At 52.0% G+C, this 48,040-nt stretch carries 43 protein-coding genes and 1 pseudogene; 11 read left to right on the top strand and 33 right to left on the bottom strand.

Features of this window, described 5'->3' with window-relative positions:
- Positions 1-357: 357 nt before the first annotated feature.
- Entirely contained in the window at positions 358-621 is a 264-nt protein-coding gene (locus J2T55_RS12025) for a HigA family addiction module antitoxin (protein ID WP_259057291.1), read from the bottom strand.
- A 23-nt stretch (positions 622-644) separates the two neighbouring features.
- Positions 645-927, bottom strand: a pseudogene (locus tag J2T55_RS12020) (type II toxin-antitoxin system RelE/ParE family toxin).
- Positions 928-999: 72 nt separating this feature from the next.
- Here J2T55_RS12020 and chrA point away from each other — a divergent pair.
- Genes chrA through J2T55_RS12005 form a run of 3 tightly spaced genes read left to right on the top strand, consistent with a single transcriptional unit; the run spans position 1,000 to position 3,099 of the window.
- Positions 1,000-2,316, top strand: a complete 1,317-nt coding sequence (gene chrA / locus J2T55_RS12015) for a chromate efflux transporter (RefSeq protein ID WP_259057269.1) — start codon at positions 1,000-1,002, stop codon at positions 2,314-2,316.
- A complete protein-coding gene (locus J2T55_RS12010; protein ID WP_310521988.1) occupies positions 2,244-2,909 on the top strand; it encodes a nucleotidyl transferase AbiEii/AbiGii toxin family protein in 666 nt (221 codons plus the stop codon). The genes chrA and J2T55_RS12010 overlap by 73 nt, the downstream gene beginning before the upstream one ends.
- Positions 2,893-3,099, top strand: a complete 207-nt coding sequence (locus tag J2T55_RS12005; protein ID WP_259057266.1) for a hypothetical protein — start codon at positions 2,893-2,895, stop codon at positions 3,097-3,099. The genes J2T55_RS12010 and J2T55_RS12005 overlap by 17 nt, the downstream gene beginning before the upstream one ends.
- Positions 3,100-3,330: 231 nt before the next feature.
- On the opposite strand, the gene J2T55_RS12000 is transcribed toward J2T55_RS12005, so the two are convergent.
- From J2T55_RS12000 to J2T55_RS11985, 4 genes are all read right to left on the bottom strand, one after another.
- Positions 3,331-3,546 (bottom strand): acyl carrier protein, encoded by a 216-nt coding sequence (locus J2T55_RS12000; RefSeq protein ID WP_259057265.1) that lies wholly within the window; start codon positions 3,544-3,546, stop codon positions 3,331-3,333.
- Positions 3,543-4,562: a hypothetical protein gene (locus J2T55_RS11995; RefSeq protein ID WP_259057263.1), complete on the bottom strand. Its 1,020-nt coding sequence runs from the start codon at positions 4,560-4,562 to the stop codon at positions 3,543-3,545. The genes J2T55_RS12000 and J2T55_RS11995 overlap by 4 nt, the downstream gene beginning before the upstream one ends.
- Before the next feature lie 720 nt (positions 4,563-5,282).
- A complete protein-coding gene (locus J2T55_RS11990; RefSeq protein ID WP_259057260.1) occupies positions 5,283-6,686 on the bottom strand; it encodes a mannose-1-phosphate guanylyltransferase/mannose-6-phosphate isomerase in 1,404 nt (467 codons plus the stop codon).
- Between the two features lie 239 nt (positions 6,687-6,925).
- Positions 6,926-7,846, bottom strand: coding sequence for an aKG-HExxH-type peptide beta-hydroxylase (locus J2T55_RS11985; protein WP_259057258.1), 921 nt, complete (start codon positions 7,844-7,846; stop codon positions 6,926-6,928).
- Positions 7,847-8,373: 527 nt separating this feature from the next.
- Between J2T55_RS11985 and J2T55_RS11980 the strand changes: the two genes are divergently transcribed.
- Complete coding sequence (locus J2T55_RS11980) at positions 8,374-9,261, top strand: hypothetical protein (RefSeq protein WP_259057256.1); 888 nt, start codon at positions 8,374-8,376, stop codon at positions 9,259-9,261.
- A 61-nt stretch (positions 9,262-9,322) separates the two neighbouring features.
- On the opposite strand, the gene galU is transcribed toward J2T55_RS11980, so the two are convergent.
- The 4 genes from galU to J2T55_RS11960 all read right to left on the bottom strand — a co-directional run bounded on the left by galU (position 9,323) and on the right by J2T55_RS11960 (position 14,382).
- A complete protein-coding gene (gene galU, locus J2T55_RS11975) occupies positions 9,323-10,204 on the bottom strand; it encodes a UTP--glucose-1-phosphate uridylyltransferase GalU (RefSeq protein WP_259057247.1) in 882 nt (293 codons plus the stop codon).
- Between the two features lie 154 nt (positions 10,205-10,358).
- On the bottom strand, positions 10,359-11,603 hold the full coding sequence (locus J2T55_RS11970; RefSeq protein WP_259057245.1) for an O-antigen ligase family protein: 1,245 nt from the start codon (positions 11,601-11,603) through the stop codon (positions 10,359-10,361).
- A 147-nt stretch (positions 11,604-11,750) separates the two neighbouring features.
- Entirely contained in the window at positions 11,751-13,622 is a 1,872-nt protein-coding gene (locus J2T55_RS11965) for a nucleoside-diphosphate sugar epimerase/dehydratase (RefSeq protein ID WP_259057242.1), read from the bottom strand.
- A 157-nt stretch (positions 13,623-13,779) separates the two neighbouring features.
- Complete coding sequence (locus J2T55_RS11960; protein WP_259057240.1) at positions 13,780-14,382, bottom strand: sugar transferase; 603 nt, start codon at positions 14,380-14,382, stop codon at positions 13,780-13,782.
- Positions 14,383-14,549: 167 nt separating this feature from the next.
- On the opposite strand from J2T55_RS11960, the gene J2T55_RS11955 reads away from it, so the two are divergent.
- The 3 genes from J2T55_RS11955 (at position 14,550) to J2T55_RS11945 (ending at position 17,282) form a co-directional block, all read left to right on the top strand.
- The gene (locus tag J2T55_RS11955) at positions 14,550-15,473 is read left to right on the top strand and encodes a glycosyltransferase family 2 protein (protein ID WP_259057239.1); all 924 of its coding nucleotides are present in this window, start codon (positions 14,550-14,552) and stop codon (positions 15,471-15,473) included.
- Between the two features lie 95 nt (positions 15,474-15,568).
- Entirely contained in the window at positions 15,569-16,414 is an 846-nt protein-coding gene (locus J2T55_RS11950; protein WP_259057238.1) for a glycosyltransferase family 2 protein, read from the top strand.
- A complete protein-coding gene (locus tag J2T55_RS11945) occupies positions 16,407-17,282 on the top strand; it encodes an ABC transporter ATP-binding protein (RefSeq protein WP_259057236.1) in 876 nt (291 codons plus the stop codon). Before J2T55_RS11950 ends, J2T55_RS11945 begins: the two co-directional genes overlap by 8 nt.
- Here J2T55_RS11945 and J2T55_RS11940 read toward each other — a convergent pair.
- From J2T55_RS11940 to J2T55_RS11890, 11 genes are all read right to left on the bottom strand, one after another.
- The gene (locus J2T55_RS11940; RefSeq protein ID WP_259057235.1) at positions 17,279-18,211 is read right to left on the bottom strand and encodes an NAD-dependent epimerase/dehydratase family protein; all 933 of its coding nucleotides are present in this window, start codon (positions 18,209-18,211) and stop codon (positions 17,279-17,281) included. The genes J2T55_RS11945 and J2T55_RS11940 overlap by 4 nt on opposite strands.
- Before the next feature lie 30 nt (positions 18,212-18,241).
- A complete protein-coding gene (locus J2T55_RS11935; RefSeq protein WP_259057231.1) occupies positions 18,242-18,994 on the bottom strand; it encodes a glycosyltransferase family 2 protein in 753 nt (250 codons plus the stop codon).
- Positions 18,991-20,181: a glycosyltransferase family 4 protein gene (locus J2T55_RS11930; protein WP_259057229.1), complete on the bottom strand. Its 1,191-nt coding sequence runs from the start codon at positions 20,179-20,181 to the stop codon at positions 18,991-18,993. Before J2T55_RS11930 ends, J2T55_RS11935 begins: the two co-directional genes overlap by 4 nt.
- A 66-nt stretch (positions 20,182-20,247) precedes the next feature.
- Positions 20,248-21,213 carry a glycosyltransferase family A protein gene (locus J2T55_RS11925; protein WP_259057228.1) on the bottom strand — a complete coding sequence of 322 codons (966 nt, stop codon included), beginning with the start codon at positions 21,211-21,213 and terminating at the stop codon, positions 20,248-20,250.
- 314 nt (positions 21,214-21,527) lie between these two features.
- A complete protein-coding gene (locus tag J2T55_RS11920) occupies positions 21,528-22,364 on the bottom strand; it encodes an O-methyltransferase (RefSeq protein ID WP_259057225.1) in 837 nt (278 codons plus the stop codon).
- Between the two features lie 18 nt (positions 22,365-22,382).
- Positions 22,383-23,327 carry a glycosyltransferase family 2 protein gene (locus tag J2T55_RS11915; RefSeq protein WP_259057222.1) on the bottom strand — a complete coding sequence of 315 codons (945 nt, stop codon included), beginning with the start codon at positions 23,325-23,327 and terminating at the stop codon, positions 22,383-22,385.
- Positions 23,328-23,340: 13 nt separating this feature from the next.
- Positions 23,341-24,258: a glycosyltransferase family 2 protein gene (locus J2T55_RS11910; RefSeq protein ID WP_259057220.1), complete on the bottom strand. Its 918-nt coding sequence runs from the start codon at positions 24,256-24,258 to the stop codon at positions 23,341-23,343.
- 23 nt (positions 24,259-24,281) lie between these two features.
- The gene (locus J2T55_RS11905; protein ID WP_259057218.1) at positions 24,282-25,097 is read right to left on the bottom strand and encodes a glycosyltransferase family A protein; all 816 of its coding nucleotides are present in this window, start codon (positions 25,095-25,097) and stop codon (positions 24,282-24,284) included.
- A gap of 53 nt (positions 25,098-25,150) precedes the next feature.
- The gene (locus J2T55_RS11900; RefSeq protein WP_259057211.1) at positions 25,151-26,095 is read right to left on the bottom strand and encodes a glycosyltransferase family 8 protein; all 945 of its coding nucleotides are present in this window, start codon (positions 26,093-26,095) and stop codon (positions 25,151-25,153) included.
- Positions 26,096-26,120: 25 nt separating this feature from the next.
- A complete protein-coding gene (locus tag J2T55_RS11895) occupies positions 26,121-27,899 on the bottom strand; it encodes an ABC transporter ATP-binding protein (RefSeq protein ID WP_259057209.1) in 1,779 nt (592 codons plus the stop codon).
- 99 nt (positions 27,900-27,998) lie between these two features.
- Positions 27,999-28,616, bottom strand: a complete 618-nt coding sequence (locus tag J2T55_RS11890; RefSeq protein ID WP_259057207.1) for a winged helix-turn-helix transcriptional regulator — start codon at positions 28,614-28,616, stop codon at positions 27,999-28,001.
- A 337-nt stretch (positions 28,617-28,953) separates the two neighbouring features.
- Here J2T55_RS11890 and J2T55_RS11885 point away from each other — a divergent pair, with 337 nt between their 5' ends.
- Entirely contained in the window at positions 28,954-29,916 is a 963-nt protein-coding gene (locus tag J2T55_RS11885) for a UDP-glucuronic acid decarboxylase family protein (protein WP_259057205.1), read from the top strand.
- A gap of 157 nt (positions 29,917-30,073) precedes the next feature.
- On the opposite strand, the gene J2T55_RS11880 is transcribed toward J2T55_RS11885, so the two are convergent.
- The 3 genes from J2T55_RS11880 to J2T55_RS11870 form a co-directional block, all read right to left on the bottom strand.
- The gene (locus J2T55_RS11880) at positions 30,074-30,961 is read right to left on the bottom strand and encodes a sulfotransferase family protein (RefSeq protein ID WP_259057203.1); all 888 of its coding nucleotides are present in this window, start codon (positions 30,959-30,961) and stop codon (positions 30,074-30,076) included.
- Between the two features lie 809 nt (positions 30,962-31,770).
- Positions 31,771-32,760 carry a glycosyltransferase family 2 protein gene (locus tag J2T55_RS11875; protein WP_259057201.1) on the bottom strand — a complete coding sequence of 330 codons (990 nt, stop codon included), beginning with the start codon at positions 32,758-32,760 and terminating at the stop codon, positions 31,771-31,773.
- 34 nt (positions 32,761-32,794) lie between these two features.
- Entirely contained in the window at positions 32,795-32,953 is a 159-nt protein-coding gene (locus tag J2T55_RS11870; protein WP_259057189.1) for a hypothetical protein, read from the bottom strand.
- Positions 32,954-33,678: 725 nt separating this feature from the next.
- On the opposite strand from J2T55_RS11870, the gene J2T55_RS11865 reads away from it, so the two are divergent.
- Positions 33,679-34,467 (top strand): phytanoyl-CoA dioxygenase family protein, encoded by a 789-nt coding sequence (locus J2T55_RS11865; protein ID WP_259057187.1) that lies wholly within the window; start codon positions 33,679-33,681, stop codon positions 34,465-34,467.
- A 469-nt stretch (positions 34,468-34,936) separates the two neighbouring features.
- Here the strand turns inward: J2T55_RS11865 and J2T55_RS11860 are convergent, their stop codons facing one another.
- The 6 genes from J2T55_RS11860 to J2T55_RS11835 all read right to left on the bottom strand — a co-directional run bounded on the left by J2T55_RS11860 (position 34,937) and on the right by J2T55_RS11835 (position 41,152).
- Entirely contained in the window at positions 34,937-35,827 is an 891-nt protein-coding gene (locus J2T55_RS11860; RefSeq protein ID WP_259057180.1) for a sulfotransferase, read from the bottom strand.
- Positions 35,824-37,188, bottom strand: coding sequence for a flippase (locus tag J2T55_RS11855; protein ID WP_259057177.1), 1,365 nt, complete (start codon positions 37,186-37,188; stop codon positions 35,824-35,826). Before J2T55_RS11855 ends, J2T55_RS11860 begins: the two co-directional genes overlap by 4 nt.
- A gap of 83 nt (positions 37,189-37,271) precedes the next feature.
- A complete protein-coding gene (locus J2T55_RS11850) occupies positions 37,272-38,579 on the bottom strand; it encodes a nucleotide sugar dehydrogenase (protein WP_259057176.1) in 1,308 nt (435 codons plus the stop codon).
- 42 nt (positions 38,580-38,621) lie between these two features.
- On the bottom strand, positions 38,622-38,981 hold the full coding sequence (locus J2T55_RS11845) for a MarR family EPS-associated transcriptional regulator (RefSeq protein ID WP_259057174.1): 360 nt from the start codon (positions 38,979-38,981) through the stop codon (positions 38,622-38,624).
- 129 nt (positions 38,982-39,110) lie between these two features.
- Positions 39,111-40,301: a hypothetical protein gene (locus J2T55_RS11840; protein ID WP_259057172.1), complete on the bottom strand. Its 1,191-nt coding sequence runs from the start codon at positions 40,299-40,301 to the stop codon at positions 39,111-39,113.
- 59 nt (positions 40,302-40,360) lie between these two features.
- A complete protein-coding gene (locus J2T55_RS11835) occupies positions 40,361-41,152 on the bottom strand; it encodes a class I SAM-dependent methyltransferase (protein ID WP_259057169.1) in 792 nt (263 codons plus the stop codon).
- 139 nt (positions 41,153-41,291) lie between these two features.
- On the opposite strand from J2T55_RS11835, the gene J2T55_RS11830 reads away from it, so the two are divergent.
- On the top strand, positions 41,292-42,236 hold the full coding sequence (locus tag J2T55_RS11830; RefSeq protein ID WP_259057168.1) for a glycosyltransferase family 2 protein: 945 nt from the start codon (positions 41,292-41,294) through the stop codon (positions 42,234-42,236).
- Between the two features lie 66 nt (positions 42,237-42,302).
- Complete coding sequence (locus J2T55_RS11825; protein ID WP_259057166.1) at positions 42,303-43,328, top strand: hypothetical protein; 1,026 nt, start codon at positions 42,303-42,305, stop codon at positions 43,326-43,328.
- Here the strand turns inward: J2T55_RS11825 and J2T55_RS11820 are convergent.
- Genes J2T55_RS11820 through J2T55_RS11810 form a run of 3 tightly spaced genes read right to left on the bottom strand, consistent with a single transcriptional unit; the run spans position 43,311 to position 47,526 of the window.
- Positions 43,311-44,411, bottom strand: coding sequence for a long-chain fatty acid--CoA ligase (locus J2T55_RS11820; RefSeq protein WP_259057165.1), 1,101 nt, complete (start codon positions 44,409-44,411; stop codon positions 43,311-43,313). The genes J2T55_RS11825 and J2T55_RS11820 overlap by 18 nt on opposite strands.
- Positions 44,408-46,456, bottom strand: coding sequence for an aldehyde dehydrogenase family protein (locus tag J2T55_RS11815; protein WP_259057156.1), 2,049 nt, complete (start codon positions 46,454-46,456; stop codon positions 44,408-44,410). The genes J2T55_RS11820 and J2T55_RS11815 overlap by 4 nt, the downstream gene beginning before the upstream one ends.
- Positions 46,453-47,526 carry an isocitrate/isopropylmalate family dehydrogenase gene (locus J2T55_RS11810; RefSeq protein ID WP_259057154.1) on the bottom strand — a complete coding sequence of 358 codons (1,074 nt, stop codon included), beginning with the start codon at positions 47,524-47,526 and terminating at the stop codon, positions 46,453-46,455. The genes J2T55_RS11815 and J2T55_RS11810 overlap by 4 nt, the downstream gene beginning before the upstream one ends.
- Positions 47,527-48,040: the final 514 nt, after the last annotated feature.

Genomic DNA, 48,040 nt, shown 5'->3' with positions numbered 1-48,040 from the left:
GAAAACGGCCCCCGAAACCGAGGGCCGTCAGAAGAAATAAAACCCAATATCCCATCCATCCTAAAAAACGCAACTGCCTTAACTGAATGGTATTAGGCCCAGGCCGGGGTTTTTTATTGCCATTTCCTCACCCGGGATGAGCCGCCTTACAGCACGTCCGGCTCATCCAGACTGGCGCGATGAACAGGTGCGCCAACGCCAACTGCCCCGACCCGACACCGTTTAGGCTGTAAGAAGAAGATATTCACATGCTGAATCTGATGGTAACTTTCAAACAAGCCTTTTAAGGTCAGGCGTTACCTGAAAAAGTGTCCTATGCCTTATACGGTCGAATTTACTGAATGCCCTGCAGCTGGTTCAGGCGGCATTCCGGGCGTGTCGGGCCTCTTCCAGATCGTAATCCACCTGCAATCCAAGCCAGAAACGCGGGTCATTGCCGAAATACTCCGCCAGGCGCAGCGCGGTATCAGCGCTGATGGCCCGTTCTCCATGCACGATCTCATTGATGCGCCGTGGGGAAACACCGATTTCGCGCGCCAGACGATTCTGGCTCAGCTCCATGGGTTGCATGAACTCTTCCAGTAATACTTCACCAGGATGAACGTTGGCCAGTTTCTTCATCGCCATAAACCTCGGACCATAATCTAGTGATAATCAACAATGGCGACTTCTCCAAGCCTGGTTGGCATGCCAATGAAAGCATAGACGCCATTGTTCATTGATTCTGATGCTGTATTGTCCTTCTCTGTTACCCTGTAATCGTTCCAGCAGGTTGCCCGGCGGCACGCGCAGATCCCGTAAACTGCCGGCATTGTTCAGCATGCGCAGCTTGCGGCGGGCGACTTGCTGGATACCCTATGGCAGCTTGCGCGAGCGTATGCCAGACCAGATTCGCTCGGCTTCCCTGCCGGCGAATGAAGCAATCATGAATCAACCATAACGCATTGCGTCATATAACGCAATGCGTTATGGTTGAACAACACTTATCAAGGAAGTTCCGTGCCAGCGTCGATCCCTTTCCGTGAAGCCCTGCGCGTCTGGGTCCGCGTCGCCCTGCTCAGTTTCGGTGGCCCCGCCGCGCAGATCGCGGTCATGCATCGCATTCTGGTTGACGAAAAGCGCTGGCTGAGCGAATCCCGCTTCCTGCATGCATTGAACTACTGCATGCTTTTGCCGGGGCCGGAAGCCACGCAGCTGGCCACCTACAGCGGCTGGCTGCTGCACGGTTACCGCGGCGGCCTGACGGCCGGTCTGCTGTTCATCCTGCCCGGCTTTATCAGCATCTTGGTGCTGAGCATCCTCTACGCCGGCTACGGCCAGCTGCCGCTGGTCAGCGCCTTGTTCTACGGCCTCAAGGCGGCGGTACTGGCGATCGTCATCGACGCGGTGATCTGCATCGGCCGGCGCGCGCTGCAGGGGCGTTTGCATATTGTCATCGCCGCACTGGCGTTCGTCGGTATTTTCTTCCTGGCCATCCCGTTTCCGCTGATCATCGTCTCCGCGGCGCTGTGCGGTCTGCTGGCGGCGCATTATTTCAGCGCCGGTCATGCACCGCTGAGAGAACCTGTTGCCGAAGCGGACAGCGCCCGCCAGGTCAGCCCTTCCCGGCTGCGCGCGGTGAAGCTGCTGGCCGTGTTTCTGCCGCTGTGGTTCGGGCCGCTGGCGGCACTCGCCGCCGTGCTCGGCAGCGACAGCGTCTACTTTCAGGAAGGCTGGTTCTTCAGCAAGGCCGCCGTTGTCACCTTTGGCGGTGCCTACGCCGTGCTGGCGTACATCGCCCAGCAGGCGGTGGACATCTACGGCTGGCTGGCACCGGGCGAAATGCTCGACGGTCTCGGCATGGCCGAGACCACGCCGGGGCCGCTGATCCAGGTCGTGCAGTTTGTCGGCTTCATGGGTGCCTTCCGTGACGCCGGCAGTCTGCCGCCGATGCTGGCCGGCACACTGGGTGCCGTGCTCACGACCTGGGTGACCTTCCTGCCCTGCTTTCTGTGGATATTCCTCGGCGCCCCGTACATCGAGGCCCTGCGCGGCAATCAACGGTTAAATGCGGCCCTGTCGGCCATCACTGCGGCGGTCGTCGGCGTGATCCTCAACCTCGCTATCTGGTTTGCGCTGCACGTTGTCTTCAGGGAACTACGGGACTTCGAATACGGCATACTGGACTTCGAACTGCCAATCGCGACCAGCCTCGACCCGTTCGCCGTGCTACTGTGCGCCGGCGCGGTGCTCGCCATGCTTAGATACAAAATCGGCATGCTGACTACACTGCTGGGCAGCGCCGCTATCGGCCTAGTCTACCAACTACTGTTCTAAAACTGGCATCAAACACGGATAATAGCAACCGACCTATGGATTTTCAGCACGCCATCGATGAAGTCTGCGGCCAGCTTGACCAGGCCGGACTGCACTACGCCCTGATCGGCGGCTTCGCGATGGCCATGCGCGGTGTGCAACGCGCCACGGTCGATCTGGATTTTCTGCTGTTGCTGGAAGACCTGGAGAAAGCGGATGAAATTCTCCAGGCAGCCGGTTACAACCGCTATTATCACTCGGACAATATTTCGCACTATCGATCAGAAGCTCCCGACAGCGGCCGTATTGATATATTGCATGCCTTTCGCAGTCCATCGATCGGCATGCTCGATCGCGCAGAACGGCTGGCGATAACCCCTGAACGTAGGGTTCCCGTTTTACAAAGTGAGGACATCATCGGCCTGAAGATCCAGGCGACGGTGAATGATCCACAACGTGAAACGCAGGACTGGCTGGACATCAGGTTGCTGCTACAGTCCGCCGCGCATGACGGCCGATCAATTGACTGGCACCTTATCGGGGACTACCTTGATATTTTCAACATGAGCGGACGACTGTCGGAACTGAAACACTGGTATGGCCAGACTGACTAACGACGAGCGCAGGGCTTTAAGGGAACTGGCGGCACAGCAACATGATGAGCCGCCCTTGACCGATGACGAGCGTTTTGTCGCCCCCACCGCCGAAGCCCGGGCGCGCTACATCCGTTTCGCCACCGAAGCCTCGCGCTTTTACCGGGGCGATAAACCGGTACGCTTCGTCGGCAATCACTGGAAACTTTGAAACCCCAGTAACTATGGATTCCGGCTCTCCCTGCCGGTCGGCCGGAATGACGACGAACCGAACCTTCACCTGTATGAAAAGCCTGTCATTCCGGAAACGCCGCAGGCGTTATCCGGAAGCCGTGCCCAATGTCCGCAGGAGCGGCGATCTCGCCGCGCAAGAATCAGACTACACGACATAGCCTACTTCCATTCGGCTGAGGCGGGTCTGCTGTATCTCCGGAGAATTCTGTTATTTGTGAATTCTCTGATAAAGATGATTAAGCGTGCAATCTATCGGCAAATCACTCGTATCCAGAGAACCATCCAGTTTTTCCTCCAGCTGCATGATCAACTCCATGGCCTCCAGTGAATCCAGATCGAACTGATCCAGTGGCAATTCAAGATCATCGTCTGTAACCGACTTGCCGAGAAAGCTGGAAACTACAGACTTAAAGTTTTCCTTCACAAATCCTCCTTAACAAATTCAGAAAAGGCATTCCTGATAACCCTTTTAGACGGCAGCATCATATCAGTATGGCTATAATCGAAGTCAGCCTTGAACTTTCTGAAAATTTTGTCGGCAAATTGATACCCCAAACAGAAATGTGCACCATAACCAAAAGCCAGACCTATTCTGCTTTTCAACTTCTCACTTCTGTTGGCTCCCGCCAGCAGAAGGTAAGCTAACTGTCCCTCTTTAAAATTGATACCGCCAATCACCGTATCCCTGGTACAGATTCTGGGTATAAAATTAGTAGCCGACACCGCTCGAAAATCTTTTGAATCAGGATTCTCACCTGACAAAATGCTGTTAAGCCAACATGCCATGGTAACAGTCAAAGGATCCCGGCCCATAAGAAGCATGGTCAGAAAAGCTTCGGGATTCTCCCTGATCTCTTTATCCAGGGATAAATCATCATGAGGATATTGTTCATAAAACCCGTCAAGCTCCTTGCTGACAGAGAGAATTCTTGAAGGATTGGAAAAAATATCAAAAACATCTATACCCTTGGATGCAGTTATTTCTTCATAACAGGCATCCGATCCCAACAAGTCTCTAAAGGCTCTTCTAAAATATGAATCCATATAAAGATCCACATAGTCCTTTGTGAATATCCTTTTCGAAGAAATCTCAGGGTGCTCAGGCTCATAACTCAGGACCCTGTCATAAATTTTTTTATATTCATGTCTTAAGACATCATGTGTCTCAGTACGAGCACCCTGTTCCAGAGGTGAATTACTGAAAAATCTGATCAAACCCTGGCTATCGGATTTCAATGAAGCCAGTATTTGACCAAAAATATTTGAATATTTATATTCTTGGAAGGAATCTGATATAAGTATTTCTTTAGCCGGCTCAGGGTCGATGACCACAAATGAGGTTACACCCCTTGATTCAACACTTATGTAGGGATCAGATAATCCGCCAATCTCATCCATGCCATAATTACTTAAAAGTAATTTATGAATCTTATTTTTCACTGAATGAAAATGCATAATCCTATTCTTATAATTCCCGCTTTGAGTGGGACTCTTGGGCTGTCCAGAAAACTCAGGCAAGTCCTACCTGATAGAAGTCCGACAGAATCTATAGAACTGGCAGAGAGCACAAAAGAACTTGGTCTTTTAAGGGCCCCCACTCTTAAAAGCCTGTCTAACTGGATACAAAATGAATTCCCCAAAAAAACACTACAACCGAACCAAGTCCTGATAAGTTCCTGCGCCGGTAGCATACTGGCCACTGAACTGGCTTTTTCTTTAAAGAATCAAGGGCTTGAGCCAAATAAACTTGTACTTATAGATCCACCTGTGAATTTACCCTTTATGCGACACAAACAACTACCAAGACTATTTATTAGTATGATTCATAGATATGCATACGATTCACTGAGAATCTACAAATCCAGAAATTGGCTAACCAGGTGCGAACCATCTTTCAGATATCGCATGCTGTTAAAGCTTAGGGCCACAACTTTTCTATGTACATCTTCTCCCTGCCCAACAGAAATCATTTTGTCTTCAGCTAGAGCTCACTTGATGGAAAGGGGAGTATTCTCTTATGCATTCCGAAACGCAAATTACCACATAATAGATTGCAAGCATTCCGAGTTATTCAGCGGCGAAAAACTAACAAGAATCGGCGCCATTATTAATAATGTTGTTTAATGTCTCCCCACTCCCTTCAGGACCCATACCAAATTTCTAATTGGCTCGACCGTAGGTATCATCCAGCCGCACGATATCATCCTCGCCGAGGTAATCGCCGGACTGCACCTCGATGATCTCCAGCGGCTGGTCGGTGATGTTTTCCAGCCGATGCTGCGTACCGATAGGGATATAGGTCGACTGGTTCTCATGTAAATCGAATACCGCGTCACCGTTGGTCACCCGCGCAGTACCCTTGACCACCACCCAATGCTCGGCGCGATGGTGATGCAGCTGCAGGCTGAGCTTGGCGCCCGGCTTTACCATGATGCGCTTGACCTGAAAATTGGCCTCGGCGTCGATGCTGTCATACCACCCCCAGGGCCGGGCGACGCGCCGGTGCATTACCGCCTGCGGCGATGCCTGTTCGTTCAGCAACTGCACGACCTGCTTGACCTGCTCGGCCTGGCGGGTATCGGCAACCAGCAGCGCGTCCGGCGTATCGATGATCAGCAAATTGTCGGTGCCCAGCGCCACTACGGGCCGGTGCGGCGCGTTGATGTAGGTGTTGCTGGCATTGACTGTATGTCCCTGGCCGCTGACACGGTTGTTGTGGTCGTCCGCCGGGCTCAGTTCGGCGACGGCGTTCCAACTGCCGACGTCGCTCCAGGCACCGGCAAACGGTACCACGGCAACACGGTCATGATGCTCGAGCACGGCATAGTCGATGCTCTCGCTGCGGCAGTCCAGAAATGCCGGCCCACCCAAACGGACAAAACTGCCGTCCTCGGTCTGTTGCGCCACAGCCTGCTCGCAGGCGGTAAAAATATCCTCGGCATGCTTTTTCACCGCGTCCAGCAGCGTCGCCGCCCGCACCAGGAATATGCCGGCATTCCAGAAATAGCCACCGGCCAGCAGCATCTGCTGCGCCTTCTCGGCGGTCGGCTTCTCGACGAACTGTGCCACCCAGCTGGCCGCCGAGTCCAGCGTTTCTCCGCTTTGTATATAGCCGTAGGCGCTACTGGGATAGGTTGGCTGCACGCCGAAAGTGACGAAATAGCCGTCAGTAGCTGCCGGTACCCCGGAGGCCACCGTGCGGGCGAACGCGTCGACGTCGGGGATGTGGTGATCGGCCGGCAGGAACAGCAGCAGATCGTCGGCCGCGCTGTTCAGCGCCGCCACCGTCATCGCCGCCGCCGTGTTGCGCCCGGCCGGCTCGAGGAACTGCCGCCCGTCGATACCGGCGGCCTCCATGGATTCCTGCACCAGGAAACGGTGCTCGTTGTTGGTGATGCAGACGGCGCTGCCGGACAGCGGCTTGACCCGCTCCAGCGTCAGCTGCAGCAGGCTCTTGCCCTCGATCAGCGGCACGAACTGCTTGGGAAACGATTCACGGCTCAGCGGCCACAGACGCGTCCCCGAGCCGCCGCACAGTATGACGGGCAGTATGGAATCAGACATTCTGGCGATTATATATTTTCTTGCGGTTCGGGGCATGCCCGGCCAACACCGACAAACCCAAAATGGATTCCGGCTCTCCCTGCGGTCGGCCGGAATGACAGCTTATTCAATGCCGCGATCAACAAAAACCGCGTCATTCCGGAAGCCGCATGGCGGCTATCCGGAATCTCCTGGTTTGAATCCCCACTAGGAGCAGCGACCCAGCCGCGAACAATGTGGAAGCCTGGCTAATGAGTCGACTAGACACTATCCATGTATTCCCGGGCTTTCTGCATGATGGACCGCCCGGTCGGGGTCAGGTCGGCATGCTCGGCGACGACCGAATAGCCCGCTTCAAAGCCCTGCTTGCTTGCATCGCGCCGGGATTCGGCCTCGGCGAGCTGCGCCGAATCGGGAAAATCACTTTCCAGCAGCCGCGACATGGCCCAGTGCATACGGGCAGAGACAAAGGCCGCGTGATAAATGCCATCCATCGGTCGCGGATCGCGCCGCAGGGGCGAGGTAAACAGCTCGTCATCGGCGTTGAGAACCAGGGGCTCCTCCGTGCAGCAGCCGAACAACAGGCTGTGACTGGCCTCGTGGGCCAGCACATCGATCATGGCCACGTCGGAAGTATGTGACTCGGCATTCAGAAACAGCGCGCCCCAGAGCATGTAGGAAGAACCACCATCAAACGTGTAATCCGAATCGGTATCACCAACCGCCAGGATAATCTCCCGCAGAATGGCTTCCTGTTCCGCGGCCAGATCCGGTAGCACCTGCCGGATAACCTCGCGGGCGTGCTGTAACCGGTCCGCAAAAGCCCGCGTAAGCTCCGGGGCGGGCGGCTGAAAACTGAAGGACTGTCTTGTGTCAGTATCCAGCAGGCGCTTGTAGCGGGATACATGACCCAGTGCCGGATCATCGAGGCCGAGCACACGACAGGATTCCGTCAGGGGATGCTCTGACGCAAGTTCTCCAAAAAGCGCTTCGGCTGTTTCGCGATCGCCGACTGTCAGTGCCGGAACGAGATCATAATAAATACCGAAGGTGGACGCCGGATACCAATCGCCTGCGCGAAGCCCATCTATAAGCCGCTGAAGCGCCGGCGCATCAAAGTCCACCTGGCCGCGGCTCTGCTCGACAATATAATCCAGGCTGTCGGCGAGCCCGCGGCGCATGGCTGCATCGCAGTGTATTCCCTGTTTACCCGTTGGAATAAAGCTGAATGTGGTAGACATCGTGACATTAGGAATGCGAATTTAGAAAAATAAATAAAAAAGGCCGGTCCTTTATAAGCGGGCCGGCCCATTAACAGCAATTGGCATCTGTTTTGACGGAATCACAGCAAGACAGATATACCAAAAGGCCTATTATCAGACATTCTTGGGCATACCTATTTTACTTCCAATCACAGAATTTGCTTTGCTAGCATGAATCAGCCGAAAGCCGAGCAAGTTTTTTGCATTAAGCGATATTGGTTGCATTATTAATCCCCGTGGCAGTTGATTTGTATGCACGATCAATTACATCTTATTGATTCTGCGCCCTAAATGGTAACTGTTCTATTTCATCGGTCAAGTAGTTCAATCATTCTCGACTAAAGATATAACTTATTGATTATAATAAATAAATGATCGTTTTCATAACCACCCGCTCCCACAAGAGAACGCATCAGCGCCTGTTACAGGAAGCCGACGGACTCCCCGTGAGTATCTGGAGCTACGATCGGCTGCTTCGTCAGCGCCGGCTTCCCCCAGCCACATGGATATTCACGGATCTTGATCGACTCGATTTCTGGGAACTCGAGCTGGCAAGTCGGATTTATAATAAACTCAAAGAAAATGGCCAGACCGTTTACAACAACCCAGCGCGCATAGGCGATCGCTATCTACTTTTAAGACAGCTCCATAAAGCCGGTTTCAATCGCTTTAATGCCTGGCATGCCGGAGACAGCGAGCAGCCGGATCGCTACCCGGTATTCCTGCGTACAAATCGTGCGCATCGAGGTATTTTGACGGGCGAATTAATCAATAACAAACAGGAACTCGAACAAGCCATCGAGTCGGCTGTCGCGGATGGCTACCCCTTGCGAGAACTCATTATCGTTGAATATTGCGCTGAGCCAGATATACGTGGACTCTATTATAAATTTGCGGCCTTCCGCTGCGGCGACAGGATTATGGAAACTGCCGGCGTACTTGAAGATAAATGGTCTGCTAAATATGGCACAGTCGGCCTTGCCAATGATAATACGATTAAAGCGGAATACGACAGAATACAGACAACACCAAATGCAGAAGAATTAATGCAGGCGTTCTCCTTCAGCAATATCGAGTATGGCAGAGCCGATTACACGATCATTGATGGAAAAGTACAAATTTACGAAATCAACACCAATCCTCATATTGGTATTATCAGCTCGCCCCGCTATAAGAGCCGGTTGCAGTCTGATAAATTATTCTACAACAAGCTACTCGCAGCACTGAAAGATATGAACTCAAACAAAGGCTCGGTCGCAAAGCTCGATGACTGGGTATTCAGAAAGCAGCGCAGAAAGGACTGGTTCTTCCGTCGCTCGGGCTGGGTGCCCTGATATGTTGCAATAGCAGGCTGACTGGTCGGACATGACTGGCGCCTGCCCGCGGATTCGCCGGCTAGCTGTCCCGGCTGTTGTTCCATCCATCCAGATATTCCCGGAAAGCTTCACCCACCTCGGCGTGCCTGATGCCGTAGTTGAGCGTGGCCTGCAGGTAGCCGAGCTTGTTGCCGCAGTCGTAGCGCGTACCGTCAAACTCGTAACTGTAGATGGATTCCTCCGCCAGCAGCGCGGAAATGGCATCGGTCAATTGGATCTCGTTACCGGCGCCGGTGCGGGTGTTCTGCAGTAACTCGAAAATTCGCGGCGTGAGGATATAGCGCCCCACCACCGCCAGGTTGGACGGTGCTGCCGCCGGTTTGGGTTTTTCGACGATGCTGGTCAGCGGTGCGACACGCTCCTGCAACTCGCCGGTTTCGACAATGCCATAGCGATCGGTCTGGTCTTTCGGTACCCGTTCGACCGCCACCACACTGCCCTGCTGCCGATCGTAGACATCGACCATCTGCTGCATGACATTGCGGCCGTTGCCGGCTATCAGATCGTCCGGCAGGACAACGGCAAACGGCTCGTTGCCCACCGCCGCACGGGCACAGAGCACGGCGTGGCCCAGTCCCAGCGCTTCCTGCTGGCGGATGAATATCGACGTCGTGCCTTCCGGCATGAAATCCGTCACCCGCTCCAGCATGTCGTCCTTGCCGCGCCGTGCCAACTCCGTCTCCAGCTCGTAGGCCTTGTCGAAGTGATCCTCGATCACGCCCTTGCCGCGCGCGGTAATGAAAATGAAATCGGTAATGCCGGCCGCCAGCGCCTCCTCGACCGCGTACTGCATCAGCGGCTTGTCCACCACCGGCAGCATCTCTTTCGGAATGACCTTGGTGGCGGGCAGAAAGCGTGTGCCGAGACCGGCGACGGGGAAAACGACCTTGCGAATACTCATGGATAGATGACCCGGATATTTTTGCGGAATTTTACAGGCTCCAGCCCGTTTCGTCTCGACAGTTCGGCCCGGGGTCGGGCCTCCTACGGACCTGGCGCTTAGCGTATTCCCCATCCCAGTCATTCCGGGCCTGACCCGTAATCCATTGAGAATATTAACGTGTGCGCTCCGTCGCCCGTAGTGTCCCCCACAGTACCACCAGCCAGAAGGCATACATCATCACACCACTATTATGGCGCATGGGGACCTGCGTCAATCCGAAAGCCAGATACGAAAGGGGCAGAAGCATCCCCGCCAGTGCCAGGGCATTGATGCCGTCATGCTCATTACGCACCTTCCCTACAAACAGCAGCAACGGAACGAGGTACAGCGCCAATAACAGACCAAGCCCGACCAGACCCTGTTTGGCCGCCGTATCCAGCAGTTCATTGTGTGCATGGTTGTAGCGCCCGGCGCCCGGGGCTATGACGCCCTTCCCTGCCATGGCCTGCATCTGCTCGACATACTGCTGCTCACCCCAGCCGGTTACCGGTCGCTCGAGAAACAGCTGCCAGGCACCGCGCCACATCTCCAGCCGATAGCCCACGGAAGAGCTGCGCTCCCCGCCGCCAAGGTAGGCCCGGAGTTCTGTACCGGCGCGGTCGATGCGATCCTGAACGCCCGTCTGGGGGATGACATAAACCATGGCAAGCGAAGCAATGATCAGGGCCAGGACACCCAGTCTGGCCTTAACCGACAAATATCGCCCATATCCCCAGAACAGGACGGCGAGCAGCAGCGGCAGCCCGAGCCAGCCGCCACGGGTACCGGTAAACACCGATCCCAGCACCCCGCCCAGCGCACCCAGCCCCAGCGCCAGAACCCACCAGCCGCCATAACGCCGGTTTATCGCCCAGCCCATGCCGGCCAGACAGATGAATCCCATCATCAAACTCAGGTTGCCGTACTGAATCAGGTGCGTATGACCACCGGCACGGACGGCGGCCTCGGCCAGCTTCTGCCAGCCTGCCCAGGCACCCGCAGTCAGGGCGCCGACAGCCAGACCGCCCCAGAGCGCTGGCAGCCGCGGCGGATAAGCAAACAGGAACAACAGCACCGGTACAACCAGCAGGAACCGGACCGGTCGATCCATATCGCCCAGACCGTCGCCGCGCAGGCCGGCATCGATCATGCCCTGGGCCGCGTAAGCGACCAGTACAGCGATGATGCACCAATCGGATCGCTCGAGTTCATAACCCGGGCGGCGCCACAACCAGATGAGGCTGCCCAGTAACAGCAGGACGGCACCAATCGAGTAGCCGCTGGGCACCACCAGCGCCAAAGCGCCCAGCAGAAAAACCGCGGTACTGGCATAAAGGATGGGAGGCGACGAAACGTCGCCGGTCAGCGTCCGTGGCATGGGAGTCTTGTATTATTCAGTTTTATAAAGTGCGCCGGGGAATTCCCGGCTTTTACGCATTATCCGATATTGTGGCGGCGGTATTGCGGCAGCAGTGCCACAACTGCTCATCCAGCTATCAAATAAAGCAGCTGGCCCTATGCTTTATCAAGACACCTTGTGCTGGTGTAACGAAATAATGTTGCCGCCCGCTTCGCCGTCGGTGGCCGGCGATGGCACCAATTGTTCAATCAGTTCCCGCAGCTGCTGCTCTTCGTACTGCGTCGCGGCTTCCTGCATGGCCTGCCATAGTTCATTCAATGCAGCGTGACTGCAGCGCGTATGCCGGGCCAGAAGAATCTTGGGATGGCAGGTTTCGGCGACCATCTCGCCGTCGTGGAACAGCTCTTCGTCAAGCTTCTCGCCCGGCCGCAAACCGGTGAACTGAATTTCAATATCCCGATTCGGCACCTGACCCGACAGACGGATCATCTGTTCCGCGAGATAGGCGATCCTGACGGGTTGTCCCATATCCAGCACGAATATCTCGCCGCCCTCGCCCATGGCGCCGGCCTGCAATATCAGCTGGCAGGATTCCGGAATGGTCATGAAATAGCGCTGCATGTCCGGGTGGGTCACCGTGACCGGCCCGCCTTCGCGGATCTGGCGCTGAAACAGTGGTACAACACTGCCGTCCGATCCGAGCACATTACCGAAACGCACCGTAATGTAGCGGGTAGCCGATTGTCCGTTCATGCTGTCACACAGGATTTCGGCAGCACGCTTGGTCTTGCCCAGCATGTTGATCGGGTTGACTGCCTTGTCGGTCGAGATGAGAACGAACTTCTCACAGGCATGCCTGGCTGCCGACTCGGCCATGTGCCGGGTGCCGATGATATTGTTCTGTACTGCTTCGCGCAGGTACTGTTCCAGGATCGGTACATGCTTGTAGGCAGCCGCATGAAAAATGACCTGCGGCTGATACTGTTCCAGAACCCGGTCCACGGTCTGCCGGTCACAGACATCGCCCAGCACGGCAACCAGGGGGACCTGCGGATAATTGGCCTCCAGATCAGCGTGAATCCGGTACAGGTTGAATTCGCTGCGTTCCACGATAATCAGCTGCGCCGGCGCGAGCGCTGCTATCTGGCGACACAGTTCGGAGCCGATCGAACCGCCGCCGCCACTGACCAGAACGACCTTTTGATGGATGCCCTGGCGGATGGCCGGCCAGTCCAGATCGACCTTGTCACGGCCCAGCAAGTCCTCGATGGACAGTTCGCGCAAATCGCTGAGTGCGGGTCGTCCCGACATCATATCCTGCAGACTGGGCAACGTACGCATCGGCAGGTTCGTTTCTTCACAGGCAGCGACAATGCGCTGCATCTGCTGGCCGGTGGCGCTGGGCACCGCAATGATGATCAGGTCCACCTCATACTGATCGACCACCCGCTTGACCTGGTCAATACCGCCGTAAACCGGCAGGCCATGTACCCGACTACCGGCCAGCTCGGGATCATCGTCCAGGAAACCGACCGGGGCGCCGCCCTCCTCGCGCAACATGTCGCGGACCAGGGTTTCGCCGGCCCGGCCGGCACCAATGATCAAAACCCGTTTCTTCACCGATCGGTCCAGCGTCAGGCGACGATCCTTGAACAATCGGTACCCCAACCGGGGGCCGCCGAGCAGGAGGATCAGAAACAGGGGGTACAGAACCAGGATCGAGCGCGGTATGCCCTGCAGGCGGGTCTGTATGAACAGCACCAGCGATATGCTCAGCGCACCCAGCAGGGCCGCCTTGATGATATTCCAGAGGTCAGGGATGCTGGCAAAGCGCCACAGCCCCCGGTACAGACCGAAGTACCAGAAAACAAAGCCCTGGATGATGAGGATTTCCGGGAGCAGCTGCAGGCTCAGCTCCCAGCGCGGATAGGGGAAGGCCAGATTGAAACGCGCCAGCCAGGCCAGATACCAGGCGACGGCAGCCATGCCGAGGTCGTGCAGAATGATTGTCAGCCGACGATTCAATCCGGCCACCATCAGCGATGCCCCCTGACCGTGATTCCCGCCTGAATTACGCCGTTAGCCGTCATACCGTAAGTAACTTCCTGAGCCAGCAATCATTTACGGCATTATACCAGCACTGTTTCGAAAAATTGACGCTCCCGTCAGCAGATCCAGCCGTTCCAGCCGGGGACTATTTCACAATCCGGTCACCCACACCCCGGCCCAGGAACGTCCAGAAGATATAGCGAAAATAATCATACACGGTCAGATGCGCCAGCATTTCCCGGTCGGTTTCCGCCAGCAGCCGGGGCGTGGACATATCGATACCCTGAATCTGCGCCAGTCCGGTAATCCCCGGCCGCCAGTCATAAACGCCCCGCTGAGCGCGTTCCCTGACCAGTTCTTCCTGGTTAAACAGGCAGGGACGCGGCCCGACCAGGCTCATGTCGCCCTTCAGAACATTCCATAACTGGGGCAGTTCATCTAGCTTGGTGCGCCGCAGAAATCGACCGACAGGCGTCACTGCCGAGCCACTGGCAAGGTGGGTGGCAACCGAGGCCGTATCCGGCCGCATGGTTCGAAATTTGACCAGAGTAAAGGGCTGCCGGTACCGGCCCACGCGTTCCTGTCTGAACAGCGGCGAACCCGTTTCCAGCCAGCCCAAAAGGAGCAGGACAAGCAGCAGCGGCAGCCCAAGAGCCAGCCCCACGACTGAAAACATCACATCGAATACGCGTATGACAGCGGCCTCCAAGGGCGGGCGGACCTTGCCTGACGGCGACATTGAATTCATTCAAAACACCTCAATACGCTTTCGCCAGCTCACACCGATAGCGGCTATTCGCCCGGTTACGGCATATACCTGAAAACGGCAATCTGGCAATATGAATCAATTAGGCAAGACGCAGGCCCCGGGGGGAGGTGCGGAAGCATGAACAATGTGACAGATGCCGGTCAACCATGAAATTCACGGTCATCATCAACAATTATAATTACGGCCGCTACCTGCAGGAAGCCATCGATTCTGTTCTAGCCCAGAGTCATGGTGATTTTGAACTGATTATCGTCGATGACGGCTCAACTGACGAGCACAGCCACAGGGTGCTGGATGCGGTAAGCGACAACCGCATCCGGGTCATGCGAAAGCATAATGGCGGGCAACTATCCTGTTTCAATGCAGCCTGGTTCGCCGCGCGCGGCGATATCATTACGTTTCTCGATGCCGACGACCGTTACAAGGATCATCACCTGGAAACGCTCGCCCAGGCCGCAGCAGAACATCCGGATGTGGATTTCTTCGCCACATCCATGGAATTTTTTGGCAACAAACAGGGAACATGGAGATTTTCAGAGGACGACAGGCTTATAGCCTCTTGCGCCGCACGCACCTGGTTCTTCGGTCGCTGGTATGGGCAGCCCACATCCGCGCTGGCGATACGGTCGCACCTGCTGGACCGCTTCATGCCGATACCATTGGAGTCTGACTGGAGGTACCGTGCCGACGCCTGCCTGATTCACTGCTGTTCGCTTGCAGGGGCATCGAAACTGTTCCTGCGGGAAATCACTGTCGATTACCGCAGGCACGATAATAATGACAGCAGCCGGCGCCTGAATGACCGGCATGAGCAGGCAAGACACAGACTGAGAATCAGAAGGCTCTTTCAGTGGATCCGCCGTCATCAGGGGCTGGAAAATGACGATTTCAGAAAAATGATCTACCCGGAATATATGGCAGAACCAAGGTTGACCGCCCTGCATTGCAAAGATCTTTTACGACTTTTTCTGCGGACCGCCCCGCTTACTACAAGCTTGATTGTATTATCCCGGATGCGTCTGTTTTTAAAACGTACAATAATGCAAACCGTAAATAAGCATGCCGGATAAGTTCATAATATTCAGACTGCATCTGAATCAATTCAAAATCATGTAACAAATCCAACCGACTCATGTCACTGCCATCGGAAACACCCTATATATCTGTGATTGTGCCGGTGTACAATCAATGGCAGCTTGTGCCAGAGCTTCTGGCTCACCTGAAACAGCAGGATTTCGACTCTTTTGAGTTATTACTGGTCGATAACGGCTCAACGCACATACCGGATCAGCCGGAGCTGCCTGCTTTCGCCAGATTACTGCATTGTAGTACACCCGGCTCGTATGCAGCCCGCAACACAGGCATCGAGAATGCCGGTGGCCAGTACCTGGCTTTCACGGATACCGACTGCCGGCCGAGTCCGTATTGGCTGGAATACGGCTTAACATGTCTGCGCGAACACGATGCGAACAAGACAATTGTGGGCGGCGCCATCGAAGTCATTCCGTCCGGCGACGAACCGAATCATTATGAACGTTATGACATGGTGCTTGGCCTGCGTCAGGCGCACTATATCGACCGCGGCTATGCAACCACGGCGAATCTGTTCGTTGCAAAGGCACTCTGTGAAAGCATTGGCGGCTTTGATGCGTCTCGCTTCTCGGGCGGCGATGCTGAATTCTGCCGCCGCGCCGGCAGGCAGGGCATTCATGTCGCGTACTGCCAGGATGCCCTGATCAGGCATCCCGCACGGGATAGCTGGCAGGCGCATGTCCATAAAACGCGTCGTATCAAGGGTGGCCAGATCCGCCACGGTACGCTGTCAAGCCGGGTCAGATTCGGTGTCAAAATCCTGATGCCACCGGTCTGGGCCTGGCGGACCATCCTGCAGAACAAACAACTAACACCCGGGCAACAATTACACCTGTGCTTTATAAAGGCCCGACTCTGGCTGGTTGAAATAGCCGAGCTGGCGCGACTGCTTGCCGGTGGAGCTCCAAAACGTGAATAAAATCGCCGCCCGAAAACCAGCCTTTCTGTTGCGCTTCATGCTGGCCCAGGCGGGTCGCCAGTTCCACCTGTTTGGCGTCCTGGCCGGGCATGCCCGACGGGCCACCACGGCGGCGATAGTAGCGCTTGTAAGCGCGCAATTTTGCCAGATGCTGGCCCTGTTTCTGCCGCTGAAAGTCATCATCATGCTTGGCAGCGAAGGGGTGCCCCGCTATTTCCAGTCCTTCATGTCCGAGGCCAGCCGCGACAGCTGGATTCTTGGGCTGGTGGCCGCCACTGTCATTGTTTATGCCCTGTCGATCGTTCTGAACCTGGTTGCCAACCGTTTCATAGTTCGGGTCGGGCATCGCATCCTGGCGATCTATTCGCAGCCTGGCGAAAAGCAAAAAAACAAGTCCATCCGGCAAATCCATGCCCTGACATGCCGTAGCCATGCCAATCTTATGATGTTCATACTCGGCGCCATTGTCATGCTGGCGCTCAATCCGCTGATCATGCTGATAGCGACCCTGTTCGTCGTGGTCCAGGTTCTCGTGACCGAGGCTATACTGGAGAGCCAGCGTGGCGGCCTGGCGGCCTGGCTGCGTCAGGGCATCCGCAAAAAATACACCCTTTACCTGCAGTACCTGGCCGCAGCCAACTTCCTGTTCGTGTTCTTCCTGCTTGTTGCCGATTATATGCTGCTGGAAGGTCAGAACATCATTATCGCCATCCTGACACTACTGATGGCGAGACGGGCGTTCCAGAGTCTGGGTGCCTATATCAATGGCAGCATCAAGCTGTACCACGACCGTGGCAAGGTCAGGCAGCACCTGAAGCTGGATACGCTAACGCCTGGCGGCACGGAAACCGGGGAAGAAGCGCACTAACACTGTTCGCGGTGAAAACCGGCACCCAGCGACCGAAACGCAGCTTCAAGCGATACACCGGGAGACCAGTCCAGCTGGTCGCGAGTCCGCCCGGCGTCCACGCACAGATTGCCGTAAAGCTTGCGGTAGACCTCGCTCTGGCCGACCAACCTGCTCGCCAGCGACAGCACACCGTCAGGCACGGGAACTACCCGGGCGGGTCTTCCCATGCCTTCGCCTATCCACTGAATCACCTGCCGCGTGGATGGCGTAGTGGCGTCAGCCGCCAGAAAGCTATTGCCGGCAGCGGCCGGGTGACGCGCAGCGATCAATAACAGGTCAGCCAGGGACTCCAGGCTCACGTAGGAACGGGCATTGGCCGTAGACGGCACCGGCAATGGCAGGCCACGCGCGACCAGCGCAGCCAGCCGGCGCAGATTCCCCGGCGCGCCCGGGCCCACAACCAGTGCCGGCCGCACTACAACCACCTCCATGCCGGTAGCGCTGGCAATCTCCCACAGCCCCTGCTCCGCGCGCCACTTGCTGCCGCCATACGGTGTGGACGGCGCGGGCCGGGTGTCTGTGTCGATAGTTTCATTCGTCCCGGAACCGGCCGGATAGACAGCGATCGAGCTGACAAAAACCAGTCGCCTGACCCCGGCCTCAACGGCACATCGGCCCAGTCTTAGCGTGCCCTCGGTATTCACGCGTTCATAGGCATCAGTAGCCGTATGGGCCGCTCCCGCCAGATGCACGACCGCATCCACGCCGCTCAGCGCACCGGACCACTCGGTATCCGGACCGATTTCACCAATCCAGTGCTCATCGACACTGGATGATGCCGGCATACCGGTACGCACAAGCGCACGCATGGACAGGCCCGCACTCTGGCCGGCCCGCAGGACGGCACGGCCAATAAAGCCATTGGCACCGGTTACGGCAACACGCATATCACGAATAACCACAGGCAGCCGAGGACATCAGATAAACATCTTGCGAAAGGCATTAAACGCATAGTGACCGAAACAGTTCAGGCTGGCCGCCAGAGACAATCCTTCCATCTCACGGTACACCCGCCAGGTATACCAGGCCGCAGACAGCTTGTTGCTGGACAACGAACCGGGACGCTTGCGCAGATAGGCCAACGGCTCATTAATGCCGCGTGCGACACCACCCTGGCGCAAAATCCTGAGCCACAGGGCATAGTCCTGGCGCTTGCGGATATCCGGCATAAAGACACGTCCTACCTTGTCCGTGTCATAGATAGCAGTAACGGTTGCAATAACGGTAGAGAACAATAATCCTTCGTAGTCGATCTCGTCAGGCACCTGAACCAGGCGCTCGGCGCGAGCGCCTTGCTGGTCAATTTTTTCGTAAGCCGAATAGACCAGTGGCGCGTTTGTCTGCCGCAGGAAGGCAAGCTGAATCTCGAGCTTCTGCTGGGTCCACAGATCATCACTGTCAATGAAGGCAATATAACGACCGTGGGCTTTTTCAATACCTATATTCCTGGCAGCCGCAGAGCCCGAATTAGTCTCCATCTTGATAAGATGAATACGGTCATCCTTGTTCGCCAAACTTTCAGCCACGGCCAAACTGTCATCTGTTGAGCAATCATCAATTAAAATCATTTCCCAGTCGGGAAAGGTTTGCGAGCAGACAGAATTCACTGTCTCAGTGATAAAAGAGGCGCAATTATAAAGCGGTGTGATAATGGAGACAGTCGGTGTCATGACATGGTGACATTATCGTAATTATTCCAGTAATCCATATAACGCTTCATGGACTTCCTGATATCAAAATTATTGATTATTAATGCCTGTGCACGATCGGCAATATTCATAGCGTATTCCTGATCGCCCAAACATTTCTCTATGCATTTAACAGCTCGTTGATTATCGCCTGAATGAACAACAAAACCCGTATCCATATCACTGACCAGCTCATCAATTGCCGGCATTTGCGAAGTTATAACAACACACTGCCGCAACATCGCTTCCTTGATAACATTGGGCAGACGTTCTGATCCATAACGCGTCATAAGCAGAAAAAAGTGCGCACTTGTCATTTCGGAAAACAACTGTTTTTGCGGGACGTGCCCGACAAAGTCAACGGCATGCCCCAATCCCAGACTGCCAACCAAAGACTCCAGATTTTTTCTCTCTGGACCATCGCCGGCAATGGTCAACCGGGCATTGGGGTATAAAGAAATTACATGATGAAAAATGCTAATAACATCGTTCATGCCCTTCGTGTTAATCAGTCTGCCAGCAGATAAAAATCTGGGGGCAGAAATATCCCGGAACTTTTCGCTGCTACTGGGAACATCAGAAACCTGAGTACCCCTATGGACGACATGAATATATTCGCGACTCACACCATTGGCTGAAATAAGATCAATATTATAGTTACTATGGGTTATCACATGACCCAATTTATTGGCTAAAATAAAGCTTGAAGGATGATTCGTGATCAAATCATGCGCACCAAGAAACTGGGTTAGTTTCACACCAGGCAAATATCTGTAAATCAAATAACCTAATAGAGAAGGATAATGTCCCCAGAAAAGATGAGCTATATCCGGCGGGTTCTTGCGAATTATGGAAAAATGCCACATAACGACTGGCATGAGTAAAAGGCTGACACCAAGCCTTTTCGGATGACGATAACAACTGGCGATCAGCCAGAGAAGTAAATCAATTGCGGTTCGCGGTTGTAAAATAATAGATAGAAGAGCTGATGGAATATAACACAAGCGAAAATGTACTATACGGACCGCATCATGATTACGCTGATTGATCATTTTCTTGAACAGGCGATGCGGTGTTCTCAACGCGTAAACAGTCAATTCATGCCCCATCTCACATAAGGTATTAACCTCCAATGAAGCGAATGTCTCACTGGGCACGGGAAATTGCATTGTGATATATGCGATTCTCATATATCTGGCGTTATAGAAGCGATGAGTGGATACATAATATCAATCTCAAGTGATTCTGTTCTTGAGTAACCTGATATTATTAATAAATGAAACCGGCAATAATGAAATCAGGCTCCAGAAAAAACAATAGTGGAAATGATTTTTCCAATGAAAACAGCTATGCAAAGGGGCCGATTCGCGCCCAGCTAATCTATGCTCAATCCAGGCTGTCTTGATTAATTTATTAGCATAGCGCGTCAACCATATATATTCGCTACGAGTACAGCCAGGTGCCAACTCGCTCACCATCATCTGGAATAATTCTATTTTCGGCAAGGATGCCCTGGTCACTCCTTCAATATCCTTATAAATTATTGCACCAACATACTTAGACCAGACGCAATACCTTGCACGTGCCATTATCCTGACCCAGGCATAAAGGTCACCAGAACGTTCCGTTCTGCCATCAGGAAACACTTCAAACCCCGATAACAAGTCTCTTTTTATGGTTATCGTGTTGGTGTGTATAGATTTATAAATCTTATAGCTATTTTTCAGATAATCTTCAAAGCTGAACACTTGTCCATCAGCATTCCAGACTCTTGAAAAAGGATCCCTGTGTTTGGCATTGTTCTCAACGATGTGACTAGACAATACAATGACCGGAATTTCAGGATATTTTTGATGAAGTAGAAGAACCTGTTCCAGATGATCAGGCATCCATTCATCATCAGCATCGAGAAATGCAATCCAGTCACCCCTGGACATGGCCGCGCCCAAGTTTCGGGCTGCATACCCCCCCGGACCGGGCGTATTTCTATAAAACACCCTAATCCTAGGATCCTCGTACTGTTTGATTATCTCCAGGCTATTATCGGTAGAAGGATCACAGACAAGAATAAGTTCAATATTATCATGCGTTTGATTAAGTACTGAATCTATAGCACGTGCCACATATAATTCTTTGTTGTAGACTGGAATAATAACCGAACAATAATATTTGGCCAAATTGTCATCTATATTGCTTGACATACTGGTAGCATTCTCTAGTAATCTTCAATCAATGCAACTCAAAGTATTATCATTTCCAATGCATTATTAATTGAATTAATTATAAATGTCATCCAGAAAATACCAGCCTGTAAAAACCCGAACTGAACCCGCTCATCAATGAAATCTGACAGCAGAACATCGATTTTTTCCTGAACCAACCTGTGAATTCACTACTCAAGACACAAACCGCATAGTCAAAGATAGATAGTTTAGTACTGAAAGTATCTTCGATAGGTTGTTAATTTTTATTATAGTAAAAATTCTGGACTTTCAACTGGATTCACACATCAAGTCTATCTTGCTCGCGCGATACATACGCCTGTACCTATAGAGTAGAATTTAGGGTTGTCCTCAATGTATCCCTCTTCCAGCCATTTCTGAATGATAGCCTTTTCACCCTTTCGTTCCGCATCATCTAAAATGATAAGCGCGTTTTTCTTTAGTTTTTTGCATAGTCTTGGCAAAGCTGGATAACGGGCAAGATGTGATGTTTTTTCAGGAGGCCCATCAACAAGAATTATGTCTACCGATCCATCAGGTACTGACGAGAATGCCGATGATTCATACCACTTACTACCATAATTACTGTTCGTATAATCAACCAGCGGAGCATGTGTAACACTGGCATATTCCACTAAATCATGAGCCTCCAGAACAGAGGTTGATCGCTCCGAAAACTTCTTCTCAGCGTCAAAGGAATAAATATGCCCCGTCCCATTGGAATCCAGTGCATAAGCCATGATCAAAGTAGAGACTCCAGATCCAAGTTCCAGAATGACTGCGGGTTTTTCCCTGATGATGGATTTGTAAAGATAACCGGCGGTCTCAGGATCGAGCGCCCACCCTGCTAAAGGTGGTAGCGGCAAGCGGGGTCGGAGAGCTTCATGGAACCAGATAGAATTATTGGCTGAATGAGCAAAGGATTTGGCTACATCAGTTCGGCTCAGGATTCTTTCCGATAATTTGTAATCTTCATAACTCACCAGGAAAATTGCTGCTGATAATCCGAATAATGCGAGCAGGCATATACCAGCAGTCAGATCGAATGACAAGGAATAAAACGATAGCGCCAGAATTACCAGCACTAGCGCAAGTGTGAATTTAAAAAAAATCAGTTTTTTTGCAGGCATGCGATATAAACAATTAGATCATATTGATTTAAATAAATTATTTCGTTCTAATTTCCTGATAAGCTTGGCCAGAATATGTCGCCATCCGTATCTCGCAAGCAAATTCTCAAGTCCGCCTTCTGTAGACCACCATCTGCACTGGCCTATTGCAGGACTATGCAAGAAATCCTCGGCAAATGGCAGTTTCTTCTCCAATAGATTAATCTTGCTGTGTTCCAGTTCATCAACAGGATGGAAGCCCGCACCACCCAGACTCTCTATTAGATTATGTTTAACCGAGCGTTTTTTGCCTCTATGGGATTCCGGGAATGGCAGCCACATCATGAAGGGTCGCATTGATAGACCCATCACCAAGTTTCTATTTATTGCCTTTAGATTATTATCGCGCTCATCACCTTCAAAATACTGAAAATTAAGTTTAAATCGATCAATATCGAAAACTCCAACATCAGAAAAGAATCTAAACCCAGGGTGGAATTTACTATTGCATATATAAGCAGTACAGCTTAAATCAGGAACCAGGCTTTGTTCGTCAACATTTCTATGTTTTGATTTAAGAAAACAGGAATAATACTGAACTGAACGCCTATTGTTTCGAAAAAAGTGATCTATATCATTATATTCCTGCGGACCGAATTGCCTGATCAACTGCATATCATCTTGGATAAATAGCACTCTCTTTAGTTTACGGTTCTGGGCATCGCCTATTGCCCAATTCATATTATTATACAAACCACCATATCTTATATGATCACAGGAGGTTTCATTGCTATATACAACACGATATCCGCATTCAAGCTTCTTAAGTAATTTTACAGTACTAAAATCAGAACTAACATCATCTATAATTGTTATATCGCGATAATATGAATGTGTATCGATTGATTTAAGGCAATTTTCAAGATATTCCGCTCTATTATATGAGAATACATATATGGCTATACTAGCTTTCTCTATATTCATAGTTATACTTTTATTACTGTTTAATGTACCTTATCAATCTACCGAGATACATTCTCCAGCCACCTCTAGCTAGAAGCGATGGCACACCGCCTTCAGTAGACCAGTGAAGACATCGCCCTATATTGGGTGCTGTTAGATATGCCTCAGCTACCGGCATACGGTTATCCGTCTTACTCGGAAATTTATTATTCAGGTATTCTATTGGATAAAAGCCTGTACCACCGATATACTCGATCAGATTATGCAGCAGTGAACGTTTTCTTTTTCTGTATGACCTTGGGAAGGGTAACCACATCATAAAGGGCTGTTTGGCAATACCCATCACGAGCCCTCTTTCTCTGCATTTGTAATTGTTTTCGCTTTCAGTCCTCTCAAGAGCACCATACAAGGCATGATATCTATTTACATTGAATACGCCAGTAGCCAAAAACCATCTTGGCTTGGTATGCCTTGAGTCAGTACATATATATGACTCAGCACTTTCGTCCAGTTGCAAGTAATAAGGATCTTCTTTCTGATCCTTTAATTTCATGAAACAGCTATTCAACTGAAATGAATTTTCATTCTCAGAAAAAAAATGATCAATTGATTGCAGATCTTCTCTGTCTATACTGCGCACGATTTGCATATCATCCTGAATAAACAAAACGTATTTTTGATTGTTCTCATACGCCAAACGGAACACCATCTCCATATTATTATACAGGCCACCAACTTTGGGTTCATAATTGTCTATTACACTTGAATATATAACTTCATATTTTGTCGATATGGTTTGAAGATAATTTATAGTTGCGGCGTCAGTACTATTGTCATCTATGATGACAATCCTAAAATCAGGCGCACAATATTCGATAGATCTCAGACAATTATAGAGAAACTGTACACGATTATATGAAAATACATAAATTGTTAAAGTTGTTTGATCCATATTACTATCAAAAAATATTACAACTAAAGCTTATCCAAGCTGGTCAGCACATAATCGTTTTTACAAACATTAAAACCCAGGTAGCCAAGTAATTTTTTCTGCACGATACTCAACTTGAAAAGAATCGTTCCATATAATGATTTTGTATGGTTCGTCTTTTTAAAGTTTTTTTGTGTCAATCCAAATGATGTCTGTATTTCGTATATCTGTGACATTAGATCTGATACCACTTTGACAGGAGTCTGACTTTTATAACTGGCCTGCTTGAACCAAAGATCATCCTGCTCAGGCGCCAACTCCTTAAAATCAACGCGCGCCAGAAATTGCATATCCAGTAAATATTTTTTATACAGCACACCACCCACACCAGTAGGCACAAGGTCCAAGCTATTTTCATTATTGTATGCCAAGCCCCAGTTGAGATAACTTTGTCTACTACCCCATAAATTGTATTTTGGTATTCGGGCTCTGCCACAGATTATTGATTCAGGATATTCCTTTTCCGCAAGCAGCAATCTTTCAAGCCACCCGGAACCATAAATAACATCATCATCACAGGTAATCACAATGTCCTCATTTTCACACTCGAATATGATTGGAATCAGTTTCCTGTAAGGACCTATATTTTCTACATACCTGACTTCTATCAAACGTTTCACTTCCATATCTTTCAGTCTGGCAGGCAAATCATTGATACCATCATCGGCCAGATATGCCGAACTGGATATATTTAATACAACCCTGTCAGCCTGGATACTCTGATTGATCAATGAAAGCAAGGTGTAATAAACAATTTCTGTCCTTTCAGAAATAGTCGTCAGAGAGACTATTATCTTCATTTTCTTTTCTCTAAGTATTAAAGCTTAATGCCCATATAATATAGATATATCGGTTATATCCGCTGCCAATAATATCCGATTTTTCTAACCTCTTTATAAATCTTAGTGATCACAAGTATTGAAAAGCGTACTGCTTTCTTCAATTGAAAATATAGTCCATTTTTTTGATTATAAAGCCATGGTGTCCAGCCGGTCATCGCCGCTATACTTTTCCACTCATCAAACCACGGAGTATCTTCCATGTTTATCCATGGCTTGAACTTTCCTGCAAAATGCACAACACAGGGATTACCACAAGCTGCATCAAGCTCTTTCATATCTATAAAGCCATATATACCACCCGTATCATGAATGCATCTGGGCATGTAGTTGTAGCTCTGGTCAAGACGTTTCCATAGACCATTCAGGACAATATTAATTGCATCCTGATCTGCCAATCTCATACTATCTCCCGAGGAAAATGCATACTCAAAAGCTTTTTCAAAATATCCGCTTTCTATTAATCTTTTATTATCTAGTATCATTACCCCGGAATTCAGCAGCTTCGCCATCGGATTCATTCCTAAGTTACGCCAATCCACTATACCTTTTTCATTTGCTGCATAAGGGGGGCCGCAATCTAGTGTTGCGGCTATGGTATGACCTTCCAAGTCAATGTTATTCAGTTCAAAAAAACGCTGATCTCTAATATACAGATCAGCGTCCAGATAAATTAGTCTTTCATATTGCGAAAGTAATTCAGGTATCTTCAATACCAGATAAGCAGTGTTAGGAACATGACGTCTGTATTTAACCTCCGGCAACTCACAACCATAGGTCTCGATGTATTCGACGTTTCCGACTATCTTTTCGAAGAAAGCAACATCTTCACTCGACCAATTGTAGCCAATAACAATAAACTTTAATTCGATATCTTGTTGATTCGCCAGCCGTATTGACTTGGCCGTTACTGCGGCTGGCTTGGCGATGTTCCTATCGCCGCAAAATACTATGTTCATGTTGGCCTGTCTCAGTTTTATTTATTCAGGAATTGTTTTTTTGCAAAATTGTGTCGGGATTTTCCTCCATCGCCCTGCCCCGTTCCAGGCGCACAATTCTGTCGCAGTTACTGACCGTCGTCAGCCTGTGTGCAATAAGAATGACCGTTTTCTTGTGATGCAGTCCCTCTATTGCTTCCATGACGGCCTGCTCGGTCACAGTGTCGAGGGCACTGGTGGCTTCATCGAATACCAATATGGCGGGGTCGTGATAAAGCGCCCTGGCAATACCGAGCCGTTGTCGTTGCCCTCCGGACAGTCGCACACCTCGTTCTCCCACCCTTGTTTCATATTGTTCGGGCATTTCCTGCATGATGAACTCATGCACCTGCGCCATTCTGGCGCAGCGCTCGACCTGCTGACGGTCGATCCGGTCCGCTGCTATACCCAGAGCAATGTTCTCAGCCACTGTATTGTCCGCAAGAAAAATATCCTGTGGTACATAGCCCAGCGTCTGTTGCCAGGCCCGAAGGTTCGAGTCGGTAACCGGCTCATCATCTACGATGATCCTGCCCCGGGTCGGGCGCAGCAGCCCGAGTATTATATCCACCAGCGTGGTCTTGCCGGCACCGGTCGTGCCGATAAGGCCGAGCGAACTGCCCACGGGGATACTCAGGTTGATGCCGGACAACGCCTCCCTGGCAGCACCAGGATATGTGTAATATATATCCTTGAGTGCGATTGCGTCTTTCGGTACCAGCGGTTGTTCAGCTACGTCGCGAATTTCGGCCAGTGCCGTACGCTGTTCCAGATCCTGGTAAACAGCCTCGAGTACCGGCCCGCCAAAACGCAGCTTGGCCAGGCTGGAAAACAGCTTCTGGGCGGCCGGTTTCAGCCGGTAGCCAGCGAAGGTATACAGACCTAGCAAGGGCAGAACCTCACCCATACCCCCTTCTACCCCACCGCGATTGGACAGCATTACCAGAACCAGGACAATTATGCCGCCAAAGGCGATGGCCTCGACCAGGTAGTTCGGTACCTGTGACAGGGTATGGCTCGTTGCCTGGTGCCGGGCGAAACGGAAGGAAGGCCCCAGAAATCGATCCAGGTAGGCATGCTCACGGCCGAGCAGTTTGATGTCCTTGATGCCGCTCAACGCCTCCCCGGCAGCGGTGAAGCGCTCCTGGTTCGCCTGAATGCGGTCCTGGCCTATGCGTGCCAGACGCTTACGAACCATCATATAGAGTATCCCGTAGAGCCCCCCGAGCACGACTCCGACCGCCAGTGCCAGCAATGGATCAATCAGTAACAGAAGCGACAGAATGCCAAGGAGTACGATCGAATAGGCGACAAGTTCCATACCCGGCCGCAGGACATTACTGACGAGTTGAGCCACCTCCGACAAGACACTTTTGCTCAGGTCTCCGCTGTGGCGATTGAGAAAGAAGCTATACGGTTGGCGCAGATAGGTTTCGAGTAATCGACAGGCCAGTCCATGACCGCGCATCTCGACGTAGCGGTTCATGACATAGACGGTTATGCCCCGGAATACTGCCGAGACAAGAATAAGCAGAAAGGCGCCAATACCCAGGACCATCAAGAAATCGTCCACGGAATTAAAGTCGAAAGTGGCATAGATCAGCGCCAGCTTGTCATTGGTCCGGACGACTTCCGGGTTTGCCAGTACGCTTAGGAATGGCATCACTGAGGCAACGCCTGCCGTTTCCAGGACAGCCATGACGGTGATCATGCCGAGCACGAGTATGCCACGGCGTCTCTCACCCCGACTCAGCAGAAAAAATATTTTGCGAAAGGCTTCAGGCACTGTCAGTTGTGGCCTCCCCCCAAACAAGTTTCGGAAAAGCAAGCACTATGGCCGATCGAAAGGAGCAGTTCATCAAGTCAAGAATACCCAGCATCTCTATCAGCCGTCCCGCACCGGCCTGATGCCCAATACGGATGGTACAAGGATCGCATCTTCTCCACGTGCCTGTTGCTGCAGGTGATCAAGCAACCAAACCGGATTATCAAGTGTAGTAAGCAACAGCGCATCGAAATCGGCGATCTTGCAGAACTCGTTCCAGACCGGCAATCCCAGGCGGCTGGTGGCTATAGCTTCAGGATCGTAGACACCGATGACCTGCAAAGCCATCTCCTGGGCACGCAACAATGCTATCTCAGCGAGCTCTGAATAGCCGCATAATACGATCCGACTTATTCCCTTGGCCCGGCATTGCTTAAACAGCTCAATACAGGCATCCCCTGCCTGGCGATAGAAAGCAAATGACGATGACAGGTATCTTGCCGTAAGCTGGCTTTTTTCTGAGAAACCTTTCGGCGTCAGATAATAGATGTAACGATTAGCTGGTGCATGGTGGATCTTGATTAGTCCCTTGCGCGCACACCGGCGCAGGTAGGAATTGGCCAAGCCCAGAGCAATGTCCAGACGGGCAGCCAGATGGCGCTGTGTTACCTTACTGTCTTTCTCGATGGCTTCGAGAATCTCCAGTGTGAGCGCATCTTCTCGATTTAGGGCGTTCATCTTGTGAACAGTATAGTGTAGATTATCTTCATTGTGAACAGATCAAATTATTTATCAGAAATCATTTGATATGCAGCCGCTGTGCTGTATTAACTATTGGAATAGCGACAGGGACTGACAGATTCTGATCAGGGATGCATTTGAATGCAATAAAGACAGACCGTCAGATTTAAATATCGCAAGTGATTGTTATTAATAAAACGTATATGTCTGCATGCACGAGAAAAAATTTTCACACTCAGATATGCTTCTGGGCCGAATATTTAATAGCCCGCAAGGGCAGAATCAGACTCTCATTAATATTAACCAGATTTTATAAAAGTTTTAAGTTCAAACCATGACGCGAATATATAACACCAAGAAACGCATTCTGGTTGCCGGCGGGGCCGGCTTTCTGGGATCGCACCTGGTCGATCGACTTATCGAGAAAGGACATGAAGTGCTTTGTGTAGACAATCTTTTCACGGGCACAAAACAGCATATTTATCACCTACATAACCATCCAAGATTTGAGTTTCTACGGCACGATATTTGCTTCCCACTGTATGTGGAAGTTGATGAAATCTATAATTTTGCATGCCCAGCGTCACCTATTCATTATCAACATGATCCGGTACAAACCACAAAAACATCAGTGGTCGGCGCTATAAATCTTCTCGGGCTTGCCAAGAGATTAAAATGCAAGATCTTTCAGGCATCCACGAGTGAAGTTTACGGTGATCCGCATTGCCATCCTCAGGTAGAGTCTTATTGGGGTAATGTGAATCCTGTTGGCACACGGTCCTGTTACGATGAAGGCAAAAGATGCGCTGAGACACTTTTCTTTGATTACCATCGTCAAAACGGAGTCGAGATAAAAGTAGCCAGGATTTTCAATACCTATGGCCCGCGCATGCATCCGAATGATGGCAGAGTTGTTTCAAACTTCATCAATCAGGCGTTAGCAGGGCGAGACATCACCATTTTTGGCGACGGTGCACAGACCCGATCTTTCTGCTATGTTGACGATCTAATCGAGGGCATCATGCGCTTAATGAATACGGATGACGACGTGGCAGGCCCCGTGAATCTAGGTAACCCTGATGAAATTACCATGTACGATCTCGCCCAAAAAATAATTGCATTGACAAAATCAGCATCACACATTGTCAAGCTGGAACTTCCTGCCGACGATCCACGCCAGCGCAACCCTGATATTACCAAGGCGATGAATTTACTAGACTGGAAACCTGCAGTAAAGCTCGATAATGGGCTTGTTGAGACAATTAATTACTTTCAGGAAAGTACCCATCAATTATAGGCAGGTGTATTCAATACTTAAGCATAGTGCTGGTAGATGAGTCAATCAAGTGTCGGAACTGCCTCAACTGGCAACTATACAGATCACGATTATTGGATGTTAAGCTTTCATCAGGATGTGAATTTGATCGCGTTAGTAATTTGCGCGCTATCACGTGCTATCCCTTTATCCAGTGTGACAAATCCCGTTGTGTCAGCTTAGCTAGCTTATTGACATCTTGCACAAATTCGACTTCCAATTCACGACACAATTGTAAGGTCAGTGGCTTGCGTCCAGATTTGATGGAGACACCAACCAAATATTTCAATAAGCCAGTCCGCAACCAAGGCAAGCCCAGTAGTCTAAGTACACGCACATATAGTATCATGAGGTTGCGAATCCAGCGCCATTGCCAGTACTTGGCCCTGTTCTCTGCCTTGAAATCTAAATCTGTCCACATCGGCAAATCAAGAAATTTTAGAATTCGACGCCATTCTCTATGTACATCATTTTCTATATCTTCAAGAAAGATCACCAGGACGCGATCCCTGCTTACCGTTTTATACAATCTTTCCAGCTGTTCCCCAAGACTGCAGGCCTTCCTGTATTGAAGAAACTCTGGATCAGGACAATTTCCTGGAATAGCCTCGCCCCGTAATCGTCTCTCCTGTAAGTGCCAGGCCGTCTCAAAGTCAACAACATTCTCTCTACCAACGAACAGGAGCTGCCCATGCAAGGATGGCGCCATTTCCACCGGATTGCGAAGCATGACGATGTAACGAACATTATCAAGCTTAGCCTCTATATTTTTGACAGCAGTCACTGAGCGCAGATACCAAGTAGAGGCTTCACCGATTATCTTGTGATTTGAATCTGCCGATTTATATAATGACAGATAGTGTTCATAGTCGCGCCAAGGTTCTATATTGTGATTTAAGTCATTGCTAAAATAATGTGGCTCCTTATTCGGTGACATAAATACATTAGGGTGCTGTGACAACCAATAAGCCAATGAGGTTGTGCCACATTTCGGGGCGCCGAGTATAAAGAAGTTTGGTTTATTCATTAAAATATACCGAAATCTTTACATTGCCGATCATAAACTATTATTGTAGATATTGATTATACTAATCAAATAAGCCAAGTCTGAACAATCAGGCTGCTTTATCACAATGCTCAATATGCCAATATCTTTTCCAGGCAACCATGTCCCGTATAGAAGCACTATTTAAGCTATATACAGTGCCTGCGTTCACCCTACTTAACAACGATGCCACTTTCCGAAAGAAATTAATCACAGCCGGCAGCGCCCCGGCAGGTTGATCCGGAAACTGTTCTCGATCATTTTGTGCGGGAAAACGAAATATGAACGCCAGAGGCAAATTCAGCGGACTATCTGACGGCATCAGAGCAGCCAGTCTGAGCGTATTCTAACACGGCCGGAAAAATGTCTGCTTACTGCGGGACGAGACCTTGCAAGGGTTTCAGCAGTGCAGGTGGATTATGCAGCCTTGTCAAAAGCAAGGCATCTTAGTCTGTGATTTTCTTAAATTGAGTCCAAATCGGAAGGCCAGACGAGTACTGCTAGTATGGTTCGGATCGTAGATACCGATGACTTGTACAGTAGCCTCCTGCTCACGCAAATATGCAATCTTAGTGAGTTCTGGGTCACTACACAGCACAAAACGTATGAGATCCAACACTCGGCACCGCCCTAAAAGATCAATACAGGCACCGCAGGTTCGTCTATCGGTTCGTGAGCCGGCTCTTTTCAGCGAAACCCTTGGAGATGAACTAGTAATGAGAGAATTGCTGATACAGGATATCTTATAGCATATAATGGCAAAAGCCAGATATTCTCCTGCTACAATATTATTATTTTAAATAAAACCAACAACCTAAAATATGACGAAATATAACATTCAGTTTTCTTGCGACTCGCCTATCAATAATAGAATTAATAAGCTTTTGGCACTTCATTGCCCAAACAATATCATGATTAGATATAGATAATTTAAATAAATTATCATATATTTTATTCTCTTTATCAACTGAATACATCATGCCGTCACTATAGGCTTTATATATACGATTATACACTCTCCTTTTAATTTTATTGTGCGATAGCATTTCATCGAGCTTATTAAAGTCGTCTAATGTTTCTATTATTGCCAATACACCATCTAGACGATTTTCTGGGCCTGCACTCCTGCTCAATCTAGAACTGTCTACTGTGTTACCTATAGTCAAGATTTCATGAACACTTGCTATATTAATATCGTAACATCCCGCTCTGACCTCATACTCTGCGTCTTCAGAAATCCACAATTTACGCCAACTACCTATCTGATCTGATACTTGACGACGCCACATGCAGCTTGAAGTTCCCCAAGGTCTTTTGATTAAAACAATGGGTAATATTTTCTTATGAGCCTCTAGACTTTCATTCCTGATACTAAAGTTTCCATATATATCTTCATCCATGCAACCTGTGTAGCACATCCCTATAGACTTATTGGCTTCCATCAATTCGACCTGTGCAGCCAATTTTTTTTGTTTCCATCGAGTATCAGAATCCAGATAGCTAACATAGGCTCCAGTAATATGCTGCCTACCTAGTTCACGTGCACCACCTGGCCCAAGGTTCTTGTCCGATCTAATATATTTTAATTCTATTGCCTCAGATTCAGACTGCTTACGCACCGTATTTATCGATTCTAATATATCATCAGTAGATGCGTCGTCGACCACAATAACCTCGATTGGTCGATATGTTTGTGAGAAAACAGAGCTTAAAGCATCTTCAAACAACGCGCGCCTGTTTTTCACGGGAATCACAACTGAGACTAAAGGTTCCTGGGACATTTTAATTAGTGTTTATTGTAAGTAACGCATTGAGTTAGGCAAAATTAAATCTGGTTTTCAACACTCGAGCAATGGCCTCATGCTTGCCAAACTGCTTGCCGTTGTACGAAGTGATCGCATTAATCAGCCATTTCAGCAACTGCAGCGGGTTCATAGCCGTCTGGCGCAAGGCTGAAGCAGTACGTCGTTTCACGTATGTGCTCAAAATATATATGAATTTACACTCGGTCAACATAATCAAGACCTGCTATAGATCCTTGCCAATGACGGTATTCACTACCGTACCTCCAATACGGGTTTTGGATCCATGACGGCACGCGCTCCCCATTGAGACCATATTTAACTGTTGACCCTAACGACTGTAATCTGGAGTAGCTATCTTGGGCTAGCGCTGCCTCGGGACAAGAGAAAATCGGAGCAGGTCAGTGACGCCCTGCATCACCATCTGCATATCAGCCTGAGCCATGAGTGGATTTACCAGTACATACTGCGTGACGAGGTCTCAGGTGAGGACCTGTACCGGCATCCGCGCAGCCGGCCTCAACTTGATGCCCGGTCCCGGTGAGGTAGCCGGTAGTCGCGCTAACTGCAGCTATGGCGAAACTCGCAGCTGATGGTGGACTTGTAACTCCCGAGCAGTACAACGGTTTTGGTCTGATTATGACTAGTTTCCATAAGCGTCTGAATTTAGTATAGTCAGCCTTCGGTCAGCTTATCTAGATTCTCATCAGAGCCATCCTTTCTTTGCGGATAAAAAGGCTCTGATACTACTGTAGATGGCCTCGTGTACCGACTCATGAGTTGCATTTCCGAGTTAAATTCATTCGATGAATCCGAAATGTTGCAGCTTTTTTAGTCATATTGCCTATCAAAGCTATGCCAAAGCCCACAGGGGAGGGGCTAGAAATGACATCTAATATGGATAAACGAAAATTTTCTATAGGGGTTAATGAAATAATTGAACCTGGAGCAATTCAAGATTTTCAACAAGAAAACATGCAGCAATTACGTCAAGACGGCATTACCGTTTTGAAGGGTATATTTGATTATGAAACAGTCAAAAATGCCAGGGATATTATTCTCAACAACCGTAGCCTTTTCAAAAACACTCGTCCTACGCCATCGGCACTACACTTAGCTGGTTTTCACCGTTTTCCTGAACTTGAATCACTACATACCCTACTGACCTGTAATTCCATCATACTTAAATTTTTAAAAAATGTAGTAAATGGACGCAGAATAAGAAGCATAGGACTCAGTGATATCACGATTAACCGTTCACAGCCTTGGCATAAAGACCTTCTAAGAGGGCACTATCGCACATATCTTGATAGCGAGTCACTAGACTGGCATCAATCTAGCGGCAGTGTATTTAAGTTGCTTTTTTATTTGCAGGATAGTGCCAGTCTTAAAGTCGTGCCGGGCTCACACCTGTTCTCGACACCACTCGACGATGATACTTACAGCGAACCTGACGAAAATACGTCTGTGCTGAGTATCGGAGTAGAATGTGGTGACATTGCTATTATGGATATAAGGTGTTCGCATTGTGGCTCGCCGGAGTCTACATATGCGACTGGGCAATGGGATAACAATCCACGCATTCTGATTTCTACAGCAATGGGCGATGTTTCCAGTCGTTTAACTCAAGCTATGGAAGTCGGCAATTTTCATCGACTAATGGACTGGATGGCTCGCAATCCGTGACCTCAATGAGCTGACATAGTTCTCATGTGGTAAGTTATTTAAATCTCGCATTAGTCGGCACTGGTTAACAGTGCCGACCATTTCTACTATCTAATATTAGATATTCTGATAACTACAGAATAGAACAGTGAGGCTCGATGATGGGCTTCTGAATACAATCAATTACTTCCAGGAAAACATCGATTAATCATAGAAACGGGCATTCAAGCTTTAAGCGAAATGCTAGTAGCTGATTAAAGTACCTACCAGATATATTTAGACTGATAACTATGTAGACCACGATCATGCTATAGCTGATGATTTAGTTTGCCTTGCATCCATCAACTACATAAGCAATGACAATTAACGGATTTTCAATTTTAATCAAAGCTAAATCTGGTAATTGGTGTGCTACGTGCTGTGCCGCCTCAACCTTCTCATTTATTCAAGCTTTTAAATTTAACACCTAATACCTAATGTAGATCACAGACTATCCCTTTATCCAATGTGACAAATCCCGTTTCGTCAGCTTGGCTAGCTCATTGATATCTTCCGCAAATTCGGCCTCCAATTCACGACGCAATTCTATGCTTAGTGGTTTTCGCCTAGACTCTTTGATTGTGGCACCAACCAGATTTTTCAACAGGCCAATCCGCAACCATGGCAACCCTAACTGTCTAAGCATACGCACATAAATAATCTTGATATCACGAACCCAGAGCCATTGCCAGTGTCTGGCTTGATTCTCTGTTTTAAAATCCAAATCTGCCCACATCGGCAAATCGAGGAAATCCAGAATCCGGCCCCATTCTCCATGCACATCTTTTTGTATATCTTCAAGAAATACCGGCAAGACGCGACACTTATCAACTGTCTTATATAAACGTGTCAGTTGCTCCCCAAGACTACAAGCCTTTTTATATTGCAGACATTCAGGATCAGGACAATTCCACGGAACAGCCTTGCCCTGCCGTCGCCTTTCCTGTAAGTGCCAAGCCGTCTCAAAGTCAACAACGTTCTCTCTGCCAGAGAGCAGTAGCTGTCCATGCAAGGATGGCGCCATTTCCACCGGATTGCGCAGCATTACGATATAACGTACACATCCAAGTTCAGCCTCAATATTCTGGACTGCTGTTTGAGATAATAAATACCATGTAGATGCTTCACCTACTATCTTATGGTTTCTATTTGCACCCTCGTATAAAGACAGATAATGTTCAAAATCACGCCAAGAGTATTGGTGGAATCTTAGATCATCATTAAAATAATGTGGCTCCTTGTGTGGTGAAATGAAAACATTAGGATGCTTTGATAGCCAGTAAGCCAATGAGGTCGTGCCACATTTCGGGGCGCCGAGAATGAAGAAATTGGGTTTTTTCATAAGGATTTAAATCGTAAAGCAGTTGAAATCAGGCCAAGCCGGTTCCGCACCTGGCGGTATAGCATAAAATTCCACAGAGCCAGTGATAGCGCTGTCGCCACGGCCGCCCCGCTCATTCCGTAGAATGGAATCAGCAGGCCATTGAGAACGATATTGAGAACGGCTGTCTGCCAGAGAATGTGCGCAGATACGCTTTCATGCCCGGTCATGTTAAGCAACAGAGCTACCGATCCAAATGCGGCGTTTATTAACTGTCCCAGCGCCAGTATTGCCAGCGACAAATGTGCAGCAGCAAACTCGTCTCCAAAAACCCAGCCGACTATAGCACCACCGGCGAGCATGAATGCGAGTGTCACGGGTAGGGCGACCAATAGTATAACCCGTGCGCTCTGGGTAACGAGACTCTGTAAACGGGCCATATCACCACGAGCATGCAGCCGGGCAAATTGTGGCGCGATGACTGCATTGGCCGCTTGTAGGCCGAATGCCACCAGCGTTGCCCCCTGTACGGCTACTCGGTAGATCCCCACTTCCTCGGCGCTGCGGAGCCAGCCCAGCATGATGACATCGGTGTGATTGTTGATGATGGCCGCCCCGCCGATCAGCGTGAACGGCAGCGCACTCTTCAGCCACTCTCGAGTACGAAATTCAGGCCGGGCATTACCGACCTGCAGCATGAGAATGCGCCACAGCAGCAGAGCCCCGAGCATCAATACAAGGAACAGTGCAACCACCTGGACTGCCATCGCAGATTGTGGCTGGCGCCATTCTGGCCACATAAGAAACATTATCGATACAAACAAGAGTACCAGAAGCGGCCGCCACAGCATGTCCAATGACTGGCCGATGATCACTCGGTGCAGACCCTGTAAAGCTGCCGCCAAGGTTCGGACCATGGCCGCAGCGGGTAACGCCAAAAGCATGAGTCCGATCGTCTGAACAACTGCTGGCTCAAACCTCTCGGACAACCACCAAAGTATGCCGAGACCAATCAGCGATATGACTGTGGCTACCAATGTAACGAACTGCCCTGCCCTACGCAGCGCGCCACGCAAAAGACCCCACTGCTCGCGGCCATGGCTGGTGGCTATCTCACGCATCAATAACGCCGGCATGCCCGCTTCGGCACCAACCATCAACAGACGCATAATGGCAAATGCAAAGGCATAGATACCGTAACCTTCCGCACCCAGTACGCGTGCCAATATAATCGCCAGGATCAACAACAATATCCGGTTAACAGCCTGAAGACCGGCACTGCCAAAACCAGCGCGAATCAGACGGGCACGCAAGCTATCGCCAACCGTCATGCCCCGCAAACGCTGATACCAGCGCGTATCCCGTTGCTGGCAATTATACATGGCTTGCCTGCTCCTTCTGCCATGCAGGCGCACCAATCAAGGCAACAGTGCAAGAATGGACCACGGTAAACAGTGCCATTCAATCAGGCACGCACGATGTTGGCTGCGACATCGCGATAAACACCGCGTGTATCGACAACCAATTTGGCCTCGCGGGCGATCAGCTTATAATCGAAAGCATCGTGGTTAGTGGCCAGCAGAATGGCATCGTAGTCATGCAGGGTTTCTGCGGTCAGCGGCACGCTGGCCAGATCGAAGTGATACTTGCGGATCTTCGGGAACACCGGTACATGCGGGTCGCTGTAAGCGACTTCGGCGCCCTTTTCTCTCAGCATGGCCATGAGTTCAACGGCCGGCGACTCGCGCATGTCGTCAACATTCTTCTTGTAGGCGATGCCGAGCACCAGGATTTTACTGTTCTTGACCGATTTGCCGTGGTCGTTGAGGGCGTCGGTGAGTTTCCGGAACACCCACTGTGGCATCGCGCTGTTGACCTCGCCGGCCAGTTCGATGAAGCGCGTGTTGAGACCGTATTCGCGCGCCTTCCAGGTCAGGTAGAACGGGTCGATGGGGATGCAGTGACCACCCAGGCCCGGGCCGGGATAGTACGGCACGAAGCCGAACGGTTTGGTTGCTGCGGCGCCGATGACCTCGTAGATGTCGATGTCCATGCGATCGGCGACTATTTTCATTTCATTGACGAGGCCTATGTTCACGGCCCGGTGGATATTCTCCAGCAGCTTGGTCATTTCCGCCGCGCGCGGACTGCTGACCGGCACGACCCGATCGACGACCGCGCCATAGAGCGCCGTGCCGACGGCCAGGCAGTCAGCCGTCACGCCGCCGCAAATCTTCGGTATCGTCTGGGTGCGAAAATCCGGGTTGGCCGGGTCCTCACGCTCGGGTGAGTAGACCAGGAAGATGTCCTCGCCGACCGTATAGCCGCGCGACTCGATGCGCGGCCTGAGCTCCTCCTCGGTCGTGCCGGGATAGGTAGTACTCTCCAGCGAGACAACCTGGCCAGGCCGCAGGTGCGGCTGCAGGGCGTCCATAGTGCCAATCACGTAACCCAGGTCGGGCTGGCGATACTGGTCCAGCGGCGTTGGCACGCAGATGATGAGCGCGTCCGGTTCCGCCGAGCGGCTCATGTCGGCGCTGGCCTCGAACAGGCCGGCCTTGACGGCGGCCCTGATCTTCGCCGCCGGAATATGCTCGATATAGCTCTCGCCCGCATTGAGCCTGTCCGCCTTGACCGGGTCGATGTCGAAACCCAGCACCCGGAACCCGACCTCGACGAAGCGCAGCATCAGCGGCAGGCCGACATAGCCCAGGCCGATGATACCGATGGTGGCGCTGCGGTTATCGATTCTGTCCAGTAGTGACTGTTTCATGTTGTGTTGACCGTAATTTATCGGCGGCGCGGCCGCCTCGATTCAAGATTCCATATCGCTGCCGGAAGATGCCTGACGCACCTCGCGGCGCAGTTCTGCGAGCTCGGCTTCGAGACGCTCGTACTCGGCCTGCTTGCGTTCCAGGAAACAGCTGGCCGCCTGTGCCTTGGCGCGAATGCCGGCGGGCGTCAGTTTATAGAGGTAAGCGGCCCGGTGGCGATTGTTCTTGAAATTGGTGGCCTTGATATAGCCCTTGTTCAGCAGGGCCCGGAGACAATAATTGACCTTGCCGACACTGATGCCGATCTCGGTGGCCAGGTCGCGCTGTGATAGGGATGGGTCATCCGCCAGAAGGCGCAGCAAGCGGTAGCGGGTTTCGTCGTCGAGGATGCGTTCAGACATTGAACGCTGATTATGAGCAACAATTTGAGGGATGGCAAGGTGCCGGGGCGTATCAATACGCCGCAATGTAGGCCGGAGATTTCAGCCAGCGAGCCATCCCTGACTCATCCGACTATTCACCTTGAGCGCCTAATCACATAGATCATGCGCCAGCTTCCACAGACGATATTGCAGCAATCGCGTCACGAACCATCGTCTGAAAAAGTGAAATGGCACTAGGAAGAATTTTGTGTAACGCGACAATGGTTGCCATGGCCGGTTCATATGGCCACTAGCCAGCCAGTGCCGGTCCGTATTCCCCATGATGTAGCGTATCAATTTACAGGTCTGTTCCGGCGAACGGGTTACTATAATGTCATCTACCGTCAGTGCCCCGGTCTCTTCTGCAGAAGTGGCATCAGCTATCGCCGGTGGGTCGGGTTGAACCGGAAAGTCAGGGCACCAGTTCTCCTTCAACCATTTCAGGTTCTCATGGTGGTTGGCCTGCACGATATTGATTATATTCTGCTTAAGAACCGGTCTGTTCTGGGTGATGAAAGAAATGCGCTTCTGCAGAATATGGGTAAGCATGTTCGTATCAGCTTTGAATCGGCGATTCTTGTCCGGGTAGTATCTTTTTCTGTATTCATTGAGGATAAACATCCCCTCGGCTGAAATCGACGTGTTGGCCCGGGGCCGATCTGTCAATGACAATTCGCGCCCGAAGAATTGTTCCGCAATATGGACAAAATCCTCGACAACATCATACTCATGAAGCAATGAACTGTCATAAGGTCTGACTATAAGTCTATCTCCATAAACCGAAGCCCATCGTTCTATGTTCTGCCTGAATGCTGAATAGTATTTCGAAAAAGATTTCAAATTACCGGATGTCTTGACAAGCTGCTGCAAATCCGACAGGTAGCTGGAAGCCGGCTCACGGACATAGTAGACGACTGCTGTTTCGTCCACGCCCAGTTCCTTCATGTGATCATGAAGCCGCTGAATCGCCGCAACGGGAAGGCTGGAGAAATTCTCGGCCGAAAGAATAATGGAATCGGACCTGGCAAATGCCTCGGGAAGCTGCTTGTTGAGAGACCGAACGATCTGCCTGGTAACCAGAGAGGCAAGCAGACTGGATGCCGTATACCTGCGCAACTGACGGTTCCTGTCGCTGTATAATAATTCGACAAACCGGTGGTTGCCTCTCATCCAGGGATGCAGATGGGCTGGATAATCAATATCTTTCAATTCTCCCCGGATTGACGCATTAAACAATGCTTCCTGTATAGAGGTTGTGCCGGTCTTGGGAGCGCCAATATGTAATAACAGTTTTTTCATGAACACCTGCTTGATCTTGTAACAAACTACTGATTATCTGCAGGATGCGTAGCCACCGATCAGTGCTTACTGCAAAGAAATATCTCTCTGCAGCCAGGGCAATCCAGCCCCATTATCTCAATTTCATCCTCACCCGCAATATCAGTGATCGAGAACAACTGCACATTAAAACCCGCTGCTGACAGCCTCGTTACAATATCCAAGCCGTATCGCCTGACATGATCGTGCTGACCAAACAACCGTGCCCGCTCGTTCGGATCGGTGATATCAGGATCTTCATAGGTGGCCGCATCGATTATGGGGACAAGGATAACCGCACTGCCGCCGGGTTTGAGGATTCTGTAAAGCTCGCTCATTGCTGTAATGTCGTCGTTCACATGTTCCAGGACATGACTGCAATAGACGAGATCGAATGACCTATCGGGCAGCGGTATATCGGTAACATCAATCACCAGGTGCGCCTTTTTGCCATTGAGATCTGCCGTTTCGTATTCCAGGGATGGAATACTTTCAAAATAGGGCACAAGGCACCGCTCGGGCGCGAAATGCAGCATTCGGTCATTCGGCCTGAAAAGTTGCTCACGCTTGAGTGTAAAGAAACGATGAACCAGCCGGTGCCGCTCCAGTGATCCGCAACGTGGACAGCGCGCGCATGCGCGTCCGTTTATGGGGTGATCCTGGAAACGGGGGCTGAAAGTGTCGCATACCGGGCAGTAACGCCGAGGCAGGAAGGCCAGCCTGGCCAGAATCGCGGAACGGCTGGCGTAAAATGCGGCCCGTAACCGCCGACGCAGTCCCCTTAGAAATGGCCGCCAGCCCTGCGGCATCCATTGACGAATTTGAATATTCAAGCTCCTGACAAGCCGTGCTAGTTCAGTATATAGTACCTATTGGGGGAAGTACTGCAATCGCGCAGGCAGGCCTGCCATAAAGGATGTCCTGTCCAATTATTTGAAAAATACCTGTTCTGTCATGCTTCAACCTGTATCAGTGTCCATTATCCTTGAATGGGAAAATGCGGCCAGCACCCATGGCTGGCGCACGCTCGCCATGCTGCGCTCGCTCGGCCGGCAGATTAAACAGCTTTTACAGAAGCGACTGCACGAGGTCGAGATTCTGGCAGTAACCAACGAGCTACTGGCCTCAAGGGAAGACATCTATCATTGTATTACCAGTTGCCTGGATCTGGACCGGTCTGACTACACCCTCCGAACCGTTCAGGAAACCGGGTTACGATACTTCCAGCTCAAGAACCGCGGTGCCGAGCTCGCCAGCCATGAGATCCTGCTGTTTCTGGATACGGACGTCATCCCCGAGCCGGACTGGCTGGAGCGCATGCTGAATGCCGTCAGCGACCCCGATGTGGCAGCCTGCACGGGCGTCACCTACATGGCACCCCGCAATTTCTATCACAAGACCTTTGCCCTGTTCTGGTTTTTTCCGTCTGGCATCAACTCGGACAAGACCGTGCCGGCCAACGGCATCATTGCCAACAACGCCGCTTTCAGGAAGAGCGTATTTTGCCGCTTTCCCTATCCGGACTGGCCGACGCACCGGGGACAGGGGGCTGGCCTGCATGGCAGGCTGACAACGGCGGGCATTGGTGTCTGGAAGGTACAGGCGGCACGTGTGGAACACCCACCACCTCTATGGTTCCGGCAGTTTGCGCTGCGTGCATTACGCGAGGGTCATGACCGCCTGTACTGGCAGAATAAACAGGCACCCCTCGGCCATGCCCTTCGGGTCGTATTGCAGAAATACGCTCGTGGCATCAAAGCGATTGTAAAACAGCGACACAAAGAAGCCATCCTGAGGCCGGTTGAATTGCCGCCGGCGATGGCGGTTGTCAGCCTTTATTATCTGTTCAGTCTCAATGGGGTTCTGCTGTCCTATTTCTGGCGCGACTGGTTCCGCGACAGATTCATAGGTGAATAACACCCTCTTTAAAGACGTGAACATCAGACCAATATCCATGTTGTTCGCTCAAACTGTCTTCGGACGATGATATGCTACTTTGTCAGCGAACCGCATCAGCATACGGTGCGGAATTACCTCGCCGACCGGGGGCAGTCGCTGGCGGCGCATTTCACGATCATTGCCTACGAACGGGTGTTTGCACATCGTAACCTGCCGGCCGCCGGCACCTATATCTTCTCGGACATAGAAAGGCTCACGCCGGCACGCCTCGATGTGGCCCGACAGCTGTATCGGTTGATTCGGCAACAATACCCCTCGGCCCGGATACTCAATCACCCGGATAAAAGTGCCTGCCGGTACACGCTGCTGACCGAACTACATGACAAGCAGCAGAACCGATTCCGCGTGCGACGCGCGAACATGGACTGCAGCGATCTCCGGTTTCCCGTATTCATTCGCCTGGAAAATGATCACAAGGGCAGCCGCACCCGCCTGCTGCATGACGGGCGGGAACTCAGGCAGGCCATCGCTGCGCTCAGACGCCGCAGTCTTCCCGCACGGCAACTGCTGGTCACCGAATTCTGCGATACGGCCGATGCTGCCGGACTCTACCGCAAATACGCTGCATTCGTGGTTGCTGGTCGCATCATCCCGCGCCACCTGATATTCGGTCATGAATGGATGCTGAAGAACCCGGCGTTCTCCGATGATGAACGCGCGCGGGAGCAGCTTGCCTTTATCCGCAGCAATCCGCATGAAGAAACATTGCAGGGCATCTGTGCCGATGCCCGTATTGATTACGGACGTATCGACTACAGTCTGCTGGACGACCGTATCCAGGTCTGGGAAATCAACACCAACCCCGTCATCATGCAACACAGCCAAACCTACAGCGCGCGCAACCTGGCGGCACACAACCTGTTTTCGGAAAGCATCAGGGCTGCTTTCGAAGCACTCCCGGGCATGGCCCCTGAATCAGTTCCCTGCCCGCTCGATTTCAGTCAGCAGCTGCGCAGGCGCGTCTTTTTTGAACGCTGTTGCGAATACGCGGGCAACCGCTGGATGCGACTGATGTATCGACTACTCGGCCGTTCAGCGCTGGAAATGTGAGGTGTCGTCGCGGCGCTCATCGGTAAATGCCCGGTAGCGGCCGAGGACATGCACACGGCCATGCCGATCCAGGCAGCCGTGATCGCCGGTCGGCCAGAACCCGTCCGCCGTCAGTTCATGATCCGGCAGCTGGTGAGGCGCCAGCCTGACGGCCAGTTCGCCCGCCTGACCGTCAGCCCGGGATCGCCCGTCCGCATCCAGTACCCGCACCTCGACCCCGTTCAGCGGCGTCCCCATGCAATGCGGTTCGTCAGCCGGGGGCTCGCCACCGTCTACGCACAGCGGGCCGGTTTCGGTAGTGCCGTACTGCTGGCGGACCGGACAGCCGGATGCCGCAGCAAATGCCCGCGCCGTCTCTGCTGTCAGCCGCAGGGAGGAACTGACGCACCAGAGCAACGGGGCGGCGGCCTGCTGCCATAATTCCGGATCGGAGAGTTTATGCAGGTGCGCCGGCCAGCTATAGAGTACCTGCACGGGGTACCGGTGCAGCGCCGCGGCGATGCGCTGCGGCTGGCCAATCTCCTCTATCACGGCGGTACCGCCAAACGCATGCACCGACAGCAGGCTGTTGAGGAGGCCGAAACCGTGCGACAGCGGCAACAGGCACAGGCTAGCCGGACGGTTACACCGGATCGTGGCGGGCAGACGGTCATGCACCCGCGCAATGTCCGCGCGAAGATGCGCCAGCGTGCGCAGGCGCGGCTTGGGGACGGCGGTGGTTCCCGAGGTAAACAGCCAGATGCCGGCAGGCGTGTGGCCGGCAGTCGCAGTGTCCGGCACGAATAGTGACCCCGTATGCAGCGGGATTCGTTCTTCGGGCCAGTCCTCATCGGGCAGAACGACCTGCAGACCCAGACCGAGTCCGGCCAGCAGCGTCACGATCCAGTCGACCGTGCCGGGCCGGTCTGCATGCAGCAGCCGGTCGCCCCGCCGGTAGCCCCTGACAGAGAGGCTCTGCTCTTGCCGGACGATGTGCTCCAGCAGGTCAGCGTAGTTGATGCACGACGAAGGCGTCACCACCGCCCAGTCCGCCGGTGCGTCAGCCGCCCAGTGTTCGTACCAGGGCAACGCCGATCCAATCATGTGAACCTCAACTTTTCTTCCAGACCAGCGGCGTCGCCGTAGACGGTCTGAATGCGGGTATAGATGTCCATATCCCAGGCACCGTGCTCGGGCGGGCCCAGGCCGGAGCGTTTCCAGCCGCTGAACGGCGCGCTGCGGTGGGCACCCGGCGCACTCTGGTCAAATCTGAGCAGACCGCACTCCGACGCCGCCATAAAGCGTGCCCGCTGCGCGGGATCAGTGCCATAGAACGCCGCGGCCAGTCCCTGATCAACGCCATTGGCAAGCTCCAGCGCATGCTCGATATCGCGCGCCGGCTGCACAACCATGACCGGACCGAAAGTCTCGCGCTGAACGATTGCCAGTGCCGGGTCATCCGCCTGCAAAAGTGCCGGTGTCAGCCAGCCGCCAGACTCCAGTCCATCGGGAATTTCGCCACCGCAGTGACATACGGCACCGTCGGCCCGGGCCTGGTCGATCGCTGCCCGCACCGTCTGCCTGTGTTCCGGCGTGAGCAGCGGCCCGATATCCGTGTCTGCGGCCAGCGGCGATCCGAGCCTAAGCGCCAGCAGTCGGGTCCGCATAGCGGCAACAAACGGTGTCAGCAGACTTTCATGGACGACAATGCGGCGTATGGCGGTACAGCGCTGACCGGCAAAACTCGTCCCCGCCCGCGCCAGCTCACTGGCAGCCTGCCCCAGGTCAGCTCCCGACATTACCAGCGCGGCGTTGTTGCCACCGAGTTCGGCATGCAGGGGCTTGAGCGCGCGGCCACAGATCACAGCCAGTTCGCTTCCGGCCTGCATGGAGCCGGTCAGTGAAACGGCCCGGATCGCCGGATCGGCTGCCAGCATACGGGCCACGTCCGCTTCGCCCAGTAACAGGTTGACGACCGCACCCGGCATGCCGCTCTCCAGCAACGAGGCCATGAGGCGCTGGGCAACAGCCGGCGCTCGCGGCGAAGCTTTCCATACCACGCTATTGCCACAGGCGACGGCGGGCGCAATCTTGCCGACCGCAATGGCCACCGGGTTATTCCAGGGCGTTATCAGGGCGACTGCACCGTAGGGGCGACGGCGAGCAAACCAGCCATCACCGCGCTGCTGCCACCATGGACTGCCCGCATCGATCTGCTCGATAACCGTCGTCAGGTGACCGGCCGCGGCATCCATCTCGGCGTGGCCGTCCCGGAGCGGCTTGCCGATTTCCTCGGCAAGCAATTCGACGAATTCGTCCCGCGCGGCATCCAGCGACTCACGCCATGCATTCAGGATAGTGCGACGCATGCCAGCCACTGTGGTTTCCCAGGTGGCTGCTGCTTGCGCCGCTGCCGCCACGGCCGCCACCACTTCGCTGCGACCGGCAAGCTTCAGACGGCCACGGTAGGACAAATCCACGGGATTAAAACAGTCGACAGACCGGCCCGGCTGACTCGCGTTGACCGATTGGCCGTCAATGCAGCCGCTGCTCCAGGTAACCGGACGCTCGCTTTCGGCGACGTGGCTGGCCGCCTGTCTGTCCAGACGCGCCAGCAGGGCGGACTGGTCGTCAAAGCTGACGAAACGCTGCAGGAACGAGCGCGTCACCTCGGCATGCGTGCTGTCATAACTGCCGGTTGCATCCGCGGCAATGGTAATTCGGTAGCCGCGCGCGTAGGCATCCACGGCGGTCTCACGTACACAGACATGCAAAAACAGGCCGGCAAGGATAAGGCACTGTACATTGTGCCCGGCAAGCGCCTGTTCCAGCCCCGGGACATTGAAGGCGCTGTGAAAGGTCTTGCTGAATACACCCGCATCGCCGGCAACCGGTGCCAGGACTGCCGGCGGCTGGCAGCCTGCCGTTCCAGCCACGCATAGGCGTCGCCCTTCCTGCAGCCAATGGGGCATGGCGTCATCCAGCCAGGGATGAGTAACAGTGTGAATGTGAAACACGGGCAAACCGAGAGCACGGTAGCGGCCTAGCAGTGCAGACAATCTTTCAATCAGGACAGCGGGCTCGGGTTCTATGCCCGGGTAGGCAAGAAAATCGTTCTGTGCATCAATGAGCAGCAGCGCAGCCGTCATGAGCCGTACATTAGTTGCCCGGCGTCTGCCTCTGCCTGTACCGCGTCAGCTACAATCTCGCCCATCTCGCGAGTCCCCACCACCCTGCTGTCCGGCTCAGCAATATCCAGGGTACGCCACCCCGCCCGCAGCACGCGGTCAATGGCCCGATGGATCCACTGCGCCTGCTCCTGCAGGCCGAAGCTTTCCCGCAGCATCATCGCCAACGACTGGATTTGTCCCAGCGGGTTGGCCTGGTTCGTGCCAGCAAGATCCTTTGCCGCGCCATGACCGGTTTGGTAGACCGCTCTGCCGGCCGGCCCGAAATTGCCGGAGTAGGATACACCGCGCGCACCCATCAGCAGCGCTGCGGCATCGGACAGCACGTCGCCGAACATGTTGGGCGCAACGATTACATCGAACTCGTGCGGCGCCGACAGCAACTGGTAGATCGCATAATCGATTTCCAGTCGCCGCACTGTCAGTCCCTCGGTCTCCATCGACTCCAGCGCGTCGAGCCAGAGACTGCTGATGGCCGGAATACCGCCCGGTTTGGTGACGACCGTCAGGCTGCCGCGCCGGGCCTGTGCCAGACGCCGGGCCACATCAAGGATGCGTTCCACCTGGGATGATTTATAACGGAATTGATGCGTTGCCAGTCTGTCGCCGCAAGGCAGGTTCTCGATACCGGAGTCGCCGAGATAAAGGCCGGCGCTGTTCTCACGCACCACGATCATGTCGATACCGGCAAGATAAGCTGGCTTAATCCGGCTCACGCCATGTAACGCTGCAAGTTCATGGATAGGCGTAAATTTGCAATACAGGTCAAAGCGTTCGCGCAGTCGGTAGACAAAATCACCACCGCCGGGCCCGCAGAAAATACAGCCTCCGTCGGCAAAGACATTGGTGCAGAAATCGATGACCTCGGGAGAAAGGCAGGTGCCGCTGTCCCGCAAGGCTGCCAGACCGATCGGGCCGCCATAGCGTAGTTGCACTGCAATACCGCTGGCCTGCTCGATAGCCTGCAGTACCTGGAGAGCGGCGGATATGACCTCCGGGCCGACCCCCTCACCCGTCAGTATGCCTGCCAACCGCGCATTTGTGAGACAGGAATCATCCGTTGGTAATGCCCTTGTCAGAACTTGCGAAAGGCAACTGTCAGACATAGGTGATCTTCTATGATTTCAGGTAGCACACCTGCCCCCTGCAGGTACTCTACAGACCGGGAAACCTAACACAGCGCACAAAAGGCCGGTGTGCTCAGGACAGTATAGCGAAATCGGCACGAATATATTGATGTTCTGAACCGAGCCTGCTCGGGCGCTGATCTGAACGGAATACACCATCCCTGTAGCGCATAGTGCTCATGGTAATATCCACCTTCATTCTTGCCCGGGATCATTAAAAAAAAGCTGAAGCAGCAACTGAAAGACAGACGATTCCCGCCAAACTTCTCCCAACATACATGTGATCAATATCGGCAACCTGGCGCTTATGGAGCCGGATATATTAGGGCCTGTTGATCTTTCACATGGGCAGCCACATGATTGCACAGGCCAACGCAATCATACTGGCATAGTTTCGCTGCAGTTTGTCATAGCGCGT

It is taken from the genome of Methylohalomonas lacus, assembly GCF_024808875.1.
GTDB lineage: Bacteria > Pseudomonadota > Gammaproteobacteria > Methylohalomonadales > Methylohalomonadaceae > Methylohalomonas > Methylohalomonas lacus.
This window is presented reverse-complemented; position numbering and strand designations above follow the sequence as displayed.

Bases quoted from the DNA above. Each gene is read 5' to 3' on its own strand.
- J2T55_RS12025 (WP_259057291.1), bottom strand. From the start codon at position 621: ATGAAGAAACTGGCCAACGTTCATCCTGGTGAAGTATTACTGGAAGAG.
- J2T55_RS12005 (WP_259057266.1), top strand. From the start codon at position 2,893: ATGGCCAGACTGACTAACGACGAGCGCAGGGCTTTAAGGGAACTGGCG.
- J2T55_RS11990 (WP_259057260.1), bottom strand. From the start codon at position 6,686: ATGTCTGATTCCATACTGCCCGTCATACTGTGCGGCGGCTCGGGGACG.
- J2T55_RS11985 (WP_259057258.1), bottom strand. From the start codon at position 7,846: ATGCGCCGCGGGCTCGCCGACAGCCTGGATTATATTGTCGAGCAGAGC.
- galU (WP_259057247.1), bottom strand. From the start codon at position 10,204: ATGAGTATTCGCAAGGTCGTTTTCCCCGTCGCCGGTCTCGGCACACGC.
- J2T55_RS11970 (WP_259057245.1), bottom strand. From the start codon at position 11,603: ATGCCACGGACGCTGACCGGCGACGTTTCGTCGCCTCCCATCCTTTAT.
- J2T55_RS11965 (WP_259057242.1), bottom strand. From the start codon at position 13,622: ATGGTGGCCGGATTGAATCGTCGGCTGACAATCATTCTGCACGACCTC.
- J2T55_RS11960 (WP_259057240.1), bottom strand. From the start codon at position 14,382: ATGAATTCAATGTCGCCGTCAGGCAAGGTCCGCCCGCCCTTGGAGGCC.
- J2T55_RS11955 (WP_259057239.1), top strand. From the start codon at position 14,550: ATGAAATTCACGGTCATCATCAACAATTATAATTACGGCCGCTACCTG.
- J2T55_RS11940 (WP_259057235.1), bottom strand. From the start codon at position 18,211: ATGCGTGTTGCCGTAACCGGTGCCAATGGCTTTATTGGCCGTGCCGTC.
- J2T55_RS11935 (WP_259057231.1), bottom strand. From the start codon at position 18,994: ATGACACCGACTGTCTCCATTATCACACCGCTTTATAATTGCGCCTCT.
- J2T55_RS11930 (WP_259057229.1), bottom strand. From the start codon at position 20,181: ATGCAATTTCCCGTGCCCAGTGAGACATTCGCTTCATTGGAGGTTAAT.
- J2T55_RS11925 (WP_259057228.1), bottom strand. From the start codon at position 21,213: ATGTCAAGCAATATAGATGACAATTTGGCCAAATATTATTGTTCGGTT.
- J2T55_RS11920 (WP_259057225.1), bottom strand. From the start codon at position 22,364: ATGCCTGCAAAAAAACTGATTTTTTTTAAATTCACACTTGCGCTAGTG.
- J2T55_RS11915 (WP_259057222.1), bottom strand. From the start codon at position 23,327: ATGAATATAGAGAAAGCTAGTATAGCCATATATGTATTCTCATATAAT.
- J2T55_RS11910 (WP_259057220.1), bottom strand. From the start codon at position 24,258: ATGGATCAAACAACTTTAACAATTTATGTATTTTCATATAATCGTGTA.
- J2T55_RS11905 (WP_259057218.1), bottom strand. From the start codon at position 25,097: ATGAAGATAATAGTCTCTCTGACGACTATTTCTGAAAGGACAGAAATT.
- J2T55_RS11900 (WP_259057211.1), bottom strand. From the start codon at position 26,095: ATGAACATAGTATTTTGCGGCGATAGGAACATCGCCAAGCCAGCCGCA.
- J2T55_RS11890 (WP_259057207.1), bottom strand. From the start codon at position 28,616: ATGAACGCCCTAAATCGAGAAGATGCGCTCACACTGGAGATTCTCGAA.
- J2T55_RS11885 (WP_259057205.1), top strand. From the start codon at position 28,954: ATGACGCGAATATATAACACCAAGAAACGCATTCTGGTTGCCGGCGGG.
- J2T55_RS11880 (WP_259057203.1), bottom strand. From the start codon at position 30,961: ATGAATAAACCAAACTTCTTTATACTCGGCGCCCCGAAATGTGGCACA.
- J2T55_RS11875 (WP_259057201.1), bottom strand. From the start codon at position 32,760: ATGTCCCAGGAACCTTTAGTCTCAGTTGTGATTCCCGTGAAAAACAGG.
- J2T55_RS11865 (WP_259057187.1), top strand. From the start codon at position 33,679: ATGGATAAACGAAAATTTTCTATAGGGGTTAATGAAATAATTGAACCT.
- J2T55_RS11860 (WP_259057180.1), bottom strand. From the start codon at position 35,827: ATGAAAAAACCCAATTTCTTCATTCTCGGCGCCCCGAAATGTGGCACG.
- J2T55_RS11855 (WP_259057177.1), bottom strand. From the start codon at position 37,188: ATGTATAATTGCCAGCAACGGGATACGCGCTGGTATCAGCGTTTGCGG.
- J2T55_RS11850 (WP_259057176.1), bottom strand. From the start codon at position 38,579: ATGAAACAGTCACTACTGGACAGAATCGATAACCGCAGCGCCACCATC.
- J2T55_RS11845 (WP_259057174.1), bottom strand. From the start codon at position 38,981: ATGTCTGAACGCATCCTCGACGACGAAACCCGCTACCGCTTGCTGCGC.
- J2T55_RS11840 (WP_259057172.1), bottom strand. From the start codon at position 40,301: ATGAAAAAACTGTTATTACATATTGGCGCTCCCAAGACCGGCACAACC.
- J2T55_RS11825 (WP_259057166.1), top strand. From the start codon at position 42,303: ATGATATGCTACTTTGTCAGCGAACCGCATCAGCATACGGTGCGGAAT.
- J2T55_RS11820 (WP_259057165.1), bottom strand. From the start codon at position 44,411: ATGATTGGATCGGCGTTGCCCTGGTACGAACACTGGGCGGCTGACGCA.
- J2T55_RS11815 (WP_259057156.1), bottom strand. From the start codon at position 46,456: ATGACGGCTGCGCTGCTGCTCATTGATGCACAGAACGATTTTCTTGCC.